This is a genomic window from Palleronia sp. (genome assembly GCF_042089775.1).
GTDB lineage: Bacteria > Pseudomonadota > Alphaproteobacteria > Rhodobacterales > Rhodobacteraceae > Palleronia.
In genome coordinates this window covers 1-52,483 of the sequence record NZ_JBELKF010000019.1, presented here as the reverse complement: position 1 = coordinate 52,483, position 52,483 = coordinate 1, and the positions used below count along the sequence as shown (strand labels likewise).

Below are 52,483 nucleotides of genomic sequence, written 5' to 3'. Positions count from 1 at the left end.
GCCAAGCTGGTCTCCATCGCAGATACCGGCTTGAATCATGGCCGGTGCCCTACGTAAGTCCGCTTTTGTCAACAGGGGCTAGCGTCCGGATAGCCGCGTCAGGCCAGCGCGTCCCGGACCTTCGCGTGCAACGTCGGGTTCGCAGCCACGATCCCGTCGCTCGCCCTTTGCGGAGAGTTGAACGACAGCGCCCGGCCCTGCCGGTCCGTGACGCGTGCCCCGGCAGAGGCGGCGATCAGCGCACCGGCGGCGATGTCCCATTCCCATGCCGGACGCAGCGACAGCATGAGGTCGGTGCGCCCCTGGGCCAGGCAGGCCAGCCGATACGCGACCGACGGGCGGAAGCTGCGCTGGAACTGCGGCAGCCGCCGCCAATGCTCGGTCGCGAAGGAGGCCTTGTTGGCAAGCACACGCGCCCCATCCGGATCGGGGCGCGCCGAAACGCGGACCGGATCGCCATTCAGCCACGCCCCCTCGCGCGTCGCGGTATAGGTCAGCCCGCGCGCCGGAAGGTGGACCACCGCCGCCGTCGGCTCTCCGCCCGAAACCACGGCAAGCGAAATCGCCCACGTTTCCTCGCCCCGCAGGAAGGCGCGGGTCCCGTCGATGGGGTCGAGGATGAAGCATTCCTCCCGCTCCAGCCGGGTCGGGTCCTCGGGGCTTTCCTCGGACAGCCAGCCGTAATCCGGCCGCGCCTGGAGAAGGGCGTCGCGAAGGGCTGTGTCCACTTCGATATCGGCCGCCGAGACGGGCGACGCATCGTCCTTCATCCAGGTCTGGGGTGCGCCCTGCCAATGACGAACCGCGATGTCCCCGGCAGTGCGGGCGGCGTCGATCAGCAGGGGCAGGTCAGTCGCCGGCAAGTGTCATCCCTTCGACCAGCAGCGAAGGCACGCGCCGCGACAGATGATCGCGTGCGTCGTTTGCGGGGATCAGGCGGCGCAGCATGTTCGGCAAGTGGCCGGCGATCGTGATCTCGTTGACCGGATACGCGATCTCTCCGCCCTCGACCCAGAAGCCGGAGGCGCCGCGCGAATAGTCGCCCGTGTTTGGATTGATCGTCGCGCCGATGAAGGACGCGACCAGAAGACCCGTCCCCATCTCGCGCAGCAGGTCATCGCGCGTGCGGTCGCCTTGCGCCAGGGTCACGTTCGTCAGGCCGGGCGACGGCGGCGCCGAGGAGCCGCGCGCGGCGTTGGCGGTGCTTTCCAGCCCCAGCTTGCGCGCTGTCGCAAGGTCCAGCGTCCAGCTGCGCAGGATGCCGTTCTCGACGATGGTGCGGGGGCGGGTCGCCAGCCCCTCGGCGTCGAAGGGGCGCGAGCCGGCCACGCGGGCGCGATGCGGGTCCTCGGTCAGCGACAGCGCGTCGGGAAGGACCGGCATGTCCATCAGGTCGCGCGCCCAGGAGGCGCCGCGGGCGATGGCGCTGCCGTTGATCGCGCTCAGCAGGTGTCCGATCAGCGAGGCCGAGATCCGCTCGTCGAAGACGATGGGATAGCTCCCCGTCTTGGCGCGCCGTGGGCCGGCCATGGCCGCTGCACGCTCGCCCGCGATGCGCCCGATCGCGGCCGGGTCCGGCAGGTCGGCGGCATGGGTGCGGCTGTCGCCGTGGTACTCGCGCTCCATCTTCAGGCCTTCGCCCGAGATGGCGACGCAGGACACCGACGACCCGGTGCGCCGGTAGCCCGCCGAGAAGCCGTTGGTGGCAGCAAGGTGGATGTCGCGCTCGCCCCAGGACGAGCTTGCGCCCTGCGTGCTCGACACGCCCGGCACGCCCAGCGCGGCGGCCTCGGCGGCGCGTGCCATATCCTCGAGCTGTGCGGGCGTCGGCTCTGCCGCGTCATCGGCAAGCTCAAGCCCCGCGGCCGAGGTGTCGGTGGCCAGTTGAGAGGGGTCGGCAAGGCCGGCGCCGGGGTCCTCGGGCGCCTCGCGCGCCATGGCCACGGCGCGTTCCGCCATCTCGGCCATCGTCCGAGGCGTGAGATCCGAGGCAGAGACGCACGCCTGACGCCGGCCCAGAAGGACCCGCAGGCCGATTTCGACGCCCTCGGACCGTTCGGCTTGTTCGAGCGTGCCGCTCCGCACGTCGATGGACAGCGAGGCGTCGCGTACTGCAATCGCGTCGGCGGCCTCGGCCCCCGCCCGTCTCGCGGCATCGAGAAGGGCGGCAGAAAGCTCGGCGAGGCTGTCGGTCATGGGAAGTCCTTGAGGTATTGTGCCCGCCACAGGTAGTATCGCGGCGCCGCACTGCCAAGCCGCCCCATCAGGGCAGCGTCAAGACTCGGTTGCCGTTCAGGTTGACCCCGCCTTGCGGCCCGATACTGACGTCGGTGCGCAGCTCGTCTGGCCCCTCGCCCTCCGTCGTGAAGAAGCCCAGGCCCATCCGCATCCCGACAAGGTTCCCGGTCGAGATCGTGCCAAGCGCGTCGAGCTGGTCCAGAAGTCCCATCGCACCGGTCAGCACGAAGGACAAAGACCCAACCGGCCGTCCGTAGGGCCTGTCGCCGCCGGCCTCCTGGAACAGGATCGCCCCGCTGCCGGTCAACGTGGTCCCAAGCGCCGTGAGCGTCAGCTCGTCCAGCGCAAGCCGCTCGGGCGACAGTTCCGTCGGGCTGCGGCGCAGGATCTGCCCGCTGAGCGCGAGGCGAAGGTCGGCCGGCTCGCGCGGCAGTTCGGCGGCAGGATCGAAAAGCTGCCAGACCTGCTCGGACACCGTCAGGCCGTTTACGTCGAGCTCAAGCTCGGCGGGGCTCGGCTCGTCCGAAACCTCTGCCGGGATCTCGAGCCGCAGCGCGACCGTTTCCGCGGTGGCGCTGGCGTCCGGAAGCGGCACCTCCGGTCCGTCGGCGGCGACCTGCACTTCGGCAAGGCTCTGCTCCAGCGTCGCCACCCCCTCGACCACGCGGACCGAGTCGCGGGTCTCGCCTGACGTGATCGTCACGGTTGGGGCGACATCGTCACGTGGGGTCAAGCTTTGGGTGCTTGAATCTGCCTCGACGGTCAGGGTCAGATCCGGGGTCGAGAGGCCCTGGACCAGGTCGGCTATCGCGTCGAGCGGTCCGTCAAGCTCGACGGACAGGTCGTTGCGCATGGCAGAGAAGGCCGACAACCCCTCGGTCGCCTCGCCCGCGACCGCCAGGCTGGCCGCGGACAGGTCCAGCCGGTCACTCGCCAACGCGCCGGACAGTTCGTCGATCGCAACCGACATCGGTTGCCCCGTCCCCACGATGGGGGCCGCCAGCGTCGGCGCCTCGATGTGGTAGGTTGGCGCATTCGGATCGCCGGAAGCCCAGATTGTCGCTCCGGGCGCCGTGATGGCCGCCGTCAACTCGCCGCTCTCCACCACCCACGTATCGGGCAGCGCGATCCGGGTTCCTTCGCCGTCGGGCGACAACGTCATCTCGCCGATCTCTGCGGACAGCGTCCCGATCCCCACGGTGGCGTCCGCAATCCTGAGCGCATCACCCTCGGCCGGCGCGGCCTCCCCGGTGGCGGTCAGCGCCCCCTCGCCCGACTGCCAATGGGACCAAAGCGCATCGGGCGTGACCTCAGCCTGCACCGGCAGGGCGAAAAACGCGATGGGTGCGGCGAAGCGAAGATCGCGGCGCATGAGGGGTGTCCTTTCGGGAAGCGCTTGCAAAGACAGGCAAACGATGGCCTGACACGGCCCCCTGTCAAGTCTCGCGCTAGACAGTCTATCCTGCGGGCCTAAGCTGTCGCGGGCAAACGGGGGACCGGTATGGGCGATATGGCAGGCAAGGTGGTGCTGATCACGGGGGCGAGCCGCGGTATTGGCGCAGCAGCGGCACGTGCCTTTGCCGAGGCCGGCGCCCATGTCGGGCTGATCGCACGATCAAAGGACGAGATCGCTACGCTCGCCGCGGAATTGGGTTCGAACCGCGCGATAGCGATCACCTGCGATATCGTCCGCTTCTGGGAGATCAGCGCCGCCGTCGATGCCGTGATCGAGGCTTTTGGCCGGCTCGACGTGCTGGTCAACAATGCCGGCGTGATCGATCCGATTGCCCGTGTGGACGAGGCCGACCCCGAGGCTTGGGGGCAACTCATCGACATCAACCTGAAGGGTGCGTTCCACGGCCTGCGCGCCGCCGCGCCGGTGATGACGGCGCAAGGGGCGGGCACGATCATCACGATCTCGTCCGGGGCCGCGACCACGCCTATCGAAGGCTGGTCCGCCTACTGTGCGTCGAAGGCGGGGGCGAAGATGCTGACCGAAGCGGCCGACCTGGAGCTGCGCGGCAAGGGACTGCGCGTCATGGGTCTATCGCCGGGCACAGTTGCGACGGAGATGCAGAAGGTCATCAAGGGCTCGGGCGTGGACAACCGGGTGCGCCGACTGGAGTGGGAGGACCACATTCCCCCCGAATGGCCGGCGCGCGCCCTGGTGTGGATGGCAGGCCCCGCTGGCGATGACCTTTGTGGTCAGGAGGTGTCGCTGCGGGACGAGGGCGTGCGCCGGACGCTCGGGCTGATCCACTGATCCGGGCGCAGACGGGGGTTCGCCGATGAAAGAAGTGCGCATCGAGCACGAGGCCGGCCTCACGCGGATCGTGCTCGACCGGCCGGCGAAGGCCAATGCCCTGACTGCGGATATGCTCGAGGCCGTGCGCGACGCGGTTCGCGCCTCGACGGGGCCGGCGTTGATCCTGACGGGTGCTGGCAAGGTGTTCTCGGCCGGCGCGGATTTCGACGCCGCGCGCGCGGGCCTCGCGACTTCGCCCCTGTGGGAAGAGGTTTCGACGGCGGTCGCGAGTTTTCCGGGCCTGACGCTTGCGGCCCTCAACGGCTCCTGCGCTGGCGGAGCGCTTGGCATGGTGCTCGCTTGCGACTGCCGCGTAACGGTGCCGGGGGCCAAGTTCTTCTATCCGGTGATGAAGCTGGGCTTTCTGCCTCAACCCTCGGACCCGCGCCGCCTGGCCGCACTCGTCGGGCCTGGCCGCGCAAAGATGATGCTGATGTGCGGAGCGAAGGTCGGCGCCGCAGAGGCGTTGAACTGGGGCCTTGCGGACCGCATCGCCGAGGATGCCGAGGCCGCGGCGACCGAACTGGCGGCCGACGCGTTGAGCGCACCCGAGGGGCACGCCGCAGCCATCAAGACGTTGTTCCGACGTTAACCTCCGGTTAGGTTCGTCGCGTTATCCAAGCATCGAAACGTCACGACTGGCGCCTGGACCCTGATCACACCAGATCGATCCGGTGCTTGTTCGGACTTGCGTCGACGATGCCTCGAGCGGGCCTCCCACCACCTCGATCAAATCGGCGGCGCATGGAACCAGTGCCTGAAGCCGGCGCTGGCGCACCACTCGGCTTGGACCGTCTCTTGGTGGGGGCGCGTCTCGTGGCTGCCGAGCGCGATCTGTCGTGGCCTGCGGGCCGCAGGGGTCGTGAGCGAAACGACAGGCGAGATCTTCGGTCGTCAGAATGACACCGAGCGCCGTCCACCAATATGCTTTCCAAGCCAGCGTTCGACTGCCCATGAAACCCGGTCTTGATCCGCGCGCACACACCGAGTCCGGCCCACTCCGACCGCTACCCGCGGGCGGCGGAGACCAAACGCCACCGCCGCCTTACCGCCTGCCCGAGCTTAATCTTGGGCGGCTACCTCGTTTCCCACGGTGGCTTCGACCATATGCTCGTTCAGGTGCAGATTGGCCGCGTCATACCTCTTCTCGGTGGGGATATAGAGCGTCTCCATCCCCGCGAGCATGACGACCGCCAGCACGACGGCGACGGCAATGCCGGATAAGAACGACGTCATTCCGCAGGTCCCCTCTTCGCATCGATCTCCTTCAGCCAGAGATCATGGTGTTCGGCGGCCAGGTTTCGGTCCACGTCGCCGGTCCACATTGCCCAGAACGAGCCCTGCATCCCGACCGAACCGATATAGATATGGCCGAGCATCACGGCGATCATCAGAACCGCCGTGATGGCATGGACGAGCATCACCCATCCCATGCCGTTGATGCTCAACCAGAAGAACGGGAACATGAGGTTGATGCCCGAGAGGATCAGGACGCCCCCGCCCAGCACCACCGTCCAGAAGATCAGCTTCTGACCCGCGTTGAACCTGCGCGCCGAGGGGTGCACCTCGTCCGAAAACAACCCGCCACCCTGCTTCAGCCACTTGAGGTCCAATTTCGACGGCAGGGTATCGCGAATCCACATCACGAACATCACCAGGACGCCAAGGGCGAAGGGCGGGAAGAACATCATGTGCCCCCAGGTCGCCAACCACCCGGTCTGCCCCAGGACGTAGCTGCCGAAGGGAAGGATCAGCGTGTCCCCATAGGCGATGACGATGCCCGTCAGCGCGAGCATCACGAAGCTGCCGCTCGTCATCCAGTGGGTGAACCGCTCAAGGAAGCCGAAGCGCTTGATCTTGCGCCCTGATTTGCCGCTCGAGATAGGAACCCGTCCGCGGATCGCAAGGAACGCGGCAAGCAGAAAGGCGAAGCCGAGGATGGCGAGCGCCCCGAGATGGGTCGCGATATCAGCCATGCCAAGCCGCCAGTCACGCGCGAACGGCCGCTCGAACACCTCGGCCCCGACGTAGGGGAGGGTCGAAATGCCCTCGACATGGTTCGAGCCGCGAGCCATCGCGACGGCGTCTTCGGACGGCGTGGACCAGGCCTGCGTCTGCAGCGCGGACGGAGTGTCGATCTCTTCGGTCCCCAGTTGCACCTCGGGACCGACTTGGAAGGTCCGCGGGTTCTCGGGGCTCGGGCCGAATTCGCCGCGCGGGGCCTGAAGCGTCGTGCGCTCACGGATAAGCTCTTGCGTCCGCACGCCGGATAATCCCGTCTGCACCTCCGAGATCGGGGGCGTGCCCCACCGGACCTCGGGGACGGTTCGCGCGTCGCCGTCGAAGATCTCGAAGATCTGAACGACAAGCAGAAGGGCGAGGATCAGCGCCACGATGGCCCCCGCAATACGGTAGCCGGCGAAGCTCGGGGTGTCCGAGCGTGACGAGCCTTCGGTTCCGCTGGCATGCGTCATCGTCATGATCTCAAGCCTCCTCCGGGTAGTACGCCGTCTCCCAGCCCCACGCGCCCGAGCCGAAGCCGCGTGACAGCACTCGCTCGCGGTAGATCTCACCGATCACCTCGCCGTCGCCGGCCAGAAGCGCGCGGGTCGAGCAGACCTCGGCGCAGATCGGCAGCTTCCCTTCGGCGATCCGGTTCCGGCCGTACTTGCGGAACTCGGCCTCGGACCCGTTCTCTTCGGGGCCACCGGCGCAATAGGTGCACTTGTCCATGATCCCGCGCGACCCGAACAACGTGGCCCGCGGGAACTGCGGCGCGCCGAAGGGGCAGGCGTAGAAGCAGTAGCCGCAGCCGATGCAATTGTCCTTGTTGTGCAGCACCACGCCGATATCGGTCTGATAGAGCGTGCTTGTCGGGCAGACCGCCACGCAAGGCGCGTCAGTGCAGTGCATGCAGCTGATCGCGATGGATTTTTCGCCGGGTGCGCCGTCGTTGATGGTGACGACCCGACGGCGGACCATGCCCCACGGAACCTCGTGCTCGTTCTTGCACGAGGTCGAACAGGCGTTGCATTCGATGCAGCGGTCGGTGTCGCAGAGGAATTTTACGCGTGCCATTGTCTGCTCCTCAGGCCTGCTGAATCCGGCACAGGGTTGCCTTGGTTTCCTGCATCTGGGTGATCACGTCATAGCCGTAGGTCCAGGCCGTGTTCGCGGCCTCGCCGGCGACGACCGGGGCGGTGCCTTCAGGGTAGCGGTCGGTCAGATCCTCGCCCATGAAGAAGCCGGCGAAGTGGAACGGCATGAACACCGTGCCCGGCCCCACGCGTGGCGTCACGAGCGCGGCGACATTCACCCGCCCCTCGGGCGTCTCGACCCACATCTGATCGCCGGTGGAGATTCCTGCGGCGGCCGCGTCGACCGGGTTCAACTCGGCGAACATCTCCTGCTGGAATTCGGCCAGCCACTTGTTCGACCGCGTTTCGTCACCGCCTCCCTCGTACTCGACGAGCCGGCCCGACGTCAGGATCATCGGATACTCGTTCGAGAAGTCCTGCTCCTGGATCGAGGCGTACTTGACCGGCAGACGCCACAGACGGCGATCGGCATAGGTTGCATACTTGGGCAGCAGGTCCCGACGGTTCGTATAGAGCGGCTCGCGGTGGAGCGGCACAGGGTCGGGGAAGTTCCAGACATAGCCGCGGGCCTTGCCGTTGCCATATGGCGCGAGGCCGTGCGCGATCGCGACCCGCTGGATGCCGCCCGACAGGTCGATCTTCCAGTTCACGGCCTCGATCTTGGCGCGGATGCCCTTGGGCTGGCCCTCGGGCACCTCCTCGTTGTTTCTGATGTACTCCTGGATCGCGATGATGGCGTCCCGCGGGTAGGCCGAATACCTCTGGGCGATCTCTTGCGAGGGCTCCTTGGCGCGGCCGCCCTGACCACCCTGCCACGATCCGTCTATATCCGACTCCTCGCCGTTGTCGGCGCTTGCGAGGTCCCGCAGGGTCAAGCTGTCTATGCGCGCCTGCGCGTCCTCTTCGGAGATGTTGAACAGATCCCAGTCGAACGCGTCGGCGCCGACCATGGCGATCATCAGCCGCTCTTTGGCCGTCAGCTCATTCGCGTAGCCCAATGCGTGCAACATCCCGAGCGTCATCTCAGGATAGCCGTCCTCGATATCGGAGCCGACGGTGTAGCTGTCCTCGGCCAGGAGGTTGTTGCCCTCCCACTCGACGCCCCAGCGGGCGCGGAACGGCAACCCGCCCTGCGCCACCGGCTTGTCCACCTGATAAAGGATGGGCGTGCCGGGATGGTTGAACTCGGGCGTGCCCCAGGCGGGCCAGGGGTAGCAGTAGTATTCGCCCTCGACCGGGCTGCCGGGCTTGCCCAGCAGCGTCGTGCCGTCGAACATCTCCTGGTACTGCATGTGGCGCTTCAGCTTCTCGGCGCTCTGCCCCGTATAGCCGATGGTCCAGGTGCCGCGGTTGACCTCGGCCAGGATGCTTTCGGCCTGCGGATTGTTGTCGACGACGTCGATGTGCTTGAACATCTCGTCGGCAAAACCAAGCGCCTTGGCCAGCCGATACGTGATCTCGTAGTCGGTCTTGGACTCGAACAGCGGCTCGAACACCTTGTCGCGCCATTGCACCGACCGGTTGGAGTTCGTGACCGAGCCGTCGCATTCCGCCGTGGTCGCGGCGGGCAGCAGATACACGTTGTCCTGCTTGCTCGTCATGATCGCGACCTGCGTGGGGTGCGGGTCGATCACGCACAGAAGGTCCACCGTATCCAGCGCCTTCATCTGGTCCGGCCCCCGCGCGATCGAGTTCGCCGCGTGGCCCCAGAACATCATGGCGCGCACGGGGTTCGGCTGGTCGAGGCTTTCGGGATTCTCGTTGATCGCATCCATGTAGCGCGACAGGGGCATCCCGGCCGTTTCCATGAGGTCCTTCGAGACGAACTTGTCACGAATGTACTGGTAGTCGGTGTCCCAGACCCGGCACCAGTGCCGCCACGCGCCTTCCTGCAGGCCATAATAGGCGGGCAGGCTGTCCACCGCGACGCCAAGGTCGGTCGCGCCCTGCACGTTGTCGTGACCGCGGAAAATGTTGGCGCCGCCGCCTTCCTTGCCGATGTTGCCGAGGACAAGCTGCAGGATCGAGGCGGCGCGGGTGTTGGACGAGCCGATCGTGTGCTGGGTCAGACCCATGCACCACACCAGCGTACCGGGCCGATTCTCGGCCAGCATGCGGGCAACTTCGCGGGTCTGCTCGGGTGGTATGCCGCAGACATGCTCGACCTCTTCCGGGGTCCACTTCTCGGCCTCTTCGATGACGGCCTCGATGTTCCAGACCCGCTGGTCGAGATACTCCTGATCCTGCCAGCCATTCTGGAAGATCTCGCGCACGAGCCCCCAGATGAAACCGATATCCGAGCCGGGACGGATGCGGACATACTCGTCGGCATGCGCGGCGGTGCGCGTGAAGCGCGGATCGACGACGATCATCTTGGCGCCGTTCTCGCGCCCGTTCAGGACGTGCAGCATCGAGACGGGGTGCGCCTCGGCCGGGTTGCCGCCGATGATGATGATCGACTTGGCGTTGCGGATGTCGTTGAACGTGTTCGTCATCGCGCCGTAGCCGAACGTGTTGGCCACCCCCGCAACGGTGGTCGAGTGACAGATCCGCGCCTGGTGGTCGACGTTGTTCGTGCCCCAGTAGGCGGCGAACTTGCGGAAGAGATATGCCTGCTCGTTCGAGAACTTCGCCGAGCCCAGCCAATAGGCGGAATCGGGGCCGTACTCGTCCCGGATGTCCACGAGCTTTTCGCTGATCTCGCTGATCGCCTGATCCCATGAGATCCGCGTCCATTCGCCGCCTACCCGCTTCATCGGGTATTTCAGGCGGCGCTCACCCAACGAGATTTCGCGCATCGCCGCGCCCTTGGCGCAGTGGGTGCCCTGGTTGATGGGGCTTTCAAAGGCGGGCTCCTGCCCGACCCAGACGCCGTTCTCGACCTCGGCCCACATTGAACACCCGACCGAGCAGAACTGGCAGATGGTCTTCTTGAACTCGGGCAGGACGGATGCCTCCTGGGCAGTCACCTGCGCTTGGGCCGTGCGACGCGTGCCAGACACGGCGGCAAGGCCGAGGCCTGCGACGCCGGAGGCCTGCAAGAATCCGCGGCGGGACAGGCCGGTGTCTGTGGCGGGGGCGATCGTGACGGGGCCACGCGACCGGGTCGTACGGGCGGATTTGCGCTTGAGCATCGTGGCCTCCGTTAGCTGTTGCGGGCCAGCGCGTAATAGGCGCGGGTGTGCGGCGTGTCTTTCAGGACCACGCGGCGGGGATCGTCAGAGGCGGCCTCGGGCGCGGCGGGCGCTGCATCGACATCCTGGCCGATCGCGGTCGCGGCACCGGCAAGCGCGGTGCCCAGAAGCACGTTCCGGCGCGAGAGCTTGGACGTATCGCTGCTCATCGCAGTCCTCCCCTGTGAACAACTTGGATCATTATCTACCGGCTCGATTATGAAGCCTTTTTCCGCAGAGGGAAGCTGCGAAGATCTGCATTTTGTTCACATTTCTCAATTTCTTCCGGCATTTACCTGATTCAATTCCTCGGGATTTCGGGACGCATACCATGCCGAAACGGCCTCGATCTGGGCGTCCGTCAGGCGCGCGGCAGCCTGATGCATGATCTCTGCAACCTCGGATCCGCCGCGTTCGCCGGCGCGCCAAAGCCTCAGCTGTGTCTCGAGATACGGCCGGTATTGCCCGCTGAGCGACGGGTAAGCCGGGTTGATCGGGTCGGGCCACGGACCGTGGCAGGCCGCGCAGGCCGCCACGTCCGAATCCGGCGCCCCCTCCATCGCGATGCGCCGGCCGCGCAGGGCCAGCGACGTCAAGGGCTCCGCATCTCCCACCGGCTCCTGATCGGCAAAGATCGACGCAAGGCGCGGCAGATCGGCAAGGGGCACCTCGGTGGCCGCGTGCTGCATGATGCCGCTGTCCCGCGCGCCGCTGCGAAAGGCCCGCAGGGCGCGGGTCATGTACTCTTCGCTCAGGATGTCGAGCCGCGGGATATGAGGGTTGCCCGAGACGCCGCTTTTCTCGTGACAGGTTGCGCAATAGGCAAAGCCGCGCGGGTCCGCTTTTGGCACGGCAGTCAGCGCGTCGTACTGCTGCCGGTTCAGCCCCCGCTGCACGCGGGTCAGGAAAGCGACGGTGGACCAGACCTCTTCGGGGCGGTCGGCGGCCCAGTGCGGCATCCCCGACATCTTCACGCCTTCGTAGACGATCCAGTGCAGCTCGTTCGGCTCCCAGTCTCCGACAGCTTCGGTGATGTGAGGCGGCATCGGCTTCATCGCGCGCATGGTGGCGGTGCGCTCGTAGCCGGGGGCCGAGTGGCAGACCCGGCAAGCAGCGTCGAAATGCTTGGCCCCCAGGCTCGCCAGGGCGTCGGTCAGCTCGGGCGTCAGGGCTTCGGGTCGGGCTCGAAGGCTGACGGATTGCAGGAACGTCGTGTGCAGGACCCACGGCACCCCCGGCAGGTGCCCGGCGCGCGCCGACACGTTGTAGAGCCCCAGCCCCACGACGGCGCTCGCCCCGATCAGGCCGAGGACAGCGAGCGCTGCCAGCGTCAGGACGACGGAGCGCAGGTCGATTTTCATGAGGCGGCCTCTTCGGCAGTCAATGCGCGGGCGGTAAGCCACAGGCCGGCCACCAGATAGACGATCGTGCCGATCCCCAGCATGATCATGCCGCCGATCTGCTGCTGGCCCGGTCCGCAATAGGCGTAGAGCGCCTTGGGCGACAGGATCAGGAGCGCGCCGAGAAGCGTCATGTGCATCGACGTCAGCAGCATTCCCCCTGCCCCGGCCAAAGGCTCGGCCGTGCGGAGGGCCGAGGCCCAGATCATGACTCCGACGGCGAGAAAGCTGACCTGTTCCAGAACGAAGATCGCGGGACGGAAGTAGGCGGCCTCGTGCAGCGCCGGAGCGTGCCAGCCCCAGACGGCCGCGAACTCGATCACCGCGGCAACAAGCACCGGCGGCGCCGGGAAAGGCGGCAGCCCCAGCACCAGCAGCGGCGGGACGACCGCGACCAGAGCCATGTGGCGGATCATGTGCGCCGGAAACGGCCCCACCCACGGGTCGAGCGGCAGGACGTAGAGTGCGAGCAGCACGACGACCGCGAGGATCAGCGCCGCGCCCCTCACAGGCATGTCCCCGCAAACCAGGCGGGCATCGTGTTGAAGATGACCGCCACGAAGGACAGGCAGGCGAGCATGAAGCCGGCATGGCCGAGGAACTCGCGCCGGTGCTCGTCGGTGCTTTCCGAATGGACGTAGTCGTAGTCGTCCAGATAGTCCCACTGGGTCCACATCTTCAGGCCCAGGATCACGATCACGACCTCGGCCGCCGCCGTGTAGCCGGTGACGATGAGGGTCAGCGTGTCCGGATCGCCCAGCCCCTTGGCGCACCAGATCGCGGCGGTGCAATAGGCTAGCAGGAAGTGGATCGCCCAGATCGAGGGCGCCAGGATCATCCGGAAGAGGTTCCGGTGTGCGGGCAGGTCCGGCTTTTCGTGTTCGGCCATATCAGAGCATCCCCGGCAGCACGCCGATCGTGAAGCTCGCGACCAGCGCCGTCACAAGGAGGAAGTGCCAGAACAGCACCGTGTTCCAGACGGGCGCATCGTAGGTCGGCTGGATCTTCCCGAAGATCGTCCCGGCGAGGCAGTAGAACTGCATGATGACGCCCGGGACCGTGTGCACCGCCGTCCAGACCGCGATGGCGTACAGGATCGCCGGATAGACATGCGCCGTCGGGTCGAGATGCAGCACCGACCAGACTAGCGCCACCGCGCCCAGCGCCCCGGCCAAGGCGCCCCCGGCCAGCAGGACCTGCGCCAGGCCGACCCGCCCGTCCCGGTTCACCGGCCGGGCGGCGCGGGTCGCGCCCCAGGCCGCGCCGTAGAGAACAGCCGACGCCAGAACCAGCGCACCGTTGGCGTGATCGGCGAGCGGTGGCGGGAATTGGTCCGAGGCCGTCCAGTAGAAGAACATCCCGAAGATCAGCGAGGCGAAGGCCGTCATGTCGCCCAGCATCGTGATGAAGACGCCCCACCAGCCCGGCGCGGATGGTCCCGAGACGTAGGTGGGCAGCCGCAGCCCCATGCCCACGTCCTTCATCGGATGCTCGGGGATCAGCGCGGTCGAGGTCCAGAGCCAGTAGATCACGCAGGCGACCGCCAGCGCGGCGCAGATCCCGGCGAGGATATACATGTGGAACACCGGCAGGATGAATGCGCCTCCGGTGAAGGCGGCGGCCCACATCGTGCACCAGGCGGGTCCAGTCACCCGCGCCACGAGTTGCGGCTGCGCGTCGACGGCCGAGGTCACGATCGTCTCGCGCAGCCCCTCCTGCGCATCGGGCAGATAATAACCGCCCGCATCCATGCGCTCGACGATGCCGGGTTGATCCCAGAGCGGGTTGCGCGAAGTCACGTAGGGGATCGACCGGACGCCCCAGAACTTGTCGGGAATGTCGTGGGTCCACATCAGGTCGCCGGCGTTCCAGGGGTTGCGCTCTTTCATCTCGCCCCCCTTGGGACGCACTAGGTCCCACGCGAAGACCAGGATGCCCGAAGCGATGACGAAGGCACCGATGGTCGAAATCATGTTGAGATCGTCCCATCCGACGCCGGCAGGATAGGTGTAGACGCGGCGCGGCATCCCCATCAGGCCCGTCAGGTGCATCGGCAGGAAGGTAAGGTTGAAGCCCGTGAAGGTCAGCCAGAAGCTGATCCGGCCTAGCCTTTCGGACATGCGCTGTTTGCGGATGAACGGGTAGAAGAAGTAGATGCCCCCGATCAGCGGAAAGACCATGCCGCCGAATAGCGTGTAGTGCAGGTGCGCCACGACGAAGTAGCTGTCATGCACCTGCCAGTCGAACGGCGCGATCGCCACCATCACGCCGGTCAGGCCGCCGACCGTGAAGATCGCCAGCGCGCCCGCGATCCACAGCATCGGCAGGATCATCTTGACCCGCCCCGCCAGCAACGTCGCCACGAAGGCGAAAAGCTGGATGCCCGTCGGGATCACCACCGCCTCGGACGCGGCCGAGAAGAACCCAAGCGAGATCGTCGGCAGCCCCGTCGTGAACATGTGGTGGACCCACAGCCCGAAGGACAGGAATCCTGTCCCCACCGCCGACAGGACGATCCAGTTGTATCCCACCATGGGGCGCTGCGCGGCGGCTGGCACGACCATGGCCGCGATCGCAATCGAGGGCAGGAAGACGATGTAGACCTCCGGATGGCCGAAGATCCAGAAGAGGTGCTGCCACAGAAGCGGGTCTCCGCCGCGCTCGGGATCGAAGAACGGCCAGTCGAAGCTGCGCTGAAGCTCGAACAGGTAGTCCCCTGCGATCAACGGCGGGAAGGCGAAGAGGATCATCGCGCCGACCACCAGAACGTACCATGCGTAGAGCGGCATCAGGTTGATGCGCATGCCCGGCGGGCGGCACTTGATGGTGCCCACGATGAGCTCGACCGCGGCGGCGATGGATGCCACCTCGATGAAGGACAGGCCCAGAAGCCAGACGTCGGGGCCGATCCCTTCGTCGATGGTGGACAGGGGCGGATACATGAACCACCCCGCGGCGGGGGCCGCTCCGAACAGAAGCGAACCCATGACGAAGATGCCGCCGATCAGGAACGCCCAGAAGCCATAGGCCGACAGACGCGGGAACGGCATGTCGCGCGCGCCCAGGAACGCGGGCAGCAGCAGGATCGAGATCGCCTCGAACATCGGAACGGCGAAGAGGAACATCATCGCCGAGCCGTGCATCGTGAAGAACTGGTTGAAGCGGTCTGCGGAGATCAGGTCGTTGTCAGGCACAGCCAGTTGCAGGCGCATCACCAACGCAAGGCCACCTGCGATCAGCATGAAGCCGAAGGCCGACAGCGCGTACCACAGGCCGACTTCGGAGTTGTTGACCGCCGACCAGTAGCGCCAGCCCTGCGGGGCGTACCACGCCTTGTAGAGACGCTCTTCCGAGGCGCGCGACTCCTCGGGGTCGATGGGCGCGTTCAGCATCTCTTCGGTCGGCGGGTAGATACCCTCAGCCACGCGGACCTCGTGCTTTTCAAGGTCGCGGCGCGCGCTGGAGTCGCCGATGCGGGGGGCGTCCGTCATTCGAGACTCTCCAGGTAGGCGGCCATCGCGGCGATCTCTTCAAGCGGAAGGTGGTCGAAGGCGGGCATCTTGGCACCGGGCTTGATCGCCTCGGGATGCGAGATCCAGGCGATCAGGTCCTCCCGCGTGACATCCAGCGCCCCGGCAGCAAGGTTGCCCCGGCTGGCGAGGTGGGTCAGGTCCGGCCCCACCCGACCGCGCGCGGGCGTGCCGCGGATGGCGTGGCAGCCTCCGCAGCCCTGCGACAGGAACAGGTCGAGGCCCCGCGCCTGAAGCTCCGTCTCGGGCACTGCCGCGGGCTTGGCCTCGGCCTCGGCCCAGGCGGCGAAGTCGTCGGGCGTCATGGTCCGGGCGGTGAACGCCATCCAGGCGTGGCTTTCGCCGCAGAACTCGGCGCATTGACCGCGGAACTCTCCCGGCTCGGTGGGCATCAGGCTCATGCGGGTCACGCGGCCGGGAAACATGTCGGTCTTGCCCGCGATCGAGGGCAGCCAGAATGAATGGATCACGTCGTCGGCCTTCAACGTGATCTCGGACCGGATGCCCACCGGCAGCACGATCTCGTTTGCGGAATGGATCGGCTCGGATGCGCCCTCGGGCCAGTAGGCGACGCGGAACCACCACTGCTCGCCCGTCACCTCGACACGCAGACCCTCGCCCGGAGCACGCTGCTCCGGCATGATCGACAGCCCGAAGGTCAGAAGCGCGAACAGGACGACGGTGGGAAAGATGACCCCGCCGCAAAAGATCAGGAGGCGCGCGGACTTTGCCGAGACGGGTCGGGGCTTGGTGCGCCAAGCGTAGAAGATCAGCCCGTTCATGGCGAACCACAGAATCACCGCTCCGGCAAGCATGATCCAGAACAGGCCCGCCAAGGTGGACGCGTCGGCCCCGCCCGGATCGAGCGCCGATTGCGGGCCCTGGCACCCCGCCAGGGCAACGGCAAGCAAAGCTGAGAGAACAGGCGGGCGTCTCACGCTTTTGCGGCTCCGGCGGCAAGTTCCTCGGGAAGTGTCACGTGCCGCCTCTCGTCCTGTCTTTGCCTGCTGATGATAGTCGCCGATCCGGCATCATCCAGCCAGCTTGCGCAGCGCGGCGGAAAAATCGGCCTGGGTGTAGGGCTTCTTGACGACCGGCGCGTCGGGGAAGGTGTCGAGTATGCCACCCGCGCCGCCATACCCGGTCGCCAGGACGAAAGGCACTCCTTTGGAAGCCAGCGTCTCGGCCACGGCCACGCTTGTTTCGGTGCCGAGGTTCACGTCGAGCACGGCAAGCGCGATGTCCCTCTCCGCGATCTGACGCTGCGCGTCGGCCACCCCGGACGCGATGTGCACCGACGACGCCCCGAGGTCTTCGAGCATGTCGGACACGTCGAGCGCGATGATCATGTTGTCCTCGAGCACCAGCGCCGCACCAGAGATCGTAACGTCTGTGGCCGGGGCCTCGGACTGGTCGACCTCCGACACGGTTCCTGCCCGCGGGCGAACGAGGTGCCCCGGCACGGTGAAGCGTGCGGTCAGGCCTGTCATTCTGTAGCTGACCTCGGCCGTGCCGCGCAGGTCGTAGGGGATCGAGCGCTGGATGATCGTGGTGCCGAACCCCTCGCGCGTCGGCGCCTGCACGGGGGGTCCGCCGCTTTCGACCCAGTCGATCACCAGCGTCCCGTCGCGCTCCAGCCGGGTCGTGACAGTGACATATCCCGAGCTGTCGGACAGGGCGCCGTACTTGGCCGAGTTGGTCATCAGCTCATGCGTCACGAGCGCCATCGTGGTGAAGGCGTTAGGCGACATCTCGACCTCGTCGCCCGTCATGCGCAGGCGGTCGAACTGGTTGGCAAGATAGGCGCGCGCTTCGGTCAGGACCAGCTCCCGCAGGGGGGACCAGCCCCACTCGCGCTCGGTCAGCTGATCGTGGGCGCGCGACAGCGCGGTGATCCGCGTGTCGAGGACGCGGGTGTATTCATCGACCGACACGGTCCCGCCCCGGCTTTGACTTACGAGGCCGCGGATCAGGTTCAGGATGTTGCGGACCCGGTGGTTCAGTTCCGCAATCAACAGCTCCTGGCGTTCAGAGGCCTGCTTGCGGGCCGCCTCCGCCTCGTCGGTGAGCTTGAGGATCACCTCGATCAGCGTGACGCGCAGGCTTTCTGCTGTCCGGTGCTCGGCCTCGGTCCAGCGAACCGAGCGTCCGCTGACCGTCTGGCGCCAGGTCTCGAAGCTCTTGCGCGGGGTCAGGCGCACGTCGTTCGGCCCGGTCTCGACCGGCTTTTCGGGATTGCCCGCCCACTCGACCGTCTGTGTCACTGCGCGGCGGAACAGCACGATGTAGTCGCGCGGCGTGCGCGACACCGGCAGCGCCATCACTCCGGCGGCGCGGTTGGCGAAGCTGTCGGCACCCGGATAGTCCGCCGCGATGTTGTCGTTGACGTAGGTGGTCAACGGGGCCTCGGCGCCAAGGAACCGGGCGAGACCGTAGAACTCTTCTTCCTCTGGGACGCTGCCCTGGGCAATATACTGGCCTCCCGTGTAGAGGACGATGCCGTCGTGGGGAATCGTCTCGGCAATGCCGTCTGCCAGCGTCTCGAACCCGGCGGCGAGCCCTTCCCCGTTCGAGACCTGGCTCATCAGCATGCCATGCAGCCGGCGGGCGCGTTCGGCGTCCTCCAGCTCCTTGTCGGTCTCGTATTGCGCCAGCTCGTACGAGAACAGCTGGGCGAACAGCTCGAGCGACGAGCGACGCTCGAAATCGATGTAGCGGGGCGTCCGATGGTGGCAGGCGATCAACCCCCAGAGCTTGCCCTTGCGCAGGATCGAGATCGACAGCGACGCGGCCACGTCCATGTTGCGCAGGTATTCCAGGTGGATGGGCGACACCGCGCGCGTGCTCGACAGGGACAGGTCCAGCGGCTTGCCATCCGGCGACAGCGCCGGCTCGATCTCGTGCGTGGGGGCGTCTACGTCGGGAATGATCCGGATGAGGTTGCGGGTGTAAAGCTCGCGGGCCTGTCGGGGGATGTCCGAGGCGGGGAATCGGATCCCATGATACGAGGTCACGTCGCCGGACAAAGCCTCGGCGACAACCTCGCCCGAGTGGTCGTGGTCGAAGCGGTAGATCATCACCCGGTCGAACCCGGTCAGCATCTGGACCGCGCGCGCAGCCTCGTCCGTCGCCTCGCCAAGGGTGTCGCGCTTGCGCAGCCGCGCGATCAGCGCCTGCACCGTCGCCGCGTCGTCGCGATCCGCATCACCGGTGGTGGGCTCGAACTCGATCACGTAGGTCCGGCCGGACAGGTGCGCCGAGATGTCGAAAGCGCGCCCATCGCCGACGGGGTCCGCCCGGAACAGCCGCGCCGCCCCCTCACCCATGGACAGGACCTGAATGCGGGTCCGCAGCCGGTGCAGGAAATCGGGCGACAGATGCTCGGAAAGCCGCGTGCCAATCATGGCGGCCGGGTCAAGCCCCAACACCGCGCCGACATTGGTCGAGCCGTGGCACACCACCCAGTCCATCGTGACGGCGATGAGACAGCCGTAGTCCTGGACACGGCCCACGATGTGGATCGGCTCACGGTCGCAATTGGTCAGGTCCACGGCGTCTGTCGGCGCGGGCTGATCGAGATCAGGCAAGTTGGTGTCCTTTCTCTCCCGGCGCACGAGCGAGGGCAGTCTGGAAGATGTCGAAGATGCGCCGGGCGTCGGACACGACGCGGTCGGAGGCAGCGCCGCTTGCCGGCCGCGCCTCGAGCGCGTCGCAGGTCGCGCGCCAGGCGGACGGGTCGATGGGTGCGTCGAAATAGGCGTCTGCCGCCTGAACCTGAGGATCTGTGGACTCCTGCCATCTGCGCCGGAGCACCTTGGTCCCGAGGCGCGAACCCTGAAGCACATACTCCACTGCATCGCGGTCAAGCGGCACCCCAGCATCGGGTATCGACCCCGTCGCCACACCCAAACTGGCGAGGTCATGGCCCGCCCTGTCGGCCAGGTCGCGCAGCTCGGCACGCGGCGCGACCGCGTCGATAGCACGGAATGCGGCGTGGTGGGTCTGCATGAAGCGCGCAAACCCGGAACGGGTCGAGACGTCGGCGGTCGATATCGCTTCATCCAGGCGCGCATGTTGCGCGGCCGTGTCCGCCCGCAGGCGGGACCTGAGCGTCAAAACCGTCTCACTCGTCATACGGCCGTCCCTAAACCGAAATCAAAAGCGCAACGTGGCGCCGAAAGTTCCCTTCCGGCGCCACAAATCTGTTAGCGAGGTGCAGGCGCTATGGCCAGCCAGTTCCCTCAGGCTGCCTGCTGGGAGCGCCCGGCAAGGCTCGCGACGGTGCGATAGGCCAGCCGCTGGGCTTCCGCAATGTTTGCGCGCTCGGGATCGAGGCCCGCCGTGACCGTCAGCCAGCCCTCGTAGTTCGAGGCCGTCAGCAGGTTCACTACGGTGCGGAAATCGACCGACCCATCCTTGTCGCCGGGCAGCGTGAAGATGCCGTTGCGCACAGCCTCTTTCCAGGTCTGGTCGCTCATCCGCGCCTTGGTCAGCGGGCGGACGCGCACGTCTCCAAGGTGGACATGGCGCACGCGCGGCAAGTGGCGCGTCAGGACCTGCGTCGGTTCGCCGCCGCCCACATAGACCTGCGCGGTGTCGAACAGCAGGAAAAGATTGGGCCCGGTCTCCATCATCAGCTTGTCCACTTCCTCGGGGGTGTGGACGACGGTGCCGGCATAGGGCTGGTAGACCGCCGTGATGCCCTGATCGGCGAGCGCCGTGGCCAGCTGCTCGAGCTTCAGCCCGAAGCTGTCCCAATCCTCGGCGGAGAGGGTCGGGCGTTTCGACATGGGCACGTCCGACGAGAAGATCGCGTTCGACACCTCGCGCAAGATCAGTGTCGTACAGCCCACGAGCTTCATGCGCTCGACAACATCCTTCAGCGCCTCGCGCTCTTCCTCGACCGACAGCTGCAGGAGGTTCGTCCCATGATACGCCGCCGCCAGCGCGAGCTTGTCACCCAAAGCATCCTTGAGCGCGGCCGCGTCCTGGGGCAGTGCGCGTCCGTCCTCGACGCCCTCGTAGCCGAACTCGGCCACTTCGGTCAGCAGCGATTCGGCCGAAACCCGCGCGTCGAGCTGCGTATCGTCTTCGTTCATCCAGATGGCAGGGGTGGTGGCGATGCGTAGCATGAAGTCTCCTTTGTATGGCGGCGCAAAAGACGGCGAAGGCCCGAAGTGAACGGGCACGGTGCCGACTGCGCGCATGCTGGCGGCCGGTCCGCGCGAGCCAGAGCAGATCTGGTGCGCCGGAAGGGCCGGATGTGACCGCGCAGTCTCCTGCGCGAATGGCAGAAAGGTCGCCGGCCGCGCCCTGTGGACGCGCCAGTACGGAGACCATTCGCCGAACGATACTGGGTTCTATGTGGGGCAACAGGCCCGAGTGGTCAACCAGCGGGACTCGGGGGCCCTTCCCCTCGTTGCCAGGCATGGAACGGTGATTTTAGCCTAACCCACTGTTATTTATGCACCATTCTGCCGGGTCAGAACAGCCCCTGCTGCTTTGCGATCATCGCCGCCTGGGTCCGGTTCGCGGCGCCGATCTTGCGGTAGAGCGTCTTGACATGGAGCTTCACCGTCGGCTCGCGGATATCGAGATCGCGGGCGATCTCCTTGTTCGACAGGCCTTTGCAAAGCCGCTCGAGCACCTCGAGTTCGCGCGGCGACAGCTGCGCGGCCAGCGGGTGAGTGGCGACGGGATCGCTGGGCAAGAAGGCGTCCGCCTCGTATTCGGCACCTTGGGCCAGCGCCCGGATGGCTCTGACCAGCGCCGAGGGAGTCATGGTCTTGGGAAAGAAACCGCTCGCCCCGGCCGCGCGCGCCTGATGGGCCACGTCCGGTGTGGCCGTGCCCGAAATGATCGCGATCCGCGCCTCAGGTGCATGCTCTCGCAGCTCGCGAAGTCCGGCGAGGCCCTGCATTCCGGGCATGTTGTAATCCAGCAGGATCACCGAGAAGGACGCGCCGCCCCGCACCAGGTCAATCGTCGATGGCAGGTCGCTCGTCGTCTCGACCTCAAAGTCGCTCTCGGTCGACAGATATACGCGCAGCATCTCCCGCAGGAGGTCATGGTCGTCCGCGACGAGGATCTGCACTGGCGCGGAAGTCACGGTCAAACCTTGGTTTTTCCTCTTCGCAGGGTTGCGTCGGGCGACTCGGGGGTCGGTTGGCCTGCGGTTGGTACGGTACTTCCAAGAGGATCGCACCGTTCCCTTTGGACAGGTTGCCGAGCCACCGGCAGGACCGCGATACTTAGGCCGGTGCGACGTGCGAACGACGGACCGGTCGGGGCTAGGAGCATTCTTGCCGATGCCCCGCCGCCCCGCGAAGTCGGTGGCGCCATCGGTGCCGAAGACCTACCTCGGATGTTAATCGATACCACGCACCAGACGGAGACCTGCACCGCCATGACCGAAGCCGACCTGATCCAGCGATACTTCGCCGCCTTCAATGCCGGCGATGCCGATGGCATGGCCGCCCTGGTGGCCGACGACGTGCAGCATTATCCGAACCAGGGCGAGCTTCGCACCGGCAAGGACGCCTTCCGCGCCTTCCTGGCCGAGATGGACCGGGCCTACCGCGAAGAGGCGCGCGACCTCGCGATCTTCACCGGCCCCACCGGGCGCGTCGCCGCCGAGTTCGTGATCCACGGCACCTACCTTGAGGCGCAATCGGGCCTGCCCGAGGCGAACGGGCAGGTCTATGTCCTGCCCGTGGGGTCGTTTTTCGAAGTCGCCGGGGACCGGATCACCCGGGTCACAACCTACTACAATCTCGACGATTGGCTGCGTCAGGTAGGCGGATGAGCCTTACCTTCGAGACGCTGACCGACGCGCAGGTGGGCGATGCGCTGGACGACCTCGCCCGGCTCAGGGTCGAGGTGTTCCGCGCCTGGCCCTACCTCTACGACGGCGATCCCGCGAACGAGGCCGCCTATTTGCGCAGCTACGAGAATGCCGAAGGCGCGATCCTCGTGGCCGCCAGGGACGGCGCCCGGGTCGTCGGCTGCGCCACGGGAATGCCCCTTGAACGGCACGAGGACGCCAGCGACGTGCCGCTTGGCGATCTGGGGCTGAGAAAGGAGCAGGTCTTCTACTGCGCCGAGTCGGTGCTGTTGCCCGCCTATCGCGGCCAGGGCGCGGGCCATGCGTTCTTCGACCGGCGCGAGGCGCATGCGCGCGATCTGGGGTTCGGCGTCTCGATGTTCTGCGGAATCGAGCGGCCCGAGGACCACCCGCTGAAGCCTGCCGACGCCCGCCCCCTCGCCCCGTTCTGGGAAAAGCGCGGCTATCGTGCACGGGACGCGCACGTCACTATGACCTGGCGTGACATCGACGAGGACACGCCGAGCGAGAAGCGCCTGCGCGTCTGGACCAAGCCGCTGTGAGGGTCGCGTCCGCCACCTGGCCGCTGGAGCGGCACGCCGACTGGCAGAGCTATGCCGCCAAGCTCGACGCGTGGTTCACCTCGGCCGAGGCCGATCTGCTGGTCTTTCCCGAATACGCGGGGATGGAGAGCTGCCTGACCACGCCCCCCGGCCGCGACACGCCACAGGACTGGGTCGATCACGCCACGCGCACGGCCGACGAGGTACTGTCCCTGCATGCCGACCTGGCACGGCGGCACGGCCGGCACGTCCTGATGGGCAGCCTGCCGGTCGCGGCCGAGGCAGGCATTGTGAACCGCGCCTATCTGATCGCGCCCTCCGGCAAAGTTGTGTGGCAGGACAAGCAGATCCCGACCCCATACGAGCGCGCGCACACCACGCTGAGCCCCGGCGACCCGCTGCGCGTCTTCGACACCGCGCTCGGCCGGATCGGGGTGCTGGTCTGCCACGACAGCGAGTTTCCCCTGCTGGCGCGCGCGCAGCCCTGCGATGTCCTGCTGATCCCCGCCTGCACCGACGCCATGCGGGGCGCGACGCGGGTGCGGGCCGCAGCACGGGCGCGGGCACTCGAAGGGGCCTGCGTCACCGTGCTCAGCCAGACGAGCGGCGACGTGGACAACTGCTGTTTCCTCGACACCAACCGCTCCGGTGCCGGGATCTTCGCCCCGCCCGATCGCGGCTTTCCCGACGACGGCGTCCTTGCGCAGTTGCCGCCCGATACGCCCGGCTGGGCGCGGGCCGAGGTCGACATGGACGCTCTTGGGCTGCTGAAGGACGGCCGCGGCGAGGTCGCAATTCCGCTCGACTGGGCGCAGTCGGAAGGGTCTTTGGCAACAGTCACGCCGCTGGCGTGACCCTAGCCCTCGCGCAGCGCTTCCAGCACCCGAAGCGAGGCGAAGCCGTCCGGCACCATGCCACTGGCGCGCTGGTAGGCACGCACCGCAGCCACGGTCAGCGGACCGATACGCCCATCGACACCGGCGGTATCGAACCCCGCCTCGGTCAGGCGGCGCTGCAGTTCTTCGCGTTCGACGCTGCTGAGCGCACGGTCGCCGCGCGGCCATTCGCCCTCGATCGGCTCGCCGCCGGCGATCCGGTCCGCGAGATGCCCCACGGCGATCACGTAGGCATCGGCCGCGTTGTAGCGCTCGATCACCTGGAAATTCGGGAAGGTCATGAATGCCGGCCCTTGGGACCCGGCGGGCACCATGATCGACGCTTCGGCGTGATCGGGAATGGCCGAGCCATCCGCCGCCGTCACGCCAAGCGCGGACCACTCGGACGGCAATCGCTTGATGTCCCGCTTCGCAAGGCTGAAGTCAAAGCCCTGAGGCAGCGCGACCTCAACACCCCACGGCTGATCCAGAACCCAGCCATGCCGCGCGAGGTAGGCGGCGGTCGAGGCCAGCGCGTCCGCTGGATTCTCGCCCCAGATGTCGCGCTTGCCGTCGCCCGTGAAATCGACCGCATGGACCAGATAGGTCGTCGGGATGAACTGGGTGTGCCCCATCGCCCCCGCCCACGAGCCTGTCAGCGTCTCGCGCCCGGTGTCGCCGGAATCGAGGATCTTCAGTGCGGCGACCAGCTGCGCCTCGAAAAAGCTGCCGCGGCGGCCGTCGAAGGCCAGCGTCGCCAGCGCCTCGATCAGGTTGGTGCTGCCCCGGTGCGTGCCGTAGTTGCTCTCGAGCCCCCAGATCGCCGCCACGACCTCCTTGTCGACGCCGTATTGCGATTCGACCGCTTCGAGCACGCGACCGTATTTCCCAAGCGCGGCACGGCCGCTTTCGACCCGCGTGTCGGACACGGCGGTGTCGAGGTAGTCCCACAGGGTCGAGGTGAACTCGGACTGGTTGCGGTCGCGCGCGATCACCGCGGTGTCGTAAGTCAGCCCCTCAAGGGCCGCATCGGCGGTGGCGCGGCTGACGCCCTGCACCAGGGCGCGTCCCCGGAAGCGGGACAGCCACGTCTCGAACGCATCCTGGCGGGGCGAAACGGTGGGCAGGTTCTCGGGCCGCGCGCGCGGGACGAGCGTGATGGTCGCCAGGTTCGCGGGCGCGACCTCGGCCTTCGACGACGCCACGGTCTCGGAGACCGAAGTGCCGGCGGCGTCCTCGCGCGGGACGGGACGGGGCGTAGCCTCTTGCGCGGCGGCGGGCCAGGCCAGAGCGACGGCGATGATACAGGCGATACGCGGCATGCGGGACCTCCCTCGGATGTCGGGTATGCCGTCACCTATAGCCTCATTGCGTGCAGAAAAGAAGCAATCCGTGGCCAAGTTCACGGATCGTTGCCAACAGCGTGAGACGGGCGGTCACGCAGCGTCCCCCTTTTCCGCCACACATGGTGGCGCTAGGCCGGCTGCAGACACCGAGGGAGGCTCCCATGCTTGACGATATCGTGATCCTGGCCGGCGCACGCACCGCGATCGGCACCTTTGGCGGCGCCCTGGCCGGCACGCCGCCGATCGACCTTGCCACGACCGTCTCGAAGGCGGCGCTGGACCGCGCGGGCGTCGAGGGCGGGCAGATCGGCCATGTCGTCTTCGGCCATGTCATCAATACCGAGCCGCGGGACATGTACCTCGCCCGCGTTGCCGCGATGCAGGCCGGCGTCCCCGAAACGGTCCCGGCGATGAACGTGAACCGCCTCTGCGGCTCGGGCGCGCAGGCGATCGTCAGCGTGGTACAGTCGCTGGCCATGGGCGATGCGGATTTCGCCCTGACCGGCGGGGCCGAGTGCATGAGCCGCTCGCCCTACATCCTTCCTGCGGCCCGCTGGGGCCAGAAGATGGGCGACGTCGAAACCCGCGACATGATGCTGGGTGCGCTGAACTGCCCCTTCGGCACCGGCCACATGGGCGTCACGGCCGAGAACGTCGCGTCCGAGCATACGGTCACGCGCGAGGATCAGGATGCTTTCGCCCTGACCTCGCAGCAGCGCGCCGCGCAGGCCATTGCCGAGGATCGCTTCGCCGAGCAGATCGTCCCGGTGGAGATCCAAGTCAAGCGCGACACCGTCGCCTTCGCCAAGGACGAGCATCCCAAGGATACCTCGACTGAAAAGTTGGCCAGCTTGCGCCCGGTGTTCCAGAAGGACGGCACCGTCACCGCGGGCAATGCAAGCGGCATCAACGACGGGGCAGCCGCGCTGGTTCTGGCCCGTGGCGCCGCGGCCGAAAAGGCCGGCCTGACGCCGGCGTTCCGGGTGCTCGGGTACGGCCATTCCGGCGTCCGCCCCCGGGTCATGGGACTCGGTCCCATTCCCGCCGTGCGGAACCTGTGCGAGCGCACCGGCCTGACCCCGGGCGATTTCGACGTGATCGAATCGAACGAAGCGTTCGCCGCGCAAGCCATCGCGGTGAACCGAGAGCTGGGGCTCGACGCGGACCGCGTGAACCCGAACGGCGGCGCCATCGCGCTTGGCCATCCGGTGGGCGCCACGGGGGCCATCCTAACCGTCAAGGCGATGTACGAACTGCAGCGCACCGGCGGCAAGCGGGCGCTGATCACCATGTGCATCGGCGGCGGACAGGGGATCGCGTTGGCGATCGAGCGGATCTGAGCCGCCGTTAGCTCATCGTTAACCCGCTAGGCCATAGTTGACGGCTGAAGTGAGCGGGGACGCGATGCGGTCTGACAACGCCCTTGAGATCGAACGGGAACGGCGCGGACGGCTCGCCGCAGAGCGGACGTTCGCGCAACGCGAGCGCGAGCTGACCAGCCGGATCGCCAAGCTGGAGGCGACGTCCCGCCGCCTGACGCAAGAAATCGAGACGAAGCGCCGGGAAGCGGCGCGGCTTGATCAGTCGGGCGTCGGCCGCGCTCGCGACATCAAGGTGGTACGCAGTCAGCCGGACCAGGCCGAGCATCCGCTCTGGGCTGCGCTGCAGACCATCCCCGACGGCTTCGCGCTCTTTGACAAGGACAGCCGCCTGATCCTGGCGAATCCGGCCTACCTGGCAATCTTCGACGGCCTGACCGCGGTCGCGCCCGGCGTCAGCTACGATCAGCTGTGTGACCTTCTGGTCTTGGAAGGCGTCGTGGACGCCGCGCCCGACTACGAAGCCTGGCGCGCACGGATGAAGGACCGCTGGCAGCAGGACGAGATCCCGCCCGAGGTGCTTCGCATCTTCGACGGCAGGTTCATCAAGCTGGTAGACCGCAGACTGCCTGACGGCGGCGTCGTCACATTGGCCGTCGACCAGACGCAATCCCGGCGCCTCCTCTCCGCGCTCGACGCGCTGCCCGAAGGTTTCGTTGTCTTCGATGCGGATGACAAGATCGTCACCGCGAACGAGGCCTATCTGAACCTCGTCGGCCTAAATCGCGACGATCTCCGCCCCGGCACGACTCCTGCCGATCTATTTCACGGTGCTGCACGCCCCGAACATGAAGGGTCTGGCGCCGAAGAAATCTGCACGGCCGATGGGCGGCGGGTTCGCTTGATCGCTGTCGCGTTGCCCGATGGCGGACGCGCCGGCCTCAGCATCGACGTCACGGCTTTTGACGCCCGCCAGACAGAGCGTTCCGCTTTGTGAACGAGTCAGACCGCGCGACTGGCAGCCGAGGCGGCGCCAAGGACGCAAGGCTCTGACGAGTTCTCGCGATGCTCTGGCGGTGGAAAGTGCGTTTTCGATGCGCGGCTTACTGCCCGACGCGTGACGGCCCAACTGCTGCTGACCATTTCGGCCGATGGTATGAAGATCCGCGACCGGCGTCCCCCCTCAGGCCGCCTTGGCCGCCGCCTCGGCACCTCGGAAAAAGGCAGGCGCGTCTGGCTGTGACAGCTCGGGCGCGTAGGCGTAGCCGCCCGCGTCGAACGCGCGCAGGCCGTCGACCGAGTCGATCCGATGCTCACAGACGAACCGCGCCATGGCACCCCGCGCGCGCTTGGCGTGGAACGAGATCACCTTGGCCTCGCCGTTCTTCTCGTCGAGGAACCGAGGCGTGACGATCCGGAGTCCCAGCGCTTCGGTGTCGACCGCGCCGAAGTACTCCTGGCTCGCACAGTTCAGCACCGCCTGCGCCCCGACCGCGGCGGCGTCCTCGGCCAGTGCCCGCGCGATGCGGTCGCCCCAGAATTCATACAGCGACCGGCCGCGCTCCGTCTCCAGTCGCGTGCCCATCTCCAGCCGGTAGGGCTGGATCGCGTCGCGGGGACGCAGGACGCCGTAAAGGCCCGAGAGGATCCGCAGGTGACCGTCGCCAAAGCGCTGCGCATCCTCGTCCAGCGACGCCCAGTCGAGGCCTTGATAGGTGTCGCCGGCGAAGGTCTCGGCCGCGGGACGGCTGTTTTCCGGAGTCGGGTCCTCTTCCAGCGCCGCAAATCGGCCGTAGTTCAGCACGGCGAGCTTGTCGGACAGGCGCATGAGCCGCTTCAGATCGTTCACCGACAACTCACGCGCCCGCGCAGCGAGCAGGTTCGCCTGATCCTGCATCCGGGGCGGCGTCACCTCGGGCCGGGTTTCGGCCCAGTCGAGCTTCTTGGCGGGCGAGATCACGACGAGCATGGACGTCTCCTTCTTACGGTCTGGAGGGAATAGGCCGGCGGACGCGGGGCCTCAAGCCTCGCGGCAAACGGCGAGGAAGGCGTCCGCGAACCGGTCGAGCTTCGGCGGCGTCAGCCCCGGTGCGCGGGCAAGCTGCTCGCGGCTGTCGGGCCGGCGCTCGGCGATCCAGCGGATCGTGCCCGAGCTGCAGGACATGGACTTGCCGGTGCCATCCTCGCCCCGCACCAGGTCGCCCTGCACCGCCATCAGCCGGTCATAGACCTCTCCGGCGGCGCGACCGGCGAGCTTCATGCGCGCCGGGTGGAGCTCTTCGACGGCGCCCGCGATGACCTGCAGAAACTCGCGCCCGTAACGATCGAGCTTTGTCGCCCCCACGCCGCCGATCCGGGCCATCGCGTCCATGTCCGAGGGCTTCGTTTCGGCCATCTCGATCAGGGTGCGGTCGTTGAAGATGACGTAGGCTGGCACACCCTGCGCCTCGGCCAGAGCGCGACGCTTGGCCTTCAGCGCCGACAGAAGCGGCGCGTCCTCGTCCGACACCAGCGCCTTGGCGGCGGGGCGGTCCTTATCGGTCAGCACGTCCTTGCGCAGGTCGATGGACTGCTCGCCCCGCAGGATCGGGCGCGCGGCTTCGGTCATCACCAGCGCGCCGTGCCGTTCTGCATCGGGTCGGACAAGATCGTGCCCCATCATCTGCCGAAAGATCGCCTGCCATTGCCGCGGCTGATGGCGCTTTCCCACACCGAAAGTCGGAAGATCGTCATGGCCGCGCTGCTTCACCTTGTCGGTCTCGCGGCCGACGAGGATGTCGATCAGGTGCCCGGTGCCGAACCGTTCGGCGGTGCGCAGGATCGCCGACAGGGCCATGCGCACGGCTTCGGTGCCGTCGAAGGTCAGGGGCGGGCGATCACAGAGGTCGCAATTGCCGCAAGGCTCGGCATCTTCCCCGAAATAGCCGAGCAGCTTCTGCCGCCGGCATCCCAGCGCCTCGGCCAGCCCCAGAAGCGCGTTGAGCCGGCCATGGTCGGCGCCCTTGCGCTCGGGCGGGGCGAGACCCTCGTCGATCTGCGACCGGCGCAGGCGGATGTCGTCGGGACCGTAAAGCGTCATGGTCTCGGCCGGGGCGCCGTCGCGACCGGCGCGGCCGATCTCCTGATAGTAGGACTCGATCGACTTCGGGAGGTCTGCATGTGCGACCCAGCGGATGTCGGGCTTGTCCACGCCCATCCCGAACGCGACCGTAGCGCAGACGATCAAGCCATCCTCGACGGCAAAACGGGTCTCAACGGCGCGGCGGTCTTCGGCCACCATCCCGCCGTGGTAGGAACAGGCCGCGTGACCGTCGCGGCGTAGCGCGTCGGCAAGGCTTTCGGTCTTGGCGCGGGTGCCGCAATAGACGATGCCGGACTGCCCCCTGCGGCCTTCGGCAAAGCCGAGGATCTGCTGCCGGGGCTGGTTCTTGGGCCGGAAGGCAAGGTGAATGTTCGGCCGGTCGAAACCGCGCAGGAACATCCGCGGCTCTTCGCCGCCGAACAGGCGGGTGACGATCTCGTCCCGAGTCTCGGCGTCGGCGGTGGCGGTGAAGGCGGCCAGCGGCACGTCCAGAGCGCGGCGAAGCTCTCCGATCCTCAGGTAGTCCGGACGGAAGTCGTGGCCCCACTGGCTGACGCAATGCGCCTCGTCGACCGCGATCAGGCTCACGTTGGCGCGGCGCAGCATGTGGCTCGCGGACCCGAGGCGCTCGGGCGCGAGATACAGCAGCTTCAGCGTCCCGGTTTCAAGCTGCTCGTAGACCGCCCGCGTCTCGTCCTCGGTATTCGCCGAAGTCAGCGCTCCGGCGGCTACTCCGGCCTCCTGCAGGCCCCGGACCTGGTCACGCATCAGGGCGATCAGCGGCGAGACGACCAACGTCACGCCCTCGCGCATCAGCGCTGGCAGCTGGTAGCACAGGGACTTGCCGCCGCCCGTCGGCATGATCGCCAGCACCGGCTCGCCCGCCGCCACGGCCTCGACGATCTCGCCCTGGCCAGGACGAAATTCGGAGAATCCGAAGACGGAGGCGAGGATCGCCTGTGGCTCTTGCATGGGCCTGCCCCTGGGGTCGTTCTTGCGCGCCGCCACCGATCCCACATCGGGAATCGGGGGACAAGCGCGACCGCCGGCCTCAGTAGAAGGCGGGGATGTTGTTCATCAGGATGATGCGCAGCGCATAGATCGCGATGAGCGCAACCAGCGGTGCCAGGTCAAGGCCGCCCATCGGCGGCAGCACCCTGCGGATCGGACCGTAGAGAGGCTCGAGCAGGCGGGTCAGCCCGTCCCAGATCTGCGCAACCAGCGGCTGGCGCAGGTTGAGGACCTGAAAGTTGATCAACCACGACATGATGATGTGGGCGATCATGATGAACCACACCACGTCGAGGATGAGGAGGAGAATCTGAATAACCGAGAGCATCTGGGTCCCTGTTTAGCGTCGGCCGTTACGTAACCACGCGCCTTGCGCCGGGCAAGGCTTGACCGGCGCGTCGCGTCGCGGCACCTGGCGCCTTATGTACCCGATTTTACGCTTCACGAACGAACTCCGGCGATTCAACGACGCGCCAACGCTCGGCTTCTTCGACACCCATGTCAGCCGGCATCGGATCTGGCCGGTCGATATCGACGTCTGGATGGAGCTGAACAACGGTCGCACGCTGACGCTGTTCGACCTTGGCCGCATCGTGCTGTTCCGGCGGACGAAGGTGTGGGATTTCATGCGCAAGCAAGGCTGGGTCGGCACCGTCGCCGGATCGAGCGTGCGGTATCGCCGCCGGGTGCAGATGTTCCACAAGGTCGAGATGCGCAGCCGCATCGTCGGCCGGGACGCCAAGTTCCTTTACGTCGAACAGGCAATGTTCCGCGAGAGCGACGGCGAATGCACCAGCCACGTCCTGCTGCGCACCGCCGTCACCGACCGCAAGCGCATGATCACGATGGACGAGGTCGCCGAGACCTGGGGCGGGCTTGACTTCCCGCCCCTGCCCGACTGGGCGCGCGCCTGGTCTGAGGCCGACAACCTGCGCCCTTGGCCGCCGATGCAATAACCCTTTGCTGCCCGCCCCGCCCCGTGCTTCATGCGCGAGAGCAGGAAGGGGCATGGGCATGGCGCAGACGGTCGAGCGCAAGCGGATCTGGGGCTGGTTCTTCTTCGACTGGGCCAGCCAGCCCTACAACACGCTGCTCATCACCTTCATCTTTGGGCCGTATGTCAGCCAGGTGCTGGGCGACGGCTCGCGCGCGCAGGCGGTGTGGGGCTACGGCATCGGCGCGGCGGGGATCGTCATGGCTCTTCTGGCCCCGATCCTGGGCGCGATCGCCGACCAGACGGGGCGGCGGATGCCGTGGATCTGGGGGTTCTCGGCCCTTTACGTCATCGGCTCGGGGGCGCTGTGGTTCGGGGCACCGGAAAATTTCGACTTGGTGCGCACGATGGTGTTCTTCGGCATCGGCCTGATCGGGATGGAGTTCGCGACGATCTTCACCAACTCGATGCTGCCCGACCTGGCCACCCGCGAGACGATCGGCCGGATCTCGGGCACCGGCTGGGCTTTCGGCTACCTCGGCGGGCTGGTCTCGCTCGTCCTGATGCTCGTGTTCTTCGCCGAGGATGCCCTGACCCGCACCACGCTGATCGGGATCGAGCCGATCCTGGGCCTCGACCCCGCCACGCGCGAGGGCACGCGGTTCGTCGGGCCGTTCACGGCGATCTGGTACGTGCTCTTCATGATCCCCTTCTTCCTTTGGGTGCGTGACCCGCGCAGCAGTCGGCGCCGCGTGGATATCGGCGGCGCGCTGCGGGACCTCGGGCGCACGATCCGGCGCCTGCCCGAGACCCCGTCGCAGCTGACCTTCCTCATCGCGTCGATGCTCTACCGCGACGGGCTGGCGGGGGCCTACGCGCTCGGCGCGATCTTCGCCGCAGGCGTGCTGAACTGGAGCGTCGTGCAGACCGGCACCTTCGGGATCATCGCCGTGATTTCGGGCGCGCTCTTTGCCTGGATCGGCGGACGCGCGGACGAGAAAATCGGGCCGAAGCCGGTGATCGTCCTGTGCACCACCGTGCTTCTGTTCACCATCCTCGCCGCGATGTTCGTCGATCGCGACAGCGCGTTCGGCGTGCCGCAGGGCGTGACCTCGCAACTGCCAGACACGCTCTTCATGATCATCGGCGCGACCATCGGGGCCGCCGGCGGCGCGCTGCAATCTGCCAGCCGCTCGATGATGGTCCGGCAGGGGAACGAGACGCGCATGACCGAGGCGTTCGGCCTCTATGCGCTGTCGGGCAAGGCGACCTCTTTCATCGCGCCCCTGTCGATCGGGATCGCCACTTCTTTGACCGGATCGCAACATCTGGGCATATCGCCGCTTATCGTGCTTTTCGCCGTGGCCCTGGTGCTGCTAGTCTGGGTCAGACCCGAGGGAGACCACGTTTGATGAGTGCACTTCGTATCCTTGGCGTCTTGGGACTCGGCCTCCTGACCGCCTGCGGCACAGCCAGCCGCGACATCCCGACGCCCAGCCTTGCCGGGGTCGAGGTGACCCAAAGCGGCATGGCCAAGCAGCTCTTCGGCAACAAGGCGACGCCCGCGGCCCTGCCCTCGGCGCCCTACGGCTTTTATTCCAAGGGCTGCCTCGCTGGCGCGCAACAGCTGCCCGAGACGGGTCCGACCTGGCAGGCGATGCGCCTGTCGCGCAACCGCAACTGGGCTTTGCCCGAGACGATCGACGTGATCCAGCGCATCAGCCGCGCGGGCGCGGCGCATCCCGCGTCCAACGGCATCTACGTGGGCGACATGAGCCAGCCCTCGGGCGGACCGATGCTGACCGGCCACGCAAGCCACCAGGTCGGCCTCGACGCCGACATCTGGCTGATGCCCGCGATGCTGGGCCTGTCGCGCCAGCAGCGCGAGGGCATCTCGGCCCAATCCTACCGCCGCAACGCAGGCGCCTATACCACCAGCGACTGGTCCTCGTTCCAGGAGACGATCGTGAAGGCCGCCGCCACCGATCCCCGGGTCGAGCGCATCTTCATCTTTCCCGGCGCCAAGGTCGCCATGTGCGAGAACGCCACCGGCGACAGATCGTGGTTGCGCAAAGTGCGCCCCTGGTACGGCCACCACTACCATTTCCACGTGCGCCTCAGCTGCCCCGACAATGCGCCCGGCTGCGAGCTGCAGGATCCGCCGCCCGCTGGCGACGGCTGTGAGGAGGCTCGCCAATGGGTGCGCAACATCATCAACCCGCCCCCGCCGGACCCGGACGCTCCTGCCCCGAAGCCCAAGCGCGAATTGACCATGTCCGACCTTCCGCAGGCATGTCAGGCCGTCTTGGCGCGCTGATCCTCGCCCTCTCGACCCTTGCGGCCTGCGCCAGCCCGGCGCTGGAACCGTCTGGCTCGTGGGAGTGGCGCGAGGACGATCCGGCGCATGGCGGCTATTCCGCGATCGAGGTGCAGCCTGGCGGGCACGAGGCCATCGTGCTGTCCGACCGCGGGCGGCTCGTGCGGCTGCGCCTCTACCGCGGACCCAAGGGCCGGATCGCGCGGATCGAGAGCGACGGCGGCACGATGCTGACCCCGCCCGAGCGCAAGCAGTACGCCTTCGACCCAGAGGGGATCGCGGTTCCGCCGGACCAGTCGCGGCTCTTCGTCTCGACCGAAGGTCAGATCACCGGCGTGCTGGAATACGCCAGCCCGGACCGCGCACCCACGATCCTGCCAATCCCCGAGACGTTCCACCAGCTTCCCAACAACAACGCGCTCGAAGGTCTCGCCATGGATGCGAATGGCGCACTCTGGACCACGCCCGAGGACACGCCGGGCGAGAGCCTGCCCACCTACATTTTCCGCGGCACCACATGGCAGGACGGCCCAGCCCTGCCCCGCCGCGGCGAGTTCGCGCCCGTGGGCCTTGATTTCGACGACACCGGGCGTCTCTATGTGCTCGAGCGTGATCTTGAAGGGATTCTGGGATTTCGTACCCGCGTGCGCCGCTTCACCTTTGCCGGGAACGAGGTCGCGACCGAGGAAGAGCTGTTCGCCACGCTGCCCGGGACGCACGACAACCTCGAGGGTATCGCCGTCTGGCGCGACGACGCGGGAGAGCTGCACCTGACGATGATCTCTGACGACAACTTCTTTTTCTTCCAGAAGACGCAGCTTGTGGAATACGACCTCCCGAACTGAGCGGCCCTTGCGCCGCGCCGGGAACGGCGCTATGCGCCCCCGTCCCGCGCGCGTGGGAACAAGTCTCCGACCACCTTGTCTAAAAAACGGACTCAGACATGACCAAGCTTCTTCCTGGCGTCCTTGCCATGGCCATCGTCGTGGTGGCTTCGAACATCCTCGTGCAGTTCCTGCTTCTGGGCGGCCTGCTGACCTGGGGCGCCATCACCTACCCCTTCGCTTTCCTCGTGACCGACGTGATGAACCGCGTCTATGGGCCGCAGACCGCCCGGCGCGTGGTCCTCGCCGGCTTCCTGGTGGGGGTCCTGTGCTCTCTGATCGGGTCGCAGATCATGCTCGAGGGCGATGGCTACACCTATGCCGCCGTCCCGTTGCGCGTCGCCGTCGCCTCGGGCGTCGCGTTCCTTGCAGCGCAGCTGACCGACATCTTCGTGTTCAACCGGATGCGTGGCGGGGCGTGGTGGAATGCGCCGCTGATCTCGTCGGTCGCGGGCTCTCTTCTTGATACGGCGCTATTCTTCACCATCGCCTTCGCAGCCTTCCTCAGCTTCGGCCCTACTGCCGACAGCCAGATTTCCTGGGCGTGGGACGCGGCGTCGTTCCTGAATGTCGGCCCGGATGTCCCCCTCTGGATCAGTCTCGCGGTTGCTGACTGGATGGTCAAAATGGCCCTCGTCTTGATCGCCCTCGTGCCCTTCCGGATCATCACGAAGAATGTGACACAAAATCCTGCATGATAGTGTTTGACTGACGCCAAATCTGTGCCACGCTCCGCTTATCGGCAATCAACGAAAGGAGGTGGTCCAGTGTCTAGAATGATGCAGGAGTGTGAGGGCGGAACAGTCATGGGGGCCGACGTCCAAGGGCAGTCCTGAGGACGAAGAACTATGATTGGGTCGGACCCTAACCGGGCCCACCTCCGAAACATTCGAGGGACCGTCGTTATCCGGCGGTCCCTTTTCCTTTTGCTCGGAGCGTGCGGTTCCAAAACTGGGCCGCCGAAGAACTGACAGGCATGTCCTTCACAGGATCGTGAGGCTGTCGATCCCGCTGGCGGCACCGGTGTCGAGGGCATCATGACGACGCTATTGATCCGTCTCGCAATCCTCGCGGCGCTCTCGGCTGCCTCCGGTCAAGCCATCGCGAAGACCTCGATCGGTTTTGGCGAGGCGACTGTGCCGGCCCATCGGCACGCTGTTCGCGGGCGTGACCACGTTGCTATCGAAGCTCGCTACGGCCATCGCCGTGGCACGCGTTGGCGCGGTTAGCCGCGCGACCGGCAACCTTCTGGACGGCAACTCCTTCGAGATCGTCTCCTTGCGGATGCGGCCTCTGCCTATCCCGACCGATCTATGCTGAGGCAAGCCCCGTCAACATGGCCACCGGCATCACCGCTATCCTGATAAGCGGCATCTTATCGCTGGTACTGCTGAGATGCGACCGCCAGAGGCCCGTGGCCATCGGCTACGAAAGCAACATCGTCCTTGCGCTTAATGCCCTGTCGGTGGTTCTTCTTTTCCCATGAGCTTGCGCGTCAACGACCGGATTCAGATCGAGGATTGGGAGCTCGTCGAACAGTTCGTCCAGTCGGGCGGACCCGGCGGGCAGAACGTCAACAAGGTCGCCACCGCGGTCGAGCTGCGATTCGAGGCCGAGCGTTCGCCCAACTTGCCGGCCCCCGTCAAGATGCGCCTGCGCCGCCTCGCGGGGCGTCGCTGGACCCGAGAGGGCGCGCTTCTGATCAAGGTGGACGAGACGCGCCACCAGGCCCGCAACCGCGCCATCGCCCGTGACCGGCTGGCCGAACTGATCCGTCAGGCGCTCGAAAAGCCCAAGCGGCGGGTACCGACGAAGGTCACGCCCAACCAGAAACGAAAGCGCCGCGAGGCCAAGCGCCAGCGCGGCGAGGTCAAGGCACTCCGCGGCCGCGTCGACCGCGATTGACGGCGGGAGGTTAAGCCCCCCGCCGATCGATTCTCAGTACTCGACGACCGAGCGGATTGACTTGCCCTGGTGCATCAGCTCGAACCCGTGGTTGATCTCGTCCAGGGTCAGCTTGTGGGTGATCATCGGGTCGATCTCGATCTTGCCCTGCATGTACCACTCAACGATCTTCGGCACGTCGGTCCGGCCCCGCGCGCCGCCGAAGGCCGAGCCCTTCCAGGTGCGCCCCGTCACCAGCTGGAACGGCCGGGTCGAGATCTCCTCGCCCGCGCCAGCGACGCCGATGATGATCGACTCGCCCCAGCCCTTGTGGGCGCATTCCAGCGCCTGCCGCATCAAGGGTGTCTTGCCGATGCACTCGAACGAATAGTCTGCGCCGCCTTTCGTCAGGTCCACGAGGTAGGGGACCAGGTCGCCCTCGACCTCGTTGGGGTTCACGAAATGGGTCATGCCGAAGCGCTCGGCCATTTCCTTCTTGGAGTCGTTGATGTCGACGCCCACGATCATCTCGGCACCGACCAGACGCAGGCCCTGGATCACGTTCAGACCGATGCCGCCCAGGCCGAACACCACACAACGCGAGCCAGGCTCGACCTTCGCTGTGTTGATGACGGCGCCGAGGCCGGTCGTGACGCCGCAGCCGATGTAGCAGATCTTGTCGAAGGGCGCGTCGGGATTGACCTTGGCCAGCGCGATCTCGGGCAGGACCGTGAAGTTCGAGAAGGTCGAGCAGCCCATGTAGTGCAGGATCGGGGTGCCATCCTCCATCGAGAAACGCGAGGTTCCGTCAGGCATCAAACCCCGGCCTTGGGTGGTGCGGATGGCCTGGCAGAGGTTCGTCTTGGGGTTCAGGCAGTATTCGCATTCCCGGCACTCGGGCGTGTAAAGCGGGATGACGTGGTCGCCGGGCTTCACGCTGGTCACGCCTTCGCCGACCTCCTGCACGATCCCGGCGCCCTCGTGGCCCAGGATCGCGGGAAAGGCGCCCTCAGGGTCGTCGCCCGAGCGGGTGAACTCGTCGGTGTGGCACAGGCCCGTTGCCTTGATCTCGACCAGCACCTCGCCCGCGCGTGGGCCTTCGAGGTTCACATCCATGATTTCCAGGGGTTTGCCGGCCTCAAGGGCCACCGCGGCGCGCGTCTTCATCTTCGTCCTCCGAACTGTTCGAGCAGTCTGTATATTGCGCGCGCACCCTACCCCCCATGCCGCGGCACGCAAGCGGCCGGGTTGCTCCTTGGCCCGCAGGATGCACATATGCCTCGGAAATCCGGGGGAGAACGGCCATGGTCGACATCGCGACGCGCGTCTGGAACCACAAGTGGAAGATCGACCCGATCGTGCGGTCCCTGATCGACTCGGATTTCTACAAGCTCCTGATGTGCCAGACGGTGTTCCGCCGTCACCCCACGACGCGGGTCACGTTCAGCCTGATCAACCGCACGAAGTCCGTCCCGCTGGCCAAGCTGGTGGACGAGGGCGAGCTGCGCGAACAGCTCGACCACATCCGCAGCCTGTCCCTGTCGCGCGGAGAGTCGACCTGGATGCGCGGCAACACCTTCTACGGCAAGCGGCAGATGTTCACCCCCGCCTTCATGGACTGGTTCGAGAACCTGCGCCTGCCCGCCTACCACCTCGAACGGGTCGGCGACCAATACGAGCTGACCTTCGAAGGCAACTGGCCCGAGGTCATGCTGTGGGAAATCCCGGCCCTCGCCGTCCTGATGGAGCTGCGCAGCCGCGCGGTCCTGCACGACATGGGCCGCTTCGAGATGCAGGTCCTCTATGCCCGCGCGATGACCAAGCTGTGGGAGAAGATCGAGCGTCTGCAAAAGCTGCCGGATCTGAGGATCGCCGATTTCGGCACGCGCCGGCGGCATTCCTTTCTCTGGCAGGACTGGGCCGTCCAGGCCATGCAGGAGGGGCTGGGCGACGCCTTCACCGGCACCTCGAACTGCCTGATCGCCAAGAACCGCGACCTCGAGGCGATCGGCACGAACGCGCATGAGCTGCCGATGGTCTATGCGGCGCTGGCGGATGACGATGCCCAGCTGCGCCAGGCGCCCTACGAGGTGCTTGCCGACTGGCACGAAGAGCATGACGGCAACCTGCGCATCATCCTGCCCGACACCTACGGGAGCAAGGGGTTCCTTGAGCATGCGCCCGACTGGCTGGCGGGCTGGACCGGCATCCGCATCGACTCGGGTGATCCCGTCGAGGGCGCCGAGACGGCGATCCGCTGGTGGAAGGAACGCGGCGAGAACCCGCGCGAGAAGCTGGTCATCTTTTCGGACGGGCTCGACGTGGACAAGATCGAGGATCTACACGCCCGCTTCTCGAGCCGGGTCCGAACCAGCTTCGGCTGGGGCACGCTATTGACCAACGACTTCCGCGGCCTCGTGAAGGACGACGCGCTCGCTCCATTCTCGCTGGTGTGCAAGGCGCGCGAGGCGAACGGCCGCCCCACGGTCAAGCTGTCGGACAATCCCGAGAAGGCCACCGGCCCGCAGGACGAGATCGCCCGCTACCGCCGCGTCTTCGAGGTTGGCCACCAGGAGCGGCGCGAGGTCTTCGTCTAGGCTGCCAGCGCCAGCGCCGCCCAGCCGGCAGTCTCGGCCATAAGCTGCGTGGCACCGCAGGCATCGCCCGTCTGTCCGCCCATCCGCTTGAGGCATAGACGGCGCACGGCGGCATAGGTCAGCAGAATGGCGAGGACCGCCCAAAACGCCTCCCACCCCAGCACCAGCGCCAGCACCGCTGCCAAGCCGCCGCTGCGCCAAAAATGCGGCGCACCCATCGCAAGCGTGCTGAGCCCGCCATCCCGCGCCGAGGGCAGCGCTGTCAGGAGACGCAGCATCGCGATGCGGCTGACGACCCCGAGAAACAGGAAGGCACTGGCCGAGCCAACCTCGGCAATGGCCGCGACCTGCACCAGCGACACGGCGATCAGGGCAAGGACGCCGTAGCTGCCGACGCGGCTGTCTTCCATGATGGCAAGCACATGGGGCCGGTCGCGTCCGCCGCCGATCCCGTCGGCGAAGTCGCCCACACCATCGAAATGCAGCCCGCCCGTGACCAGCATCACGGCCGCCAGCGCCAGGGCCGCGCCTAGCAAGCCGCCGTCGGCCACCCCGAACGCGGCCCACCCGGCCAGCGCCGGGACAATCCCCGCCACGGGGAACGCCCAGGCGGCGTCCTTCAGCGCGGGCGGCGTGTCCAACCGCCCGACCGGCAGCCGCGTCAGGAACAGGATCGCGACTCGGATCTCGTCGAGGATGCGCCTCATCCGATGCCGGCCTCGGCGAAGGTGGCCATGCCGTCATGGGCGGCGAGCGCATTGCGCAGGACCGACAGCGCGATCGCCGCACCCGACCCCTCGCCCAGCGCCATGCCCAGATCGAGGATCGGCCGCTTCCCGATCGTCTCGAGCATCCGCGCATGTCCCGGCTCGGCGCTGCGATGCGCGACGAGGCAGTGGGCGAACAGCTCGGCCTCGTGCGACCAAAGCGGCAGGGCCGCGGCAGTGCAGATGAACCCGTCGAGCATCACCGGGATCCGCCGCGCCCGCGCCGCCAGCACCGCGCCAGCGATCGCAGCCTGTTCGCGCCCGCCCAGCGCAGCCAGACGCTCCAAGGGCTGCACGCCGGAATGGAGCGACCCGCCCCGCTGCACCACGGCCACCTTGCGCGTCAGCATCTGCGGGTCGGCGCCGGTGCCCCGCCCGACCCAGTCAACGGCCTCACCGCCAAGGCAGGCATGGGCCAGCGCCGCCGCAACGGTGGAGTTGCCGATGCCCATTTCGCCCAGAAGGACGATGGTGGCCGCGGGATCGACGGCCTCGGCCCCCGCACGCATCGCCGCAAGGCACTCGCTCTCATCCATCGCCGGACCTTGCGTGAAGTCCGCCGTCGGCCGGTCAAGGTCCAGCGGCAAGACCGTCATCTCGGCCCCCGCGACCGCGCAGAGCTGGTTGATGGCCGCGCCGCCGGCTTGGAAGTTGGCGACCATCGCCGCCGTGACCTCTTGCGGAAACGGGTTCACGCCGTGGGCGCAGATACCGTGGTTGCCGGCAAAGACCAGCGCCTGCGCCCGTTCGATCCTGGGCCGCACGGTGCCTTGCCAGCCCGCCATGAAGATCGCCAGCTCCTCCAGTCGGCCCAGCGATCCGGGCGGCTTGGTCAGTTCAGCCTGCCGGGCCTGCGCGGCCTCGGCGGCGGCAAGGTCCATTGCGGGCAGATCTGTCAGGCTGCGCGCGAGCGCATCGAACGAGGAAAAGTCAGGCTGCACCGGGTTTCACCTTCAGCGGTTGGCCTGCGACGACGAGGAACACCTCGTCCGCCGCGTCGGCGATGGTCTGGTTCACGGCACCGGCCGCGTCGCGGAACCGGCGGGCAAGTGCGTTGTCGGGGACGATGCCAAGGCCGACCTCGTTGGTGACGAAGATCACGGGGTGGAACAGGTCGGGGAGCAGGTTCGCGGCCTCGTCGGCGGCGGCGCGCCAGTCGGCCTCGGCCAGCATCAGGTTGGTCAGCCACAGGGTCAGGCAATCGACGAGGCGCGGCCCGGTATCGCTGGCCCGCAACGCGCCGATCAGGTCGACCGGCTCTTCGATGAGGCGCCATTCAGCGCCGCGTCGCGCCCTGTGGGCGGCGATGCGGGCGTACATCTCGTCATCCTGCGGCTGGGCAGTGGCGATATAGGTGGGGGCGCCGCCAAGACCTGCGACGGACCGCTCGGCGAAGGCTGACTTGCCCGACCGTGCCCCGCCCGTGATGAGGATCGACTTTGCCATGCTAAAGTGACACATCACAGGCTGCGAAAAAAGGAAAGCCTCGCCATCGATGCCGCGCCCCGATCTGCTTTTCGTCCGCCACGCGCCGGCGGTGGATCTGACCCGTTTGTGGGGCCGGTCCGAGGTCGATGCCACGCCGGACCCCGCCGCCGTTGCGGCGCTGCGGGACATGCTGGGCGAGGTCGCCACCGTCGTCAGCAGCCCGGCGCGCCGCTGCGTCCAAACCGCCCGAGTGCTGTTTCCCGACATCAAGGCCGCGCAGGATGACCGCCTGTGGGAGCAAGATTTCGGCCGGTATGACGGCGCGCCGCTGACCGAGTTGCCCGATCTCGGCCCCCTCACCGGCGACGCGCTCGCCGTCCACAGGTGGGAGGGGGGCGAGAGCTTCACCGACCTCTGCGCCCGCGTCGCCCCCGCGCTGGCCCCACTCTCAGCCGAAGGGCCGGTCGCTGTCGTGGCCCATGCCGGCACGATCCGCGCCGCGCTTGCCGCAGTCGTCGGCCCCGGCGCCGCGCTCGCCTTCGAGGTCGCGCCCCTGTCCCTGACCCGCATGACGGCGCATCCCGGCGGCTTCGCGATCGGCTGTGTCAACGCGAGGCCGCGATGAGCGGGCATTTCGGCGAGTGGATGCAGGGCCGTCTCGGCCCCGGCGGCCCGTTGGCCCTCGTCACCCTGTCGTGCCCGCTGTCCCCGGTAGAGGTCTCGCCCGGGGCGGGCCCGTTGCTGCCGCCCGAACGGATCGCAAACTTCTGCGCCGCGCTTGGCGTAGCCGACCCGGGGCTTGGGCTGGTCGCACGGCTGCCTCTTGGCGGAGGAACGGGCGCCTCGACCGCGGCGCTTTTGCAGATCGCGCGCGCGGTCGGCTTTCACGATCCCGACCGCCTCGCCGCCGCTTGCCTCGCGGCCGAGGGGGCTAGCGATCCGCTGATGCTGGCGCGCCCAGACGGCGTACTCTGGGCCCCGCGCGAGGGACGCGCGCTGGCCAAGGTCGCGCCGCCCCCCGCGGCCGAGATCGTCGGCGGCTTCTGGGGACCGCCCCTGCCGACAGACCCCAGCGACATCGCCTTCCCCGACATCGCGGACCTTTTCCGCCTCTGGTCCGGCCGGGACCTGCCCCTCTGCGCCGAGATCGCGAGCGAATCCGCTCGCCGCACCACGACCGCCCGCGGACCGGCCGACGACCCCACCGCAACGCTCGCCGCCGATCTCGGAGCTTTGGGCTGGGCGCGTGCGCATACCGGCTCCGCCCGCGCCCTGATCTATGCACCGGGCACCGTGCCTGCCGCCGCCGAGGCCGCGCTGGCCGAGGCCGGCCTGACCGACATCGTCGGTTTCCGCACCGGTGGCCCGGCATGATCGGCGCTATGGCGGCGGCCCTGGCGCTCGATGCGGTGCTTGGCTGGCCGCAAGTCGCCTATAACCGGATCGGCCATCCAGTGACGTGGATGGGCCGGTTGATCGCGCTGCTCGACACGCGACTGAACGACGGCACTCCAGAGGCACGCCGCCGCGCAGGCGTCCTGACGGTCGTTGTGACGCTGGCAGCGGTGCTGGTCCCGGCGGTCTTTCTGCAAAGCGCGCTGTCCGGCGGACTGACGGCGACACTGGTGACCGGGCTTCTGGCGTGGCCGCTGGTCGCGGCGCGGTCTCTCCACGATCACGTCGCGGCGGTCGCGGTGCCCTTGGCCGCCGGCGACATCGCAACGGCGCGGGGGGAAGTCGCCAAGATCGTCGGACGCGACCCGGCGCAGTTGGATGCGTCGGGCATCGCGCGCGCCGCCATCGAAAGCCTTGCAGAGAACGCCAGCGACGGCGTTATCGCGCCGCTGTTCTGGGGCGCGATCTTCGGCCTGCCGGGGATCGCCGCATACAAGGCCATCAACACGATGGATTCGATGATCGGCCACCGTACCCCGCGCCATGAACACTTCGGCCGCGCCGCCGCGCGGGTCGACGACGTCGCGAACTGGATTCCCGCGCGCCTGACCGGAGCGCTGTTCTGCGTCGTCGCCCCCGCACCAAAAGCGGCGCTTAAAGCAATGCGGCGGGACGCGCGAAAGCACCGCTCGCCCAATGCCGGCTGGCCCGAAGCGGCGATGGCCGCGGCGCTTGGCTGCCGCCTGTCCGGTCCGCGCGTCTATGGCGACCGTGTGGCGGACGAGCCGTGGCTGAACGCGGACGCGCCCGATGCGACGGCCGCGGCGCCTGGCCGGTCGCTCGACCTCTATCGCCGGGCGATCCTGATCGCAGGGGCGGTGCTGGTGGCGGGGTGGGTCGCATGAGGGATCACGGCGGCAATCTCGACGCGGCAATGATGCGGTATGGCGGCGACGGCTGGCTCGACCTGTCCACCGGGATAAACCCGCGCGCCTACCCCGTGCCCGACCTGCCCTCCCGCGCCTGGACCGCACTGCCCACCCGCGCCGAGATGGCCGCGCTGTCGGACGCGGCGCGGGCGGCCGTTGGCACGACGGCTACGGTCGTGCCAATGGCCGGGGCGCAGGGGGCGATCCAGGCGCTGCCGCGCGTGGTCTCCGGCAGGTCGGCGCGAGTGCTGGGTCCGACCTACAACGAGCATGCAGGGGCGCTGGTCGGGGCCGGATGGGAGGTCGCCGAGATGACCGAGATCGGGGCGCTCGAAGGCGCTGATCTTGCCGTGGTCGTGAACCCGAACAATCCGGACGGGCGAAGCTGCACGCCCGATGCGCTGCGCGCGCTGGCCGCACAGGTCGCTACGCTGGTCGTGGACGAGAGTTTCTGCGACGTCGCGCCCGAGCTGTCCCTTGCGAAGGACATGCCGTCGAATGCAGTGATCCTGCGGTCCTTCGGCAAGTTTTTCGGCCTCGCGGGCGTGCGGCTGGGCTTCGCCCTGACCGCCGGGCCTTTGGCGGCCAAGCTGCAGGCCGAGGCTGGTCCGTGGCCGGTCTCGGGCGCCGCGATCGAGATCGGACGGCGGGCCCTGTCCGACACGGGGTGGCAGGCCGAGACTCGCGAACGGCTTGTTCGCGACGCCGAGCGGCTCGACCGGCTGGCGGCTACCGCGGGTTGGCGGTTGGTCGGGGGCACAACCCTGTTCCGTACCTACGACGCAGGCCACGCCGCCGCGGCACAGGACAAGCTGGCGCGGGGCCGCGTATGGAGCCGGATCTTCCCCTATAGCGACGGATGGATTCGACTGGGCCTGCCGGACGGCGACGGCTGGGCGCAGCTTGAGGCCGCGCTTTAGCGGGCGAGGCACAGCAGGCCGTCCACGTCCAGATGCGCCTCGAGATGGTCGGCCAGCGCGTCGAGCGTCGCCTCGACGCCGGCGCCATAGCCGGCCTCGGACACGACACCGAGGCCGGCCAGCCATGCCGCACGGAACGCGTCGTCGGTGAACATGCCATGCAAGTAGCTGCCGGCGATGCGGCCGTCGGCGCTGACCGCGCCTTCCGGGGTGCCGTCCACGAAACCGAAGGGGCGCACGCGGTCGGGGCCGTCGGTTGCGCCCATGTGGATCTCGTAGCCGTCAAAGCACTGCCCGGTCGCCGCGTGGATCGCGCGCACCTCGGTCAGGCGCTTGTCGGGCGACATCGTGGTGGTAACGTCCAGCAGGCCAAGGCCCGGGTCGGCGCCCCGCGCGCCCTCGACCCCCTGCGGATCGGCGACCTCGCGCCCGAGAATCTGGTAGCCGCCGCAGATGCCCAGCACATGGCCGCCGCGCCGGACGTGGGCGGCGATGTCGACGTCCCAGCCCTGCGCGCGCAGGCAAGCAAGGTCGCGCCGCGTGGACTTCGTGCCGGGGACAATGACCACGTCCGCGTCGCCCGGCAGCGCCTGGCCGGGGCCTAGCATGGTCAACCGCACGCCCGGCTCGGCCGCCAGCGGGTCGAGGTCGTCGAAATTCGCGATCCGTCCGAGGCGCAGGCAGACGATGTGCAACCCCTCGCCCCTTCCCCCGCGCAGGTCGAGCGCGTCTTCGGCCGGCAGCCTCCACGCGCCGTCGAACCACGGGCAGACGCCGAAGCCGCGCCAGCCGGTGCGCGCCTCGATCAGCCGATAGCCGTCATCGAACAGCGAGGGGTCGCCCCGGAAGCGGTTGATGAGGAACCCGCCGATCAGCGCGGCGTCTTCGGGGTCGATCACCGCCTGGGTGCCAACGATCTGTGCGATCACCCCGCCCCGGTCGATATCGCCGGCCAGCACCACGGGCACGGCGGCCGCCCGCGCGAAACCCATGTTGGCGATGTCGCCGGCGCGCAGGTTGACCTCGGCCGGGCTGCCGGCGCCTTCGACCAGCACCAGGTCATGGGCGGTCTTCAGGCGAAAGAAGCTCTCGAGCACCTTTTCGAGCAAGTGCGGCTTCAGCTTGGCGTAGTCACGGGCGCGAACGGTGGTCAGGCGGCGGCCCTGCACGATGACCTGCGCGCCGGTGTCGGACTCGGGCTTCAGCAGGACAGGGTTCATGTCGGTGTGGCGGGGCAGATCGGCGGCCATCGCCTGCAGCGCCTGCGCGCGGCCGATCTCGCCCCCGTCGGCCGTAACGGCGGCGTTGTTCGACATGTTCTGCGGCTTGAACGGTGCCACCGACAGGCCGCGCCTGCGCGCAGCACGGCAGAGGCCCGCCACCAGCATCGACTTGCCCACGTTCGAGCCCGTGCCCTGGATCATCAGCGCGCGGGTCATCCGACTTCTGCCACGGTCAGTTCGGGCGGGCAGAACAGGCGAATGGGCGGCCCGCTGGTCCCGATCCCGGAGGACACGACGAGCTGCCGCGTCCCCTCGCTCAGATGCCCGTAGGCGTAGCGCACGCCGAAGCGCGAGGGGACCATCCACGGCCGCCCCGCGAACCGGATCTGCCCCCCATGCGTGTGCCCCGACAGCGTCAGGTCCACGTGATCGGGCAGATCGGCAAACGCGTCCGGCTCGTGCGCGAGCAGGATGGTGAACAGCCCGGGATCGCAGCCTTGAAGCGCCGCCTCGACATCCGCTCCGCCGATGCGGCGGCCATAGGCCCGCTGCGATTCCAGCCCGGCGAGAGTGAAGGGAACGCCGCCGGCCTCGAGCACCCGCGCCACATTCGACAGGGGCGGCAAGCCAACCGCGGTCAGCGCGCGGTGCCAGAATGTCTCGGCCGCGCGGCCGCGGCGGGCGACCGGATCGTCCTTCCAGTCGTGGTTGCCCATGATCGCGTGAACTCCGAGCGGCGCAGTCAGGCGCGCGAGGTGCGGCACGACCTCCGGCGGGGTCAGCGGCCGCATTCCCCAGGAGTGGCCCACGTAGTCACCCAACAGGCAGATCATGTCGGCCTCCAGCCCCTGCACCTGATCGACGATCCGCTTCACCCGCGCCTCGTTCACCAAGGGCGCGCAGGCATGCAGGTCGGCAAGGATCGCGATGCGCATCCGGGGGACGGCGACGTCGCGGCGGGGCGCGACGGCGTAGCGGGCAACGCGCAGGGTCACAGGCCCAGCACCCCGGGCAGCCGGTCGCGCGTCTCGGGGGCAAAGCGGAACACCCTCCACCCGCGGCTCTGCGCACGGCCGCAGTTCTCGGCGCTGTCGTCGATGAGCAGGATCCGGGGCGGGGGTAGAGCGGCCCACCGCTCGATCTGGCCGAAGAAGCCGGGGGACGGCTTGGCCACCCCCATCTCACCGCTGGCAAACACCCGCTCGGCCACGCGCCCGGCGCTGGTCCGGTCCCTGATATACTGCGCGCGCGAGACGGGATTGTTCGTGGCGATCACCTTGCGACCCGGGCACGCGTCGAGCCACGAGACCGCCTCGGCGTCGGGTCGGTCGTCGGCGGTCAGCCAGTGCGCCAGGAAATCCTCGGCCGTGATGTCGTGCCCCTCGTCCTCGATCCAGCCGGAAAGCCGCTCCTGCAGGTCGCACCAGCCGTTCAGCACGTCCCGCCTTTGCCCGGGGACGTTCAGGAACCGGCGAAAGCTGTCGGGCGAGATCCCGACGTCCCGGTCGAGGTCGGCGATCCACGGAAACACCTTGCCGCCGGGATTGACGTTCAGCACCCCGTCGAAGTCCCAGACCACAAGGTCGAAGGCGATCGGTGCGGTCAGAACTCCACCCCCTTCTGCGCCTTGATGCCGTCGCGGAACGGGTGCTTCACCAGATCCATCTCTGTCACGAGATCCGCCGCCTCGATCAGCTCGGGCTTGGCGTTGCGGCCCGTCAGCACGACGTGGGTCATGTCGGGCTTTTCCTCCAGCAGGAAGCGCACCACCTCGTCGATGTCGAGGTAGTCGTAGCGCAGGGCGATGTTGATCTCGTCCAGAAGGACGAAGCCGTTGCGGGTGTCGCGGATCTGCTCCTTCGCGATCTCCCAGCCGCGACGGGCCGCGGCGATGTCGCGGTCGCGGTCCTGAGTTTCCCAGGTGAAGCCCTCGCCGGCGACGAACAGGCGCACCTCCGGGAAGCGGTCCTCGATCACGCGCTTTTCGCCGGTTTCCCAGTCGCCCTTCACGAACTGCACGACCGCCGCCGGTATGCCCCAGCCGACGCAGCGCATGACCATCCCGAACGCGGACGAGGACTTGCCCTTCCCCTTGCCGGTATGGACGACGATCAGGCCCTTTTCACCGGTCTTGCCCGCCATCATCCGATCGCGGGCCTCCTTGATCTTCTTCATCTTGGCGTTGTGCCGCTCGGCTGCTTCGTCCATCGCTTGACTCCGGGCTTGCGTTGCGCCCATGTCTCGCCTGCGCTGGTGCCCGTTGCAACGGGTGAAAAGGGAATGGGTCTTTGAACCCAGCCGCCCCCGCGACCGTGACCGGAGAGGTCGCCCGACGCCACTGGCCAACCGGCCGGGAAGGCGGGACGACCGCGGGCAGACGCCCACATCCGCAAGCCGGGAGACCTGCCAGCCGCCGAAGTGAGACGACGTGGACGGGGTGTGCCACGATCGGAGGACGGGGCCCTGCCCCCATTCCGTGATGCGCCCCGCCGGAAAGGTGAGAATGGCCGAGACCGAACTTCTGGTCTGCGTGAAGTGCCGTCGCGGGATCGACACCCCCGGCGAATCCCGCCGCCCCGGCAAGGTGCTCGCCGACGCCGTCGCGGGCCAGCTTCCCGAGGGCGTGCGCCTGGTCGAGGTCGAGTGCATGTCGAACTGCGAGCGCGGCTGTTCGATCGCGCTGCGCGGCCCCGACCGCTGGACCTTCGTCTACGGCAACCTGACCGAGGCCGACGCGGCCCTCGTGGTCGAAGGCGCCAGCCTCTATGCCGCCCAGCCCGACGGGCTTGTGCCGTGGCGCGAACGGCCCGAACATTTCAAGCGCAACTGCATCGCGCGCATCCCGCCACTGGAGATCCCCGAATGACCGACCTGTCCAAGCTTCCCGTCACCGTCGTCACGGGCTTCCTCGGAAGCGGCAAGACTACTCTGATCCGCCACCTCATGCAGAATCCCGGCGGCCGCCGTCTGGCGGTCGTGGTCAACGAATTCGGCGATGTCGGCGTCGATGGCGAGATCCTCAAGGGCTGCGCGATCCCCGACTGCCCGGCCGAGAACATCGTCGAACTGGCGAATGGCTGCATCTGCTGCACCGTGGCCGACGACTTCATCCCGACGATCGAGGCGCTGATGAAGCTCGACCCCCGCCCCGACCACATCCTGATCGAGACCTCCGGCCTCGCGCTGCCGAAACCGCTTCTCAAGGCGTTCGACTGGCCCGACATCCGCTCGAAGATCACCGTCGACGGCGTGATCGCGCTGGCCGATGCCGAGGCCGTCGCCGCCGGCCGCTTCGCCCCTGACGTGGACCGGGTGCAGGCGCAGCGCGAGGCCGACGACAGCATCGACCACGAAACGCCCCTGTCCGAGGTGTTCGAGGACCAGATCTCCTGCGCGGACATCGTCCTGCTGACCAAGCCCGACCTCGCCGGTCCCGAAGGCGTGGCGAAGGCGCGCGAGATCATCGCCGCCGAAGCCCCCCGCCCCCTGCCCATCGTGGAATGCGCTGAAGGTGTCGTGGACCCGCGCGTGATCCTCGGGCTGAAGGCCGCCGCCGAGGATGACATGGACGCCCGCCCCAGCCACCATGACGACGCGGCCGACCACGATCACGACGACTTCGAGTCGATCGTCGTGGACATTCCCGAGCTTGCCACCCCCGCCGATCTGGTCGCCGCCATCGAACGCCTCGCGCAAGAGCGCAACATCCTGCGCGTGAAGGGCTACGCCGCCGTCCAGGGCAAGCCCATGCGCCTGCTGGTCCAGGCCGTCGGCGCCCGCGTCCGGCACCAGTTCGACCGCCCGTGGAAGCCCGAGGAAGCCCGCCGTGGCCGCCTCGTGGTGATCGCCGAGCATGACGACATCGACGAAACTGCGATCCGCGCCGCCCTTGGCGCGCTCGAGACCGCTGAATGACGCGGTTCGCGATGATGGCGCCGTAAGATGCACGTCATCTTCCGCGAAAGCCACGGGCTCGAAGAGGCCGACACGCCCACCGACCTCGGCCAGGACGCGGCTGACCTGGTGGTGCTGTCCTTCTCGGATTCAGACCTTGGCGCGTTCGCGGATGCGTGGCACCGGGGGCGAGATGCTTTGCCCTCGCTGCGCCTCGCCAACCTCTCGGCCCTGCGCCACCCCCTGTCGGTCGACACCTATATCGAGCAGACGCTCTCCGGTGCAAAGGGCATCCTGATCCGCCTGATTGGCGGCGCCCCCTACTGGTCCTACGGCCTGCAACAGGTCGAGGCGCTGGCCCGCGCCCGTGGCATCCCGCTTGCCGTCCTGCCCGCCGACGGTCGCCCCGACGAGACGCTCGACCGGGCGTCGACGCTGCCGGTTTCGACCCTCCGCCGCCTGCAGCATCTTTGCGACACCGGCGGCGCGGTGGCCGCGCAGGCGGCGCTGCAGCAGATGGCGCTTGCGTCGGGCCTCTATGCCGGTCCCGTGCGTGGGCAGAAGGCGCTGCCGATGGTCGGGGCCTGGAAGCCCGAAGATGGGCCGTGCTGTCCGCTGGCCGGCGTGGGACCGGAACCGAAGCCACGGGTGCTGGTGGTCTTCTACCGCTCCTACGTCGTCGCCGCGGATCTGGAGCCGGTGGCGGCAGCGATCCACGCCCTTCGCGCGCGTGGGTTCGATGCGATGGCGCTGTTCGCGCCCTCGTTGAAGGCGCCCGAGGCGGCGAGGTGGCTGCGCCGGCAGGTGTCGTTCTGGAAGCCAGCGGCGGTGGTGAACGCCACCGCCTTCTCGGGACGCGGAGAGGACGGAACATCGCCCCTCGACGCCGCCGGGGTGCCGGTGTTCCAGGTTGCCCTGTCGACCGCGCGGCGCAGCGCCTGGACCGAGGCCGAGCGCGGCCTTTCACCGGCTGACCTGGCGATGCACGTGGTCCTGCCCGAGATGGACGGCAGGATCATGGCCGGAGTCGCGTCCTTCAAGGAGCCGGGCGTCCGCGATCCCGACCTGCAATTCGCCCGCATCGCCCACCGCGCGGACGATGGCCGCATCGCCGCCATCGCCGACCGGGTCTCCGCGTGGATCAGGCTCGGCGCCACCCCGGCGGCCAAGCGGCGTCCGGCGCTGGTGCTGTCCACCTACCCGGGGCGGGACTGGAACATGGCACATGCCGTGGGACTGGACGCGGTGGCCTCGGCCGAGTCGATCCTGTCCGACCTCGCCGGTGCCGGCTACCCGATCACACCCGGCGACGCGCTACCCGGCGCCCTCGCCGCGCGAACAGAGGCGTGGCCCCTCGCCGCCTACCGCGCCGCGCTGGACCGCCTGCCCGACCCGATGCGCGCCGACCTGACCGCCGCATGGGGCGCGCCCGAGGACGATCCCAACCTCGTCGACGGCGCCTTCCGCTTTGCCGCCGTGCGACGCGGCGCCGTGTGGGTCGCGCTTCAGCCCGAACGCGGAACGCCGGAGGCGAAGGGGGACGAGTACCACGACCTCAGCCGCGTGCCGCGCCACGCTTACGTGGCCTTCTATCTATGGCTGCGGCATCGCGCCCACGCCCTCGTGCATATCGGCGCGCATGGAACGCTGGAATGGCTGCCGGGCAAGGCCGTCGCCCTGTCCGACACCTGCTGGCCCGAGGCACTGACCGGCGACCTGCCCGTGATCTACCCGTTCATCGTCAACGATCCCGGCGAGGCGGCGCAGGCCAAGCGCCGCATCGGCGCGGTGACTTTAGGCCACGTCCCGCCGCCCCTGAAGGACAGCGGCACGCCCGAGCGCTTCGCTCATCTCGAGGCGCTACTCGACGAGTTCTCGAACGCGGACGGGCTCGATCCGCGCCGCCGCGACCGGCTGCAAGAGGACATCCGTGCCGAGGCGCAGGCGCTGGGGGTCGAGGCCGATCTAGGGCTGGACGGCGCCTCCTGCCCGGCCGAGGCGATCACCCGGATCGACCGCTTCGTCTGCGACGTGAAGGAAGGGCAGTTTGGCGACGGGCTGCATGTCTGGGGCCGAGAGAACGCCTTTGGCGACGGCAGCGGCGAACGGCAGGCGCTGCTGGATGCGCTGGACGGCAAGCGGATCGAGGCGGGGCCGTCGGGCTCTCCCTATCGCGGGCGGACGGACGTCCTGCCGACGGGGCGGAACCTGTACACGGTGGACGCCCGTGCGGTGCCGACGCGGGCGGCCTGGGCGCAGGGCCAGCGGCTGGCGGCAGAGGTCGTCCGCCGCCACCTGCAGGACGAGGGCGACTGGCCGCGCGCGATGGTCGTGGACCTGTGGGGCTCGTCCACGATGCGCACCGCCGGAGAGGATTTCGCCATGGCGCTGGCACTGATGGGCGTGCGCCCGGTGTGGGACGACGGGTCTGAGCGGGTGTGCGGGATCGAGGTCCTGCCGATCGCAGAGCTGGACCGGCCGCGGGTGGACGTGACGCTGCGTATCTCGGGCCTGTTCCGCGACACGTTTCCGGGGCTCGCGCGGCTTC

General features: G+C 67.9%; 51 protein-coding genes and 1 riboswitch. Of the genes, 22 read left to right on the top strand and 29 right to left on the bottom strand.

The genetic code is table 11. The features are described from left to right. Positions 1-98: 98 nt before the first annotated feature. From ACFDS3_RS07340 to ACFDS3_RS07330, 3 genes are all read right to left on the bottom strand, one after another. Entirely contained in the window at positions 99-863 is a 765-nt protein-coding gene (locus tag ACFDS3_RS07340; RefSeq protein WP_375261699.1) for a 3'(2'),5'-bisphosphate nucleotidase CysQ, read from the bottom strand. Continuing rightward, positions 850-2,196, bottom strand: a complete 1,347-nt coding sequence (locus tag ACFDS3_RS07335; RefSeq protein ID WP_375261698.1) for a TldD/PmbA family protein — start codon at positions 2,194-2,196, stop codon at positions 850-852. Before ACFDS3_RS07335 ends, ACFDS3_RS07340 begins: the two co-directional genes overlap by 14 nt. 67 nt (positions 2,197-2,263) lie before the next feature. Continuing rightward, on the bottom strand, positions 2,264-3,610 hold the full coding sequence (locus ACFDS3_RS07330) for a DUF2125 domain-containing protein (RefSeq protein ID WP_375261697.1): 1,347 nt from the start codon (positions 3,608-3,610) through the stop codon (positions 2,264-2,266). Between the two features lie 129 nt (positions 3,611-3,739). Here ACFDS3_RS07330 and ACFDS3_RS07325 point away from each other — a divergent pair, with 129 nt between their 5' ends. Then, positions 3,740-4,501 carry an SDR family oxidoreductase gene (locus tag ACFDS3_RS07325; protein ID WP_375261696.1) on the top strand — a complete coding sequence of 254 codons (762 nt, stop codon included), beginning with the start codon at positions 3,740-3,742 and terminating at the stop codon, positions 4,499-4,501. Positions 4,502-4,526: 25 nt separating this feature from the next. Further along, positions 4,527-5,135 carry an enoyl-CoA hydratase/isomerase family protein gene (locus tag ACFDS3_RS07320; protein ID WP_375261695.1) on the top strand — a complete coding sequence of 203 codons (609 nt, stop codon included), beginning with the start codon at positions 4,527-4,529 and terminating at the stop codon, positions 5,133-5,135. Between the two features lie 470 nt (positions 5,136-5,605). Here ACFDS3_RS07320 and ACFDS3_RS07315 read toward each other — a convergent pair whose 3' ends face one another. From ACFDS3_RS07315 to ACFDS3_RS07250, 14 genes are all read right to left on the bottom strand, one after another. After that, the gene (locus ACFDS3_RS07315) at positions 5,606-5,779 is read right to left on the bottom strand and encodes a hypothetical protein (protein ID WP_375261694.1); all 174 of its coding nucleotides are present in this window, start codon (positions 5,777-5,779) and stop codon (positions 5,606-5,608) included. Further along, positions 5,776-7,023 (bottom strand): formate dehydrogenase subunit gamma, encoded by a 1,248-nt coding sequence (locus ACFDS3_RS07310; RefSeq protein WP_375261693.1) that lies wholly within the window; start codon positions 7,021-7,023, stop codon positions 5,776-5,778. Before ACFDS3_RS07310 ends, ACFDS3_RS07315 begins: the two co-directional genes overlap by 4 nt. 4 nt (positions 7,024-7,027) lie before the next feature. After that, positions 7,028-7,621 (bottom strand): formate dehydrogenase FDH3 subunit beta, encoded by a 594-nt coding sequence (gene fdh3B / locus ACFDS3_RS07305; RefSeq protein ID WP_375261692.1) that lies wholly within the window; start codon positions 7,619-7,621, stop codon positions 7,028-7,030. Positions 7,622-7,631: 10 nt separating this feature from the next. Then, complete coding sequence (locus ACFDS3_RS07300) at positions 7,632-10,775, bottom strand: molybdopterin-dependent oxidoreductase (protein ID WP_375261691.1); 3,144 nt, start codon at positions 10,773-10,775, stop codon at positions 7,632-7,634. An 11-nt stretch (positions 10,776-10,786) separates the two neighbouring features. After that, positions 10,787-10,984 carry a twin-arginine translocation signal domain-containing protein gene (locus tag ACFDS3_RS07295; RefSeq protein ID WP_375261690.1) on the bottom strand — a complete coding sequence of 66 codons (198 nt, stop codon included), beginning with the start codon at positions 10,982-10,984 and terminating at the stop codon, positions 10,787-10,789. A gap of 105 nt (positions 10,985-11,089) precedes the next feature. Then, a complete protein-coding gene (locus ACFDS3_RS07290; protein ID WP_375261689.1) occupies positions 11,090-12,175 on the bottom strand; it encodes a c-type cytochrome in 1,086 nt (361 codons plus the stop codon). Then, positions 12,172-12,729, bottom strand: a complete 558-nt coding sequence (locus ACFDS3_RS07285; RefSeq protein ID WP_375261688.1) for a cytochrome c oxidase assembly protein — start codon at positions 12,727-12,729, stop codon at positions 12,172-12,174. The genes ACFDS3_RS07290 and ACFDS3_RS07285 overlap by 4 nt, the downstream gene beginning before the upstream one ends. Further along, positions 12,720-13,103, bottom strand: a complete 384-nt coding sequence (locus tag ACFDS3_RS07280) for a hypothetical protein (protein ID WP_375261687.1) — start codon at positions 13,101-13,103, stop codon at positions 12,720-12,722. The genes ACFDS3_RS07285 and ACFDS3_RS07280 overlap by 10 nt, the downstream gene beginning before the upstream one ends. Position 13,104: 1 nt before the next feature. Then, positions 13,105-15,705, bottom strand: coding sequence for a cbb3-type cytochrome c oxidase subunit I (locus tag ACFDS3_RS07275; protein ID WP_375261686.1), 2,601 nt, complete (start codon positions 15,703-15,705; stop codon positions 13,105-13,107). Further along, entirely contained in the window at positions 15,702-16,682 is a 981-nt protein-coding gene (locus tag ACFDS3_RS07270) for a c-type cytochrome (protein WP_375261685.1), read from the bottom strand. Before ACFDS3_RS07270 ends, ACFDS3_RS07275 begins: the two co-directional genes overlap by 4 nt. Positions 16,683-16,775: 93 nt before the next feature. After that, the gene (locus ACFDS3_RS07265; RefSeq protein WP_375261684.1) at positions 16,776-19,331 is read right to left on the bottom strand and encodes an HWE histidine kinase domain-containing protein; all 2,556 of its coding nucleotides are present in this window, start codon (positions 19,329-19,331) and stop codon (positions 16,776-16,778) included. Continuing rightward, positions 19,324-19,878: a biliverdin-producing heme oxygenase gene (locus ACFDS3_RS07260; protein WP_375261683.1), complete on the bottom strand. Its 555-nt coding sequence runs from the start codon at positions 19,876-19,878 to the stop codon at positions 19,324-19,326. The genes ACFDS3_RS07265 and ACFDS3_RS07260 overlap by 8 nt, the downstream gene beginning before the upstream one ends. A 107-nt stretch (positions 19,879-19,985) precedes the next feature. Continuing rightward, on the bottom strand, positions 19,986-20,876 hold the full coding sequence (locus ACFDS3_RS07255; protein WP_375261682.1) for a TIM barrel protein: 891 nt from the start codon (positions 20,874-20,876) through the stop codon (positions 19,986-19,988). Positions 20,877-21,226: 350 nt separating this feature from the next. Then, a complete protein-coding gene (locus ACFDS3_RS07250; RefSeq protein ID WP_375261701.1) occupies positions 21,227-21,853 on the bottom strand; it encodes a response regulator in 627 nt (208 codons plus the stop codon). A gap of 297 nt (positions 21,854-22,150) precedes the next feature. On the opposite strand from ACFDS3_RS07250, the gene ACFDS3_RS07245 reads away from it, so the two are divergent. From ACFDS3_RS07245 to ACFDS3_RS07235, 3 genes are read left to right on the top strand one after another with little or no spacing between them, the layout of a single operon-like run. Continuing rightward, positions 22,151-22,549 (top strand): ketosteroid isomerase-related protein, encoded by a 399-nt coding sequence (locus tag ACFDS3_RS07245; protein ID WP_375261681.1) that lies wholly within the window; start codon positions 22,151-22,153, stop codon positions 22,547-22,549. Beyond that, the gene (locus tag ACFDS3_RS07240) at positions 22,546-23,130 is read left to right on the top strand and encodes a GNAT family N-acetyltransferase (RefSeq protein ID WP_375261680.1); all 585 of its coding nucleotides are present in this window, start codon (positions 22,546-22,548) and stop codon (positions 23,128-23,130) included. Before ACFDS3_RS07245 ends, ACFDS3_RS07240 begins: the two co-directional genes overlap by 4 nt. Continuing rightward, the gene (locus tag ACFDS3_RS07235; RefSeq protein ID WP_375261679.1) at positions 23,127-23,984 is read left to right on the top strand and encodes a nitrilase-related carbon-nitrogen hydrolase; all 858 of its coding nucleotides are present in this window, start codon (positions 23,127-23,129) and stop codon (positions 23,982-23,984) included. The genes ACFDS3_RS07240 and ACFDS3_RS07235 overlap by 4 nt, the downstream gene beginning before the upstream one ends. 2 nt (positions 23,985-23,986) lie before the next feature. Here ACFDS3_RS07235 and ACFDS3_RS07230 read toward each other — a convergent pair whose 3' ends face one another. Beyond that, positions 23,987-25,327: a lytic murein transglycosylase gene (locus ACFDS3_RS07230; RefSeq protein WP_375261678.1), complete on the bottom strand. Its 1,341-nt coding sequence runs from the start codon at positions 25,325-25,327 to the stop codon at positions 23,987-23,989. Between the two features lie 185 nt (positions 25,328-25,512). On the opposite strand from ACFDS3_RS07230, the gene ACFDS3_RS07225 reads away from it, so the two are divergent. Then, entirely contained in the window at positions 25,513-26,691 is a 1,179-nt protein-coding gene (locus ACFDS3_RS07225) for an acetyl-CoA C-acyltransferase family protein (protein WP_375261677.1), read from the top strand. A 64-nt stretch (positions 26,692-26,755) separates the two neighbouring features. After that, positions 26,756-27,667 (top strand): PAS-domain containing protein, encoded by a 912-nt coding sequence (locus tag ACFDS3_RS07220; RefSeq protein WP_375261676.1) that lies wholly within the window; start codon positions 26,756-26,758, stop codon positions 27,665-27,667. Between the two features lie 186 nt (positions 27,668-27,853). On the opposite strand, the gene yaaA is transcribed toward ACFDS3_RS07220, so the two are convergent. From yaaA to ACFDS3_RS07205, 3 genes are all read right to left on the bottom strand, one after another. After that, positions 27,854-28,639: a peroxide stress protein YaaA gene (yaaA, locus tag ACFDS3_RS07215; protein ID WP_375261675.1), complete on the bottom strand. Its 786-nt coding sequence runs from the start codon at positions 28,637-28,639 to the stop codon at positions 27,854-27,856. Between the two features lie 51 nt (positions 28,640-28,690). Further along, positions 28,691-30,724: a DNA helicase RecQ gene (gene recQ, locus ACFDS3_RS07210; protein ID WP_375261674.1), complete on the bottom strand. Its 2,034-nt coding sequence runs from the start codon at positions 30,722-30,724 to the stop codon at positions 28,691-28,693. A 79-nt stretch (positions 30,725-30,803) separates the two neighbouring features. Continuing rightward, positions 30,804-31,091 carry a YggT family protein gene (locus ACFDS3_RS07205; RefSeq protein WP_375261673.1) on the bottom strand — a complete coding sequence of 96 codons (288 nt, stop codon included), beginning with the start codon at positions 31,089-31,091 and terminating at the stop codon, positions 30,804-30,806. A 94-nt stretch (positions 31,092-31,185) separates the two neighbouring features. On the opposite strand from ACFDS3_RS07205, the gene ACFDS3_RS07200 reads away from it, so the two are divergent. The 7 genes from ACFDS3_RS07200 to arfB all read left to right on the top strand — a co-directional run bounded on the left by ACFDS3_RS07200 (position 31,186) and on the right by arfB (position 36,803). Then, positions 31,186-31,719, top strand: coding sequence for an acyl-CoA thioesterase (locus ACFDS3_RS07200; protein WP_375261672.1), 534 nt, complete (start codon positions 31,186-31,188; stop codon positions 31,717-31,719). Positions 31,720-31,777: 58 nt separating this feature from the next. Then, positions 31,778-33,109: an MFS transporter gene (locus ACFDS3_RS07195; RefSeq protein WP_375261671.1), complete on the top strand. Its 1,332-nt coding sequence runs from the start codon at positions 31,778-31,780 to the stop codon at positions 33,107-33,109. Then, the gene (gene mepA, locus ACFDS3_RS07190) at positions 33,109-34,014 is read left to right on the top strand and encodes a penicillin-insensitive murein endopeptidase (protein ID WP_375261670.1); all 906 of its coding nucleotides are present in this window, start codon (positions 33,109-33,111) and stop codon (positions 34,012-34,014) included. The genes ACFDS3_RS07195 and mepA overlap by 1 nt, the downstream gene beginning before the upstream one ends. Beyond that, positions 33,990-34,859, top strand: a complete 870-nt coding sequence (locus ACFDS3_RS07185; protein WP_375261669.1) for an esterase-like activity of phytase family protein — start codon at positions 33,990-33,992, stop codon at positions 34,857-34,859. The genes mepA and ACFDS3_RS07185 overlap by 25 nt, the downstream gene beginning before the upstream one ends. 98 nt (positions 34,860-34,957) lie before the next feature. Beyond that, positions 34,958-35,596 carry a queuosine precursor transporter gene (locus tag ACFDS3_RS07180; protein ID WP_375261668.1) on the top strand — a complete coding sequence of 213 codons (639 nt, stop codon included), beginning with the start codon at positions 34,958-34,960 and terminating at the stop codon, positions 35,594-35,596. 638 nt (positions 35,597-36,234) lie between these two features. Next, positions 36,235-36,384, top strand: a complete 150-nt coding sequence (locus ACFDS3_RS07175; RefSeq protein ID WP_375261667.1) for a hypothetical protein — start codon at positions 36,235-36,237, stop codon at positions 36,382-36,384. Continuing rightward, entirely contained in the window at positions 36,381-36,803 is a 423-nt protein-coding gene (gene arfB / locus ACFDS3_RS07170) for an alternative ribosome rescue aminoacyl-tRNA hydrolase ArfB (RefSeq protein WP_375261666.1), read from the top strand. The genes ACFDS3_RS07175 and arfB overlap by 4 nt, the downstream gene beginning before the upstream one ends. Positions 36,804-36,836: 33 nt before the next feature. On the opposite strand, the gene ACFDS3_RS07165 is transcribed toward arfB, so the two are convergent. Then, positions 36,837-37,949: an S-(hydroxymethyl)glutathione dehydrogenase/class III alcohol dehydrogenase gene (locus tag ACFDS3_RS07165; RefSeq protein ID WP_375261665.1), complete on the bottom strand. Its 1,113-nt coding sequence runs from the start codon at positions 37,947-37,949 to the stop codon at positions 36,837-36,839. Between the two features lie 137 nt (positions 37,950-38,086). Between ACFDS3_RS07165 and pncB the strand changes: the two genes are divergently transcribed. Continuing rightward, positions 38,087-39,379 (top strand): nicotinate phosphoribosyltransferase, encoded by a 1,293-nt coding sequence (pncB, locus tag ACFDS3_RS07160; protein WP_375261664.1) that lies wholly within the window; start codon positions 38,087-38,089, stop codon positions 39,377-39,379. Here the strand turns inward: pncB and ACFDS3_RS07155 are convergent. From ACFDS3_RS07155 to cobU, 3 genes are read right to left on the bottom strand one after another with little or no spacing between them, the layout of a single operon-like run. Continuing rightward, a complete protein-coding gene (locus ACFDS3_RS07155) occupies positions 39,376-40,086 on the bottom strand; it encodes an adenosylcobinamide-GDP ribazoletransferase (protein WP_375261663.1) in 711 nt (236 codons plus the stop codon). The genes pncB and ACFDS3_RS07155 overlap by 4 nt on opposite strands. Then, entirely contained in the window at positions 40,083-41,027 is a 945-nt protein-coding gene (gene cobT, locus ACFDS3_RS07150; RefSeq protein WP_375261700.1) for a nicotinate-nucleotide--dimethylbenzimidazole phosphoribosyltransferase, read from the bottom strand. Before cobT ends, ACFDS3_RS07155 begins: the two co-directional genes overlap by 4 nt. A 49-nt stretch (positions 41,028-41,076) precedes the next feature. Continuing rightward, positions 41,077-41,592 (bottom strand): bifunctional adenosylcobinamide kinase/adenosylcobinamide-phosphate guanylyltransferase, encoded by a 516-nt coding sequence (gene cobU, locus ACFDS3_RS07145; RefSeq protein WP_375261662.1) that lies wholly within the window; start codon positions 41,590-41,592, stop codon positions 41,077-41,079. A gap of 49 nt (positions 41,593-41,641) precedes the next feature. Between cobU and ACFDS3_RS07140 the strand changes: the two genes are divergently transcribed. From ACFDS3_RS07140 to cobD, 4 genes are read left to right on the top strand one after another with little or no spacing between them, the layout of a single operon-like run. Beyond that, entirely contained in the window at positions 41,642-42,199 is a 558-nt protein-coding gene (locus tag ACFDS3_RS07140; protein ID WP_375261661.1) for a histidine phosphatase family protein, read from the top strand. Next, positions 42,196-42,948: a propanediol utilization protein gene (locus tag ACFDS3_RS07135; RefSeq protein WP_375261660.1), complete on the top strand. Its 753-nt coding sequence runs from the start codon at positions 42,196-42,198 to the stop codon at positions 42,946-42,948. The genes ACFDS3_RS07140 and ACFDS3_RS07135 overlap by 4 nt, the downstream gene beginning before the upstream one ends. Continuing rightward, on the top strand, positions 42,945-43,874 hold the full coding sequence (cbiB, locus tag ACFDS3_RS07130; protein WP_375261659.1) for an adenosylcobinamide-phosphate synthase CbiB: 930 nt from the start codon (positions 42,945-42,947) through the stop codon (positions 43,872-43,874). Before ACFDS3_RS07135 ends, cbiB begins: the two co-directional genes overlap by 4 nt. After that, complete coding sequence (gene cobD / locus ACFDS3_RS07125) at positions 43,871-44,818, top strand: threonine-phosphate decarboxylase CobD (RefSeq protein ID WP_375261658.1); 948 nt, start codon at positions 43,871-43,873, stop codon at positions 44,816-44,818. Before cbiB ends, cobD begins: the two co-directional genes overlap by 4 nt. Here cobD and ACFDS3_RS07120 read toward each other — a convergent pair. From ACFDS3_RS07120 to cobO, 4 genes are read right to left on the bottom strand one after another with little or no spacing between them, the layout of a single operon-like run. Then, positions 44,815-46,257 carry a cobyric acid synthase gene (locus tag ACFDS3_RS07120; RefSeq protein ID WP_375261657.1) on the bottom strand — a complete coding sequence of 481 codons (1,443 nt, stop codon included), beginning with the start codon at positions 46,255-46,257 and terminating at the stop codon, positions 44,815-44,817. The genes cobD and ACFDS3_RS07120 overlap by 4 nt on opposite strands. Further along, positions 46,254-47,036, bottom strand: coding sequence for a metallophosphoesterase (locus tag ACFDS3_RS07115; RefSeq protein WP_375261656.1), 783 nt, complete (start codon positions 47,034-47,036; stop codon positions 46,254-46,256). Before ACFDS3_RS07115 ends, ACFDS3_RS07120 begins: the two co-directional genes overlap by 4 nt. Next, positions 47,033-47,620 (bottom strand): HAD family hydrolase, encoded by a 588-nt coding sequence (locus ACFDS3_RS07110; protein WP_375261655.1) that lies wholly within the window; start codon positions 47,618-47,620, stop codon positions 47,033-47,035. The genes ACFDS3_RS07115 and ACFDS3_RS07110 overlap by 4 nt, the downstream gene beginning before the upstream one ends. A gap of 23 nt (positions 47,621-47,643) precedes the next feature. Then, positions 47,644-48,249, bottom strand: a complete 606-nt coding sequence (cobO, locus tag ACFDS3_RS07105; protein WP_375261654.1) for a cob(I)yrinic acid a,c-diamide adenosyltransferase — start codon at positions 48,247-48,249, stop codon at positions 47,644-47,646. A 26-nt stretch (positions 48,250-48,275) separates the two neighbouring features. Beyond that, positions 48,276-48,467: riboswitch (cobalamin riboswitch) on the top strand. Between the two features lie 77 nt (positions 48,468-48,544). Here cobO and ACFDS3_RS07100 point away from each other — a divergent pair. The 3 genes from ACFDS3_RS07100 to cobN all read left to right on the top strand — a co-directional run. Next, entirely contained in the window at positions 48,545-48,907 is a 363-nt protein-coding gene (locus ACFDS3_RS07100) for a DUF1636 family protein (protein WP_375261653.1), read from the top strand. Then, entirely contained in the window at positions 48,904-49,956 is a 1,053-nt protein-coding gene (gene cobW / locus ACFDS3_RS07095; RefSeq protein ID WP_375261652.1) for a cobalamin biosynthesis protein CobW, read from the top strand. The genes ACFDS3_RS07100 and cobW overlap by 4 nt, the downstream gene beginning before the upstream one ends. A gap of 27 nt (positions 49,957-49,983) precedes the next feature. Continuing rightward, positions 49,984-52,483, top strand: a 2,500-nt coding sequence (cobN, locus tag ACFDS3_RS07090) for a cobaltochelatase subunit CobN (RefSeq protein ID WP_375261651.1), incomplete at its 3' end; no start/stop codon positions are given.

Excerpts from the sequence above, each read along its gene's own strand:
- ACFDS3_RS07240 (WP_375261680.1), top strand. The coding sequence starts at position 22,546 with ATGAGCCTTACCTTCGAGACGCTGACCGACGCGCAGGTGGGCGATGCG.
- ACFDS3_RS07225 (WP_375261677.1), top strand. The coding sequence starts at position 25,513 with ATGCTTGACGATATCGTGATCCTGGCCGGCGCACGCACCGCGATCGGC.
- cobU (WP_375261662.1), bottom strand. The coding sequence starts at position 41,592 with ATGGCAAAGTCGATCCTCATCACGGGCGGGGCACGGTCGGGCAAGTCA.
- ACFDS3_RS07135 (WP_375261660.1), top strand. The coding sequence starts at position 42,196 with ATGAGCGGGCATTTCGGCGAGTGGATGCAGGGCCGTCTCGGCCCCGGC.
- yaaA (WP_375261675.1), bottom strand. The coding sequence starts at position 28,639 with ATGCTCGTCGTGATCTCGCCCGCCAAGAAGCTCGACTGGGCCGAAACC.
- ACFDS3_RS07200 (WP_375261672.1), top strand. The coding sequence starts at position 31,186 with ATGTACCCGATTTTACGCTTCACGAACGAACTCCGGCGATTCAACGAC.
- ACFDS3_RS07220 (WP_375261676.1), top strand. The coding sequence starts at position 26,756 with ATGCGGTCTGACAACGCCCTTGAGATCGAACGGGAACGGCGCGGACGG.
- cbiB (WP_375261659.1), top strand. The coding sequence starts at position 42,945 with ATGATCGGCGCTATGGCGGCGGCCCTGGCGCTCGATGCGGTGCTTGGC.
- fdh3B (WP_375261692.1), bottom strand. The coding sequence starts at position 7,621 with ATGGCACGCGTAAAATTCCTCTGCGACACCGACCGCTGCATCGAATGC.
- ACFDS3_RS07175 (WP_375261667.1), top strand. The coding sequence starts at position 36,235 with ATGGCCACCGGCATCACCGCTATCCTGATAAGCGGCATCTTATCGCTG.
- ACFDS3_RS07320 (WP_375261695.1), top strand. The coding sequence starts at position 4,527 with ATGAAAGAAGTGCGCATCGAGCACGAGGCCGGCCTCACGCGGATCGTG.
- ACFDS3_RS07155 (WP_375261663.1), bottom strand. The coding sequence starts at position 40,086 with ATGAGGCGCATCCTCGACGAGATCCGAGTCGCGATCCTGTTCCTGACG.
- ACFDS3_RS07275 (WP_375261686.1), bottom strand. The coding sequence starts at position 15,705 with ATGACGGACGCCCCCCGCATCGGCGACTCCAGCGCGCGCCGCGACCTT.
- cobD (WP_375261658.1), top strand. The coding sequence starts at position 43,871 with ATGAGGGATCACGGCGGCAATCTCGACGCGGCAATGATGCGGTATGGC.
- ACFDS3_RS07330 (WP_375261697.1), bottom strand. The coding sequence starts at position 3,610 with ATGCGCCGCGATCTTCGCTTCGCCGCACCCATCGCGTTTTTCGCCCTG.
- ACFDS3_RS07280 (WP_375261687.1), bottom strand. The coding sequence starts at position 13,103 with ATGGCCGAACACGAAAAGCCGGACCTGCCCGCACACCGGAACCTCTTC.
- ACFDS3_RS07120 (WP_375261657.1), bottom strand. The coding sequence starts at position 46,257 with ATGACCCGCGCGCTGATGATCCAGGGCACGGGCTCGAACGTGGGCAAG.
- ACFDS3_RS07310 (WP_375261693.1), bottom strand. The coding sequence starts at position 7,023 with ATGACGATGACGCATGCCAGCGGAACCGAAGGCTCGTCACGCTCGGAC.
- ACFDS3_RS07165 (WP_375261665.1), bottom strand. The coding sequence starts at position 37,949 with ATGAAGACGCGCGCCGCGGTGGCCCTTGAGGCCGGCAAACCCCTGGAA.
- ACFDS3_RS07335 (WP_375261698.1), bottom strand. The coding sequence starts at position 2,196 with ATGACCGACAGCCTCGCCGAGCTTTCTGCCGCCCTTCTCGATGCCGCG.
- ACFDS3_RS07260 (WP_375261683.1), bottom strand. The coding sequence starts at position 19,878 with ATGACGAGTGAGACGGTTTTGACGCTCAGGTCCCGCCTGCGGGCGGAC.
- ACFDS3_RS07300 (WP_375261691.1), bottom strand. The coding sequence starts at position 10,775 with ATGCTCAAGCGCAAATCCGCCCGTACGACCCGGTCGCGTGGCCCCGTC.
- ACFDS3_RS07195 (WP_375261671.1), top strand. The coding sequence starts at position 31,778 with ATGGCGCAGACGGTCGAGCGCAAGCGGATCTGGGGCTGGTTCTTCTTC.
- ACFDS3_RS07140 (WP_375261661.1), top strand. The coding sequence starts at position 41,642 with ATGCCGCGCCCCGATCTGCTTTTCGTCCGCCACGCGCCGGCGGTGGAT.
- ACFDS3_RS07325 (WP_375261696.1), top strand. The coding sequence starts at position 3,740 with ATGGGCGATATGGCAGGCAAGGTGGTGCTGATCACGGGGGCGAGCCGC.
- ACFDS3_RS07285 (WP_375261688.1), bottom strand. The coding sequence starts at position 12,729 with ATGCCTGTGAGGGGCGCGGCGCTGATCCTCGCGGTCGTCGTGCTGCTC.
- ACFDS3_RS07100 (WP_375261653.1), top strand. The coding sequence starts at position 48,545 with ATGGCCGAGACCGAACTTCTGGTCTGCGTGAAGTGCCGTCGCGGGATC.
- ACFDS3_RS07295 (WP_375261690.1), bottom strand. The coding sequence starts at position 10,984 with ATGAGCAGCGATACGTCCAAGCTCTCGCGCCGGAACGTGCTTCTGGGC.
- ACFDS3_RS07290 (WP_375261689.1), bottom strand. The coding sequence starts at position 12,175 with ATGAAAATCGACCTGCGCTCCGTCGTCCTGACGCTGGCAGCGCTCGCT.
- ACFDS3_RS07230 (WP_375261678.1), bottom strand. The coding sequence starts at position 25,327 with ATGCCGCGTATCGCCTGTATCATCGCCGTCGCTCTGGCCTGGCCCGCC.
- ACFDS3_RS07255 (WP_375261682.1), bottom strand. The coding sequence starts at position 20,876 with ATGCTACGCATCGCCACCACCCCTGCCATCTGGATGAACGAAGACGAT.
- ACFDS3_RS07245 (WP_375261681.1), top strand. The coding sequence starts at position 22,151 with ATGACCGAAGCCGACCTGATCCAGCGATACTTCGCCGCCTTCAATGCC.
- recQ (WP_375261674.1), bottom strand. The coding sequence starts at position 30,724 with ATGCAAGAGCCACAGGCGATCCTCGCCTCCGTCTTCGGATTCTCCGAA.
- ACFDS3_RS07185 (WP_375261669.1), top strand. The coding sequence starts at position 33,990 with ATGTCAGGCCGTCTTGGCGCGCTGATCCTCGCCCTCTCGACCCTTGCG.
- ACFDS3_RS07180 (WP_375261668.1), top strand. The coding sequence starts at position 34,958 with ATGACCAAGCTTCTTCCTGGCGTCCTTGCCATGGCCATCGTCGTGGTG.
- cobO (WP_375261654.1), bottom strand. The coding sequence starts at position 48,249 with ATGGACGAAGCAGCCGAGCGGCACAACGCCAAGATGAAGAAGATCAAG.
- ACFDS3_RS07315 (WP_375261694.1), bottom strand. The coding sequence starts at position 5,779 with ATGACGTCGTTCTTATCCGGCATTGCCGTCGCCGTCGTGCTGGCGGTC.
- cobT (WP_375261700.1), bottom strand. The coding sequence starts at position 41,027 with ATGGACCTTGCCGCCGCCGAGGCCGCGCAGGCCCGGCAGGCTGAACTG.
- pncB (WP_375261664.1), top strand. The coding sequence starts at position 38,087 with ATGGTCGACATCGCGACGCGCGTCTGGAACCACAAGTGGAAGATCGAC.
- arfB (WP_375261666.1), top strand. The coding sequence starts at position 36,381 with ATGAGCTTGCGCGTCAACGACCGGATTCAGATCGAGGATTGGGAGCTC.
- mepA (WP_375261670.1), top strand. The coding sequence starts at position 33,109 with ATGAGTGCACTTCGTATCCTTGGCGTCTTGGGACTCGGCCTCCTGACC.
- cobW (WP_375261652.1), top strand. The coding sequence starts at position 48,904 with ATGACCGACCTGTCCAAGCTTCCCGTCACCGTCGTCACGGGCTTCCTC.
- ACFDS3_RS07205 (WP_375261673.1), bottom strand. The coding sequence starts at position 31,091 with ATGCTCTCGGTTATTCAGATTCTCCTCCTCATCCTCGACGTGGTGTGG.